We start from the raw sequence: 56463 nt of genomic DNA, 5'->3' as shown, positions 1-56463 counted from the left end.
CAGGTTGCGTGCGAACACGCGGATCGCTTCCGTTTCGGCCGTTTCGCGCAGTTGCGTGAGCAGCTCGTTCTCGATGTGCGGCTGCACCTTCACGCGCCAGCACCAGCGGCACACGTCGGACAGCCACTTGTCGGCCGGCCGGTTCTGGTTTGCGATGCCGAAATGGCGCGCGATCATCGCCTCGCCGGGATGCGGCACCTGCGCGTCGAGCTCTTCGCCGAGGCCAAGCTTGACGGTCAGCACGCCGGCATTGCGGCCACGGAACAACGCGAGAGCGCGGTGCGACGGCACGGTCTTGATCGTTTCCGCGTAGTCGTAATAGTCGCGGAATTTCTCGCCTTCCTCGTTTTCCTTGCCCTCGACGACGGCCGACGACACGACACCCTGGTTGTGCAGGTAGTCGCGCAGCTTGCCGAGCAGCTCGGCCGTCTCGCCGAACTGTTCGGACAGGATGTCGCGCGCGCCGTCGAGCGCGGCCTTCACGTCGGCGACGCCTTTCTCGGCGTCGACGTACGCGGCTGCCTCGGCCTGCGGGTCGAGCAGCGGGTTCGCGAGGAGCGCCTGGGCGAGCGGCTCGAGGCCGGCCTCGCGGGCGATCTGCGCACGCGTGCGGCGCTTCGGCTTGTACGGCAGATAAAGGTCTTCGAGCACCTGCTTGCTGTCGGCCGCGTCGATCGCGGCGCGCAGTTCGTCGGTCAGCTTGCCCTGTTCGTCGATGCTCGACAGGATCGTCGCGCGGCGATCCTCGAGTTCGCGCAGATACAGGAGGCGTTCCTCGAGCTGGCGCAACTGCGTGTCGTCCAGGTTGCCGGTCACTTCCTTGCGGTACCGGGCAATGAACGGAACGGTCGAGCCTTCGTCGAGGAGTTGCACTGCCGCCGCGACCTGGCGCGGCTGGACGGACAGTTCGGTGGCGATGCGCTGTACGATCTTGAGTGCTACGGTTTCCGTCATGTCGTGGATGATCTGCCTGCTGAAATCGCGGCGCGGGCCGGCAGGCCCGAAGCGGCGGGCTGCGTGGCGGGCCCGACGGGCCAGATGCCGCGGGTGAGTGAAGCGGGGCATTTTGCCATAAATGGCGGAGCGCCCAGCCGGGGGTGATAGAATTTGACACATGTCCCGCAGCTTTCCTACGACGTTGCCAACTTCCCGAATTTCTCTCGTCGCGCTCGGCGCAGCGCTCGCCGCGGCTTTGTCTGCGGGGCCTTCCGGCGCGTTCGCGCAGGCTTCGGGCGCCACTGCGCCGGCCGCCGCCGCGGCTGCGCCCATGACAGCCACAACCGCACCGGATTTCGACGTCCGCCAAAAAGTGCTCAATCAGCGCTCCGCGGAAAACGATTATCGTTATGCGGTGGCCGAGCACGATTGCTACAGCAAGTTCTTCGTCAATCACTGTCTCGGCAAGGCGCGTGAGCAGATGCGCGACGAGCGGGCGAGCATCCGTCAGGAGCAGCTCGCGCTCAACGACGAGCAGCGGGCGGTGCGCGCGCAGCAGCGCGACCAGCAGCAGGCGCTGAAGCAGGCTCGGGATGCGGCGGAAGCGCCGCAGCGCGCGGCGAACGACGCGGCAAACGCGGCTGCGTTCCGCGACAAGCAGGAGCAGAATGCGCTGAAGCAGGCGCAGCGCGGCGCGGAAGCGCCGCAGCGCGCGGCGAGCAAGCAGGCATACGACCAGAAGCAGAGCGACTTCCAGCGCAAGCTCGACCAGGCGCACCAGCAGGCCGGGCAGAAGGCGCAAGAGCGGGCGGACAACGCCGCGCGCTACGAGCAGAAGCAGAAGGAAGCCGTGCAGCACAAGGCCGATGTCGAGCAGCGCCAGAAGGAAGCGGCCGAGAAGGCGCAGCAGAAGCAGCAGCAGGGGCAGTAACGTGTTGGATTGATCCGGAATCAGTCTCGCGCGCTGGCACGCCAGCCGGCGCGCTGCTTCGATGAGGAGGCAAGTATGCAAAACCGTCCCACGGAACAGCAGCAGGAATTGCACAACCGTTTGGCTGCATTGCAGGAGCAGCACCAGCAGCTCGCTCGGGAGATCGAGCTGAAGGAAGGACACTCCGACATCGACGACATCACGCTGCACCGGCTGAAGAAGGAAAAGCTGGCGGCCAAGGACAAAATCATTTTGCTGCAATCGCAGCTGGAACCGGATAAGCGCGCCTGAGCGCGGCCTGGCAAGCGCCGGCGCCGCCCGGGCGCTGGACACAGGAACGCTTGCCTTGAATTCACCGCTTGAAGCCACCCCCGATGCCCGGCGCGACGTGTCGTCTGCCGGGCGTGCTCGTGCGCCCGAAGGCACCTTTGAGCTGAGCCGCAAACGTGTCGACGAACTCGACACGATCTTCGGCGAAGGCGGGTTGCTGGCGCGTGCGCTCGACGGCTATCGGCCGCGTACGTCGCAGATCGAGATGGCGCGTGCCGTCGCGTCCGCGATGGAAGCGTCCGCGCGCCGGATGCCCGAACCCGAGATCTTCGAAACCCGCAAGCGGCCGGCGCGTCGCCTTGGCGACGGCGACAAAACGGCCGAACCGGGCGCGGACGCCGCTGCGGCGGCCGAGCCCGACAGCGACGCCGGCGACAATACGCTGATCGTCGAGGCCGGCACGGGTACCGGCAAGACCTATGCGTACCTCGTGCCCGCGATGCTGTGGGGCGGCAAGGTGATCGTGTCGACCGGCACGAAACACCTGCAGGACCAGCTGTTCCAGCGCGACATCCCGACCGTGCGCAACGCGCTCGCGGTGCCGGTGTCGGTCGCGATGCTGAAGGGCCGCGCAAACTACCTGTGCCACTACTACCTGCAACGCACGGCCGACAACGGCCGGTTGCCGTCGCGGCAGGATACGGCGTATCTGCAGGAAATCGTCCGTTTCGCGAAGATCACGAAGAGCGGCGACAAGGCCGAGCTCGCAAGCGTGCCGGAAACGGCGCCCGTGTGGTCGATGGTCACGTCGACGCGCGACAACTGCCTCGGCCAGGAATGCCCGCATTACAAGGATTGCTTCGTGATGCAGGCGCGGCGCGAGGCGCAGCAGGCCGACGTCGTCGTCGTCAACCACCACCTGTTCTTCGCGGACATCATGCTGCGCGATACGGGAATGGCCGAGCTGCTGCCGAACGCGAACACGGTCATCTTCGACGAAGCGCACCAGTTGCCGGAAACGGCGACGCTGTTCTTCGGCGAGACGCTGTCGACGACGCAGATTCTCGAGCTCGCACGCGACACGGTGGCGGAAGGCTTGAGCCATGCGCGCGACGCGGTCGAGTGGGTGAAGCTCGGTGGCGATCTCGAGCGCGCGGCGCGCGACTTGCGGCTTGCGTTCGCGAACGACCAGATCGTCCGCATGTCGCTCGCCCAGCTCGGCGACGATCACCCGATGTTCGGCGCGCTCGACGCGCTCGAGGCGGCGCTCGATGCGCTGGCGTCGGCGCTTGCAAGCCAGGCCGAACGGGCGGAATCGCTTGGCGCGTGCCTGCGGCGCGCACGCGAACTGCAGGATCTGCTGGCCGGCTGGGTTGCGCCCGGCGCGACCGAGGCGGCCGCGAAGGCCGACGCGGCGGCGGCCGGCGACAAGGCGTCATCCGACGGCGATCCGAACGAGAAGGTGCGCTGGGTCGAAGTGTTCGCGCATACCGTCCAGCTGCACGAAACGCCGCTGTCGGTCGCGCCGATCTTTGCCAAGCAGCGCGCGGGCGTGCCGCGTGCCTGGGTGTTCACGTCGGCCACGCTGTCGGTGCGCGGCGATTTCACGCACTACGCGGCGCAGATGGGCCTCAGCTCGCGTCGCTCGATGACGCTCGCCAGCCCGTTCGACTACCAGTCACAAGGGCTGCTGTACGTGCCGCGCAACCTGCCGCAACCGTCTTCGCCGGCATTTACCGATGCCGTCTTCGACGCCGCGCTGCCGGCGATCGAGGCGTCCGGTGGCGGCGTGTTCATGCTGTGCACGACGCTGCGCGCGGTCGACCGGATCGCGTCGAAGCTGCGCGACGTGATCGAATCGCGCGGCTGGAACACGCCGCTGCTCGTGCAGGGCGATGCGAGCCGTACCGAACTGCTCGACCGTTTCCGTGCGTACGGCAACGCGATCCTGGTCGGCAGCCAGAGTTTCTGGGAAGGCGTCGACGTGCGCGGCGATGCGCTGTCGCTCGTCGTGATCGACAAGCTGCCGTTCGCACCGCCGGACGATCCGGTGCTGGCTGCGCGGCTCGACGCGCTGACGAAGAAAGGGCTGAGCCCGTTCGCCGTACACCAGTTGCCGCAGGCCGTGATCACGCTGAAGCAGGGCGCGGGCCGGTTGATTCGCGCGGAGACGGATCGCGGCGTGCTGATGATCTGCGATACGCGGCTCGTCGACAAGCCGTACGGCCGCCGGATCTGGCAGAGTTTGCCGCCGTTCAAGCGGACCCGCGAGATCGCGGTCGTCCAGGACTTTTTCGACGAGCACCGTTCGGCAAAGCGCACGTGACGGCGCGCGCGGCGATCGCCGCGCCATCTCATCGGCGCCGCCTGAATGCGGCGCCCATAAAAAACCCGGCTCAGTGGCCGGGTTTTTTGTTCGTGCAGCGGGGGCTGCACGGAGCGTTCGTCAGAACTGCCACCACGACTTCTTCGTGCCGGGGCGCGAGTGGCCCGTGACATACGGGCTGTCGGGGAACGTGCCTGCGAGCACGCGCTTCGTGTCCTCGGCGAGTTGCGGCTGGTTCAGCTTGCCGTACGACAGGATCATGATGTGCAGCGCGTCCTCGATCGCCGGGGCGCCCTTGTAGTCCTTGATCGCGAGCTGCGCACGGTTGATCGCCGCGACGTAGGCGCCGCGCCGGTAGTAGTAGTCGGCCGCGTGCACTTCGTGCGAGGCGAGCGCGTTGACGATGTAGCGCATCCGCGCGGCGGCGTCGGGCGCGTACTTGCTCTTCGGGAAGCGGTCGACGACGACCTTGAACGCATCGTACGATTCGCGCAGTGCCTGCGGATCGCGCTCGCTCATGTCCTGGCCGGAGAAGCGGCCGAACAGGCCGAGATCGTCGTTGAAGTGGATCATCCCCTTCAGGTAGTACGCGTACGGGATATCCGGATGATCGGGGTGGAGCTGGATGAAGCGATCGACGGCCTGGTCGGCGGCGGCCGCTTCGTTGTCCTTCCAGTTGCAGTACGCGACGTTGATCTGCGCCTGTTGCGCGAAGTGACCGAACGGATCGCGGCCTTGCAGCGATTCGAAATATTTCGCGCACTTGCCCCAGTCGCCGCCGGACAGCGCGTCCTGGGCCTCTGAGTATAATTTGTTGTTCGACCAGGTAGCCGTCTCGTCCTGCTTCTGCGGCAAGCCGTGGCAGCCGGCGATGAGGGCCGCGGCCGCTACCGCCGCAGCCCGGGCGGCGACGGTGATGGCCGTGCGTTTGGTCGAATTCATCATGCTCGCATGTCCTAGCTTCAAGTCTCGGTGACCCAGTCTAAATGACCCGTTCAAGTTCGCAGAATGCCCAGCCGGGCACACCAAATCGCGAAGATTATAGCCCAAGCGATCGGCCCGCCGACGCTGCCTCGGGGGATTCCCTCGATGACGATCTGACCGGCGACGCAATGCAGCCGCCCGTCGTGCCGTCCGCGGCGGTCGATGAGGCGCCGCGCGTCGTCGAAGTGCCGCTGTCGCTCGCGGGCGAACGCCTCGACAAGGCGCTCGCCCAACTGTTCCCCGAATTCTCGCGCAGCCGCCTGCAGAGCTGGATCGAGGCGCAGCGCGTGCTCGTCGACGGCGCGCCGGCCAAGATCCGCCAGCCGGTGCCGCTCGGCGCGAAGATCGAACTCGTGCCCGACCTGCTCCCCGAGCAGCTCGCCTTTACGCCGGAGCCCGTGCCGCTCGACGTGATCTACGAGGACGACGCGCTCGTCGTGATCAACAAGCCGGCCGGCCTCGTCGTGCATCCGGCCGCCGGCAACTGGAGCGGCACGATCCTCAACGGGCTGCTGCATCGCTATGGCGACGCGGCGGCCGGCCTGCCGCGCGCAGGGATCGTCCACCGGCTCGACAAGGAAACGTCGGGCCTGATGGTGGTGGCGCGCACGCTGGCCGCACAGACGGACCTCGTGCGCCAGTTGCAGGCCCGCACGGTGAAGCGCCGCTATTTCGCGCTCGTGTGGGGCACGATGCCCGAGGAAGGCACGATCGACGCGCCGATCGGCCGCGATCCGCGCGAACGCACGCGCATGGCCGTCGTCACGGGCGCATCGGGCAAGCCCGCGCGCACGCATTTCCGCACGGTTGACACATGCCTGTGGCAACGTCAGCCGGTTTCGGCGATCCAGTGCGATCTCGAGACCGGTCGCACGCACCAGATCCGCGTGCACTGCGCGCACGCCGGGCACCCGCTGCTCGGCGATCCCGTGTACGGGCGTGCGCGTGGCAAGCGCTCGGTCACGCCGCTGCCGGACGGGTTCGCGCGGCAGGCGCTGCATGCGTGGCGGCTCGGTCTCGTGCATCCGGTCACGGGCAAGGCGATGCAATGGCGCTGCCCGCTGCCGGACGACATGAACGCACTCGTCGCGGCGCTCGGCTTCGGGCAGGGCGACGAGGAATTCGACGACGATGACGGTGTCTACGACGATGACGATTTCGGCGGCGAGTATCAGGATGACGAGCCGGACCTGGACGATGAGGAGGAGTGAGTGCCGATGACGAACCTGGCGCCGTTGACGTGGCAGGACTGCGTACAGCCCGACTGGCAGGTGTCGCCGCGCGTGCGTGCGCTGATCACGACGCGCGACGGCGGGCTGAGCGAAGGCCCGTACGGGCGCTGGCAGGGCGGAGACGCGCTGCCGGGCGGGATGAATCTCGGCCTGCATACCGGTGACGACCCGGCCCATGTCGCCGGGAATCGCGCGCGCCTGCTCGCGCTGGCAGGCCAGTCGAGCGCTGCCTGGCTCGAGCAGGTTCACGGCGCGCAGATCGTGCGCGCGGACGAGGTGATCGCAGCGGCGCCCGCCGCTGCGGCGCCGGTGCAGGCCGATGCGAGCGTCACCGACCGGGCGGGTGCCGTCTGCGTCGTGATGGTCGCGGATTGCCTGCCCGTGCTGCTGTGTGACGCACAGGGCCGCGCGGTTGGCGCCGCGCATGCGGGCTGGCGCGGGCTGGCGGCCGGCATCGTCGAGCAGACCGCGGCGCGTGTCGCGGCACTGGCGGGCGGTGCGACGGACGCGCTTCATGCGTACCTCGGGCCGGCGATCGGCCCGCGGGCGTTCGAGGTCGGCGCCGACGTGCGTGACGCGTTTCTCGACACGGCCCCGCAGTCGGAGCATGATGAAACCCGGCTTGCGTTCGTCGCGATCGATGGCGCGCCCGGCAAGTTTCTGGCCGATCTCTATGCGCTCGCGCGCCTGCGTCTCGCGCGTGCGGGCGTGGCCCACGTGAGCGGAGGGACGGCCTGCACGGTTACCGAACAGGCGCGTTTCTATTCGTACCGGCGCGACCGCGTGACGGGTCGCATGGCGGCGGCGATCTGGCTGGCCGATTGACGGGATGCGCATGCGCGTGTGGATTGCTGCGCCGCAAAATCGGGTTATCTCGGTATTTAGGCGGTCATGCCGCGCGGCATGCGCGATTGAATGAAAAATCGCAAAGTCAAGTCGGCCAAAATGTTTTATGTTTCGCCGGAACCCTTGTCCCGTCTGTTGCGCGAGGATTATCTCCGTGCGGAAATGGTCAGTGGTTTGACATGGCGCTTCACATGGGGAAAACGATAATGATAAAAATACCGCACTGCGGCAGAATCTGGAGACGCCTCTCCAGAGCATGACGGCCCGGCTCGCCGCCGGCATGCCGCGCGCGAGCAGGATTTCACGATAGACGCTCACGAATCACCGGTAAGGCAGGTAATGACAGCATCGAAAAAATCGTCGACGTCCGCTCAGGCGGGCACTTCCACGGGCAGCATTGGTTTCGATCCGGCCGCCCAGCCGATGCAGCAGATGTTCGAGTCGTGGTTGAACGCGTGGCGCGGTTTTGCAGATCCGGCACGCGCCGCGACTGCGTCCGCCACCGTGAATCCGTTCGCAACATTCCAGTTTCCGACATCGTTTCCGTTCCAGATGCCGTCGATGCCCGATCTCGGCGCGATGGCCTCGCCGCTCGCCGGGCTCAAGCTGCCGGCCGCCGCGATTCCGCCCGAGCGGCTGCAGGCGCTGCAGGCCGACTACGCGCGCGATTGCATGGCGCTGATGCAGCAGGCGGCCGCCGCGAAGCTCGAGTCGCCCGAACTGAAGGACCGCCGTTTCAGCGGCGATGCGTGGAAAGCGTCGCCGGCGCATGCGTTCGCGGCGGCGTGGTATCTGCTCAACGCGCGTTATCTGCAGGAGCTGGCCGACGCGCTTCAGGCCGATCCGAAGACGCGCGAGCGCATTCGCTTCACGGTCCAGCAATGGACGGCCGCGGCCGCGCCGAGCAACTTCCTCGCACTCAATCCCGACGCGCAGAAATCGATCCTCGAGACGCAGGGCGAGAGCCTGCGGCAAGGGATGATGAACCTGCTCGGCGACATGCAGCGCGGCAAGATTTCGCAGACCGACGAATCGCAGTTCGTGGTCGGCAGGAACCTCGGGTGTACGGAAGGCGCGGTGGTCTACGAGAACGACCTGATTCAGCTGATCCAGTACACGCCGAAGACCGACAAGGTGTTCGAGCGGCCGCTGCTGATCGTGCCGCCGTGCATCAACAAGTTCTACATCCTCGACCTGCAGCCCGAGAATTCGCTCGTCGCGCATGCGCTGTCGAACGGGCACCAGGTGTTCCTCGTGTCGTGGCGCAACGCGGACGCGTCGGTCGCGCACAAGACGTGGGACGATTACATGAACGAAGGGCTGCTCGCGGCGATCGACGCGGTGCAGCAGGTCAGCGGGCGCGAGCAGATCAACACGCTCGGCTTCTGCGTCGGCGGCACGATGCTCGCGACCGCGCTCGCGGTGCTCGCCGCGCGCGGCGAACATCCGGCTGCATCGATGACGCTGCTCACCGCGATGCTCGACTTCACCGACACCGGCATTCTCGACGTGTTCGTCGACGAGGCGCACGTGCAGATGCGCGAGCAGACCATCGGCGGCAAGAACGGCACGCAGCCGGGGCTGATGCGCGGCGTCGAGTTCGCGAACACGTTCTCGTTCCTGCGGCCGAACGACCTCGTGTGGAACTACGTCGTCGACAACTACCTGAAGGGCCGCACGCCGGCGGCGTTCGACCTGCTGTACTGGAACAGCGACTCGACGAGCCTGCCGGGCCCGATGTACGCGTGGTACCTGCGCCATACCTATCTCGAGAACAAGCTGCGCGAGCCGGGTGCGCTGACCGTGTGCGGCGAATCGGTCGACCTGACGCTGATCGACGTGCCGACCTTCATCTACGGCTCGCGCGAGGATCACATCGTGCCGTGGCAGACGGCCTATGCGTCGACGTCGATCCTGTCGGGCCCGCTGAAGTTCGTGCTGGGCGCGTCGGGGCACATCGCAGGCGTGATCAATCCGCCGGCAAAGAAAAAGCGCAGCTATTGGGTCAACGACGGCGACCTGCCCGAGTCGGCGGACGCGTGGTTCGCCGGTGCGGCCGAGCAACCGGGCAGCTGGTGGACGACCTGGGTCGAATGGCTCGACCAGTACGGTGGCCGCAAGGTGGCGCCGCCCGCCCAGCCCGGTACTGCGCAGTTCCCGGTGATCGAGCCGGCGCCGGGCCGCTACGTGTTGCAGCGCGATTGACGAAAACCGGACAGCGGCGCACGCTGTCCGATGCACCGCAGTTTTTTTAACAGGGCCGGTAGCGATGCGCCGTGTCGTGCGGGCCTGGAGGAAAGGGAAATGACGGACGTAGTGATCGTATCGGCCGCGCGGACCGCGGTCGGCAAATTCGGCGGTTCGCTTGCGAAGATTGCGGCGCCGGAGCTGGGCGCGACGGTGATCCGCGCGGTGCTGGAGCGTGCGGGCGTGAAGCCCGAGCAGGTCAGCGAAGTGATCATGGGTCAGGTGCTGACGGCGGGCTCGGGCCAGAACCCGGCGCGCCAGTCGCTGATCAAGGCCGGGCTGCCGACGGCCGTGCCGGGGATGACGATCAACAAGGTGTGCGGCTCGGGCCTGAAGGCCGTGATGCTGGCGGCGAACGCGATCGTCGCGGGCGACGCGGAGATCGTGATCGCGGGCGGTCAGGAGAACATGAGCGCGTCGCCGCACGTGCTGCCGGGCTCGCGCGACGGCTTCCGGATGGGCGATGCGAAGCTGGTCGACACGATGATCGTCGACGGCCTGTGGGACGTCTACAACCAGTACCACATGGGCATCACGGCGGAGAACGTCGCGAAGGAATACGGGATCACGCGCGAAGAGCAGGACGCATTCGCGGCGCTGTCGCAGAACAAGGCGGAAGCCGCGCAGAAGGCCGGTCGCTTCGACGACGAGATCGTGCCGGTGGCGATCCCCCAACGCAAGGGCGAGCCGCTGCAGTTCGCCACCGATGAATTCGTGCGTCACGGCGTGACGGCGGACTCGCTGGCCGGGCTGAAGCCGGCGTTCTCGAAGGACGGCTCGGTGACGGCGGCAAACGCGTCGGGGCTGAACGACGGCGCGGCGGCGGTGCTGGTGATGTCGGCGCAGAAGGCGGCGGCGCTGGGTCTGACGCCGCTGGCGCGGATCAAGGCGTATGCGAACGCGGGCGTGGATCCGAGCGTGATGGGGATGGGCCCGGTGCCGGCGTCGCGCCGTGCGCTGGAGCGCGCGGGCTGGACGCCGGGCGACCTGGACCTGATGGAGATCAACGAGGCATTTGCGGCGCAGGCGCTGGCGGTGCACAAGCAGATGGGCTGGGACACGTCGAAGGTGAACGTGAACGGCGGGGCGATCGCGATCGGGCACCCGATCGGCGCGTCGGGCTGCCGGATCCTGGTGACGCTGCTGCACGAGATGGCCAAGCGCGACGCGAAGCGCGGGCTGGCGTCGCTGTGCATCGGCGGCGGGATGGGTGTCGCGCTCGCGGTCGAGCGTCCGTAACCGGCCATTCGCGACCAGCGAACCGAATCCGGGTGCCGGCCGATTGCGGCTTCGGCCGGCGTCCCGTGAAGTCAGAGGGGGCCTCCGGCAGCTCTCGAAACCAAAAAATGGAGTGAGATTTATGTCTCAGCGAATTGCGTACGTAACGGGCGGGATGGGCGGCATCGGCACCAGCATCTGCCAGCGCCTGTCGAAAGACGGCTTCAAGGTGGTCGCAGGTTGCGGCCCGAACTCGCCGCGCCGTGTGAAATGGCTCGAGGACCAGAAGGCGCTCGGGTACGATTTCATCGCGTCGGAAGGCAACGTTGGCGACTGGGACTCGACCAAGGAAGCGTTCGACAAGGTCAAGGCCGAAGTCGGCGAGATCGACGTGCTGGTCAACAACGCGGGCATCACGCGCGACGTCGTGTTCCGCAAGATGACGCACGAAGACTGGACCGCCGTGATCGACACCAACCTGACGAGCCTGTTCAACGTGACGAAGCAGGTGATCGACGGGATGGTCGAGCGCGGCTGGGGCCGGATCGTCAACATTTCGTCGGTGAACGGCCAGAAGGGGCAATTCGGCCAGACCAATTATTCGACCGCGAAGGCCGGCATCCACGGCTTCACGATGTCGCTCGCACAGGAAGTCGCGACGAAGGGCGTGACGGTCAATACCGTGTCGCCGGGCTACATCGGCACCGACATGGTGAAGGCGATTCGCCCGGACGTGCTCGAGAAGATCGTCGCGACGATCCCGGTGCGGCGTCTCGGCGGGCCGGAGGAAATCGGTTCGATCGTCGCGTGGCTCGCGTCGAACGATTCCGGTTTCGCGACGGGCGCCGACTTCTCGCTGAACGGCGGCCTGCACATGGGCTGAGCGTCCGCGCTGCGCGGGCCGGGTGGCCGCGCAGCCGGGCGTGTTCCGAAGGCCCCCGCCTCCCGGATTCGGGCGGCGGGGATTCGTCACTTGCGCTACGCTGCACTCAAAGGCGTTACATGACTACTACAAAGAAGACGGCCGAACGGCTCATCAAGAAGTACCCGAACCGCCGGCTCTACGATACCGAGACAAGCACGTACATTACGCTGACCGACGTGAAGCAACTCGTGCTGGAGCAGGAGGACTTCAAGGTCGTCGATGCGAAATCCAACGAAGACCTGACGCGCAGCATCCTCCTGCAGATCATCCTCGAAGAGGAAAGCGGCGGCGTGCCGATGTTCTCGTCGTCGATGCTGTCGCAGATCATCCGTTTCTACGGGCATGCGATGCAGGGCATGATGGGCACGTACCTGGAAAAGAACATCCAGGCGTTCATCGACATCCAGAACAAGCTCGCGGATCAGTCGAAGAACCTGTACGAAGGCAATGCGATGAATCCGGAAGTCTGGTCGCAGTTCATGAACATGCAGGCGCCGATGATGCAAGGGATGATGACCAGCTACATCGAGCAGTCGAAGAACATGTTCGTGCAGATGCAGGAGCAGATGCAGAACCAGGCGAAGTCGATGTTCAGCACGTTCCCGTTCAAGCAGCCGGGCGCGACGGAGCCGGAAAAGAAGTAACGGTTTCGCGGCAGGCCGACCGCGGCGGGCAACCCGTCGGGCGTCGGTGCCGCGAAGCCACGCGGTGCGGGTCGGCCGATCGTGCATACGGGCGCGACGATGTGCGGCCGCCGCCTGCCGAACCCTCTCGCCGACGGTCGTTCATGGCCGTCGGTACCGAATGCGCGCGCCGGGTCGGGCGTGCATGACCGTTGTCCAGTCGATCGAGATCCAGTCACCTACGCAGGAAACCCGGAACATGCCACGCCGGATGGTGTGCATTCCTGCCGGCGCGCGTACCATGAGCGGCGCTGCACGGCGAAGCATGGACGCTGCCTTCTGCGAAATGCGTATCGGCGACCGGGCACGACAGGCCGTGATGGGCGATGCGGCATCGATGCAGTGCGACCAAAAAAAACCGATTGAGAGAGAGCATGCGAGGGATTCGAATGGCATGGGCCCGCAGGCAGGCCGGTCTTGCTGCGATATTCACGATGGGCATTGGCGTGGCGGTACCGGCCTTTGCGATGGACTGCGCGAAAGCCGTGCAACCGATCGAGAAGCGCATCTGCGCGAATGCCGCGTTGCGCGCGGCCGACGCGCGCATGAATTCGGCTTATGCGGGTGCGTTGAAGGCCGCGCCGGATACCGTTATCCGCGACATGCTGGTGCGTAGCCAGCGCCGCTGGATCGACGCGCGCAACAACCGTCTCGACGCCGATTACGAAGGCCACCCGCTGGCCGTCGACGAAGTGCGCAAGGCCATCGATCGGCGCACCGCGGTGCTGGCCGATCAATCGAGCAAAGGCTTGATCGCGCGTGCGCAGGCCGAGCGCCAGTGGCTCGCGAAATACACGGGCGGCCCGCTCACCGGTTTCGATGCAAACTGCGATTTCCTTCCCGACGATGCGAGTGGCGCGCACGTTTCGTATGCGTGCTTCGGCGCGGTCCATGTGCAGCATCGAGCGCGGGTTTGCAGCCAGAGCGAGGACTGGGCGACCGGCGCGGTCTATCAGTACCGGTCGGTGAGCGCGGCGGACGGCGGGAAGGTGCGCCCCGTGGCGTTCTGCGAAGCGCAGGCGCATGGGAGTGCGTGCGACAACGGTGGAGCGCATTCGGCGTGGATGCGGGCGGGGACGTCCGGTGGCGATAATCACGCGTCAGCGCCGGTAGCCGGGTTGCCGCAACTCGATGCGGAAATGTGGCCGATCGGCGATGGAGACGATGCGATGTGGTTCGAACGGTGCCTGAAGGCGTCGGTGTTTCCGGACATGCGGTGACGTGCCGTATCGAGTGTTTGAGCAAGGCCCGCGTCGGCGGGCTTTTTCGTTTCCTTAGTCCGCGTCAGGCGCAGCGGATGTCGATCGATTGATCGTTTTGATGCCAGGCCGAGCGAGCGGGCGGGATGCTTCGCGATGCCGGGCGGCAGGCAACCGCACAGCGGCGAAGAGGGGTGGACGGTATAGTCGGAATCCCGCAACGTCCGAATGTCACTCATGGGAAACAACACGCTCCGCGTCGTCGTGGTCGGCGGCGGCATCGTCGGCGCATCCACCGCATGGCATCTTGCGCGATCGGGCGCGCAGGTCACGCTGCTGGAACAGCAGGTGACGGCCGCAGTCGGCGCGACTCACTGGTCGTTCGGCTGGGTGGGTACCGGCAGCGCGCTTCCTTCTGAAAACCCGTCCAGCTTCTCCCGCACGCTCGCAGCGCTCCCGGAGTTCGCCCGGCTGGCGCGCGACCTGGGCCCGTTGCCGGTGACGACGCGCGGGGCGCTCGTCTGGCTGGACACGGATGCGCAGACCTCAGCATTGATCGACGAGCAGCGCGCGGCCGGCGTGCACATGGAAGCGTTGGGTCGTCGAGAGGTGGCCCGGATGGAGCCGCGTCTTGCGCGGCTTCCCGAGTTGATTGCGTGGGCACCGGACGATTTCGTGGTCGAGCCGATCGACTTGACGCATCAGTTGCTGGCCGGTGCGCAAGCCGCCGGCGCGCAGGTTCGGTGCGGTTGCGCAGTCGACGCGGTCGAAACGCGCAATGGACGCGCTGTCGGTGTGCATACCGCGCATGGGCATGTGCCGGCGGATGTCGTCGTCCTGGCGAATGCCGCTTCCGCGGTTACCATCGCCGCGGGCCTGGGCGTGGCCTTGCCCGTTCGCGAGAAGCCGGCCGTGTTGATGCGTTTTGCTGCCGAGCCGGGTCTCATCAGCCACCTGCTCTACGGGCAGGATCTTGAAGTGCGTGTCGGCCCGTCGGGCAGCCTGGTGTCGGCCGCGGATGCTCCGGAAGAGGGCGACAGCGGGCTTGCAGCGCTCGCTGAGCGTACGGCCTCGGACATTTCAGCGTTGTTTGCCGATCCACCGACCCTGACGCCGCTCTCCGCGAAATCGGCGCTTCGGCCGATGACGAACGACGGGGTGCCGATCAACGGATTTCTGCCGGGCGTGACGGGCGTCTATGCCGTCGTGGCGCATCCTGGCGTGATCCTGGCCCCCCAGCTTGGGCGACTGGCCGCCAGCTCGATCACGGGCGCGTAATTCGACGAGGGAGAGCGGGGGCGATCGAACCGACGACGGGCGATGCCGCCCCCGAAAACGGGGACGTCCTGTCAGCGCAGCGGCAACGCGCGGCGATCGTGGCTATACTCGCAATCCTTACATTTTCGAAAGGATGCCTGCATGCGCCCTCGAGTCAGCGTATTTCTCGCCCTCAGTCTCGACGGATTCATCGCCGGCGAAAACGGCGATCTGTCATGGCTGGAGGCGTTTTCGTCGGACTCGCCGGATGAAACCGGCTATACGTCGTTGATGAACGACATCGACGTGATCGTGATGGGGCGCAACACGTACGACACGGTGATTGCGTTTGACCCGTGACCCTATGCCGGCAAGCGGATGGTGGTCATGACCCGTCGGGAGCTGGCTTCGCGCCACGGCGAAGAACCCTTCGACGGGGCGCTCACGACACTGCTCGGCCGGTTGGCAGAGCAAGGCCATCGTCATGTGTATTTGGACGGCGGCACGACGGCGCGGGAAGGCATCGTGGCCGGCGTTGTCGACAGCATCACGCTCAGCTGGGTGCCGATCGTGCTCGGGAAGGGGATTCCGCTGTTCGGCAACGACCTGCCGCAGACACGGCTGCAGCTCGACGATACGAAGCGGTTGCCGAGCGGGTTGATGCAGGCCCGGTATGTGCCGGCCAGACGGGATTGACGCGGTTGTGGCGATGCACGCAGCGCCCCGTGCAGGCGCTGCATGGTCACCGGTTCAGACGCGCGTCACGCGTCTCGTCGTGCGTCAGTGCACCGGATCGAAATCCTGCCCGTCGTCCGACGGAGGCAGGTCGAGCACGAGCTTGACGGCGCTGTAGTTGGCCTTGAGCGAAAACACGCGGCCGATCACGAAAAACGTCTGTCGCGAATTCTCGAGCTCGACGAAGTCGCCCGGTTGCGGCACATGCGCGCCCTGGTCATACGAAAAGCTGGTGCTGGTCTGTTCGCCGATGGCTTCCGCTGCGTGTTCGGTGAATTCGATCGTGATGTGGGTGGTCATGCGAGCCCCGTTGGGTCGATTGAAAAGGATGGACGCGTGGATTTTCTCATAGCGGGCAGCGGCGCCGGGGCGATTCTTGCTGGCTGACGGGCGTTGGGGACAGAGCCGCAACGCGGCTGCGCCAGAAATGAAGGGGCATATCAGATCCGGCTCAACGGCAGGCCCGGAACGCGCCGGGCATTCGAGCGGGCGACGCGTATCGTCGTCAACCGCTCGTTTTTGGATCGCCGGACACTAAATCGCTGTAAACTCACGCTTTTGCTGCCACGCCCCCACATTCCAGATGTCCCAATCCCCCAAAGTAGGGTTCGTATCCCTCGGGTGCCCGAAAGCGCTCGTCGACTCCGAACAGATCATCACGCAACTGCGCGCCGAAGGTTATGAAATCTCCGGTACTTACGACGGAGCCGACCTCGTCGTCGTGAACACCTGCGGCTTCATCGACGAAGCCGTGCAGGAAAGCCTCGACGCGATCGGCGAAGCGCTGACCGAGAACGGCAAGGTGATCGTCACCGGCTGTCTCGGCGCGAAGTCGAGCGCCAGCGGCTCGAACCTGATCGAGGAAGTCCACCCGAAGGTGCTCGCCGTCACCGGCCCGCACGCGGTGGGCGAAGTGATGCAGGCCGTGCATTCGCACCTGCCGAAGCCGCACGACCCGTTTACCGATCTCGTGCCTGCCGCCGGTATCAAGCTCACGCCGCGTCACTACGCATACCTGAAGATTTCCGAAGGCTGCAACCACCGCTGCACGTTCTGCATCATCCCGTCGATGCGCGGCGACCTCGTGTCGCGCCCGGTTGCCGAAGTGATGCTGGAAGCCGAGAACCTGTTCAAGTCGGGCGTGAAGGAACTGCTCGTGATCTCGCAGGATACGAGCGCGTACGGCGTCGACGTGAAGTACCGCACGGGCTTCTGGAACGGCAAGCCGATCAAGACGCGCATGACCGACCTGGTCGCCGCGCTCGGCGAACTCGCCGCGCAGTATGGCGCATGGGTGCGCCTGCACTACGTGTATCCGTATCCGAGCGTCGACGAAGTGATTCCGCTGATGGCCGAAGGTCCTTTCAAGGGCCACGTGCTGCCGTACCTCGACGTGCCGTTCCAGCACGCGCATCCGGAAGTGCTGAAGCGCATGAAGCGTCCGGCGAACGCCGAGAAGGTGCTCGAGCGCGTGCAGAAGTGGCGCGAGATCTGCCCGGACCTGACGATCCGCAGCACGTTCATCGCGGGCTTCCCCGGCGAGACGGAAGAGCAGTTCGAAACGCTGCTCGACTTCATCCGCGAGGCGGAACTCGATCGCGTCGGTTGCTTTGCGTATTCGCCGGTCGAAGGCGCGACTGCAAACGAACTCGACGGCGCGCTGCCGGATGAAGTCCGCGAAGCGCGCCGCGCGCGCTTCATGGAAGTTGCCGAGGAAGTGTCGGCGAACCGCATCCAGCGCAAGGTCGGCAAGACCCTCAAGGTGCTGATCGACGAAGTCAGCGAGGAAGGCGGGATCGGCCGCACGGCGGCCGATGCGCCGGAGATCGACGGCGTCGTCTATGTCGAGCCGGCGGCGAAGGCATCGAAGCGCTACAAGGTCGGCGATTTCGTGTCCGTGAAGATCACGGGCGCCGACGGCCACGATCTGTGGGGCGAGGTGTAAGCGATGACCGCCGCATTTCCGGAGATCCTCGCGCTCGGCGAGGCGATGATCGAATTCAACCAGTCGCAGCCGGGCCGGCCTGAATTCCTGCAGGGCTTCGGCGGCGACACGTCGAACTTCTGCATCGCCGCGGCGCGCCAGGGTGCGTCGACGGGCTTCGTGTCGGCGATCGGCGACGATCCGTTCGGCCGCCTGCTGGCCGACATGTGGCGCGCGGAGCGCGTCGACACGACGTACGTGCGGATCGACCGTGCGGCGCCGACCGGCGTGTATTTCGTCACGCACGGCGCCGACGGTCACCAGTTCGACTACCTGCGCGCAGGCTCGGCGGCGAGCCGCTATGCGGTGGGCGACCTGCCGCTCGACGCGCTGGCCGCCGCGAAGGCCGTGCACCTGTCGGGCATCAGCCTCGCGATCAGCACGGCTGCGTGCGACGCCGCGTTCGCGGCGACCGACCATGCGCGCCGCCACGGCGCGAAGGTCAGCTTCGACACGAACCTGCGCCTGAAGCTGTGGCCGCTGCCGCGCGCTCGCGCGGTGATGCGCGAGGCACTGCGTCAGACGGACATCTGCCTGCCCAGCTGGGACGACGTGACGGCGCTCACGGGCGCGAACGATCGCGACGCGATCGTCGATGCGATGCTCGAACACGGGCCGCAGGTCGTCGCGCTGAAGCTCGGCAAGGAAGGTGCGTACGTGGCGACGCCGAACGAGCGGCGCGTCGTGCCGGGCTTCACGGTCGAAGCCGTCGATGCGACGGGTGCGGGCGACTGCTTCGGCGGTGCCTTCGTCGCGCGAATCGTCGCGGGCGACGATCCGTTCGCGGCGGCGCGTTATGCGAACGCCGCGGCGGCGCTGTCGACGACGGGCTACGGTGCGGTCGCGCCGATTCCGCACCGCGATGCGGTGGAGCGCCTGATGCAAGGCTGACGCGGCTTGCGCACGCCGGCCACGGCACCGCACGAACGATTCATGCAAGGCGCTGTACGAGTTGCAGCGCATCGGCGGCCGATATGCGCTCGTGACGATGTGTATCGGCGGCGGGCAGCGCATCGCCGCGATTTTCGAGCGAATCTGAAGCAAGGAGCAACACAAGGTGGGTCGATATTCGCAATGGCAACGGGCGCTCGTCGTCGCGGGCGCGCTGGCGGCGGGCATGGCGATGCCGGGCGTGGTCGCGGCGCAGGCCGTCGCGCCGGGCGTGCAGCAGGATGAACCGGCACTGGCGCGGCCGCTGAAGCCGAATCCCGAGTTCGCCCGCCTGCCGCGCTACGAAGGCACGCTCGGCGACCGGCCGATCGTCGTGCATCTCGGCCCGAAGACAGACGAGGAAGGCGTGCACGGCGAATACCAGTTTGCCGATACGGGCGAGGTCGTGCTGCTCGCGGGCGATCGCGATGGCGACACGCTCGAAATCGAGGAGTCGAACGACGGCACGAACATCACGGGCGTGTGGATCGGCCGCTTCGACGCGACGGGCGACCTGAAGGCCGACCGGATGAATTCGGACGAGTCGGATCCGCAGCCCGTCGTGCTGCGGCTTGCGCCGGGCAAGCGCGCGGCGCTGCAGGTGCGCGACGGCCGCGTGCAGGAAATCGAGACGGTGGGCGGCGTCGTCAATCTGCGCACCGACGACTGAACCCGCGCTGGCTCGGTGCGCGCGGCGCGCATTGTACCGGGCCAGCCGCGCCGATTTTGGCTAATCTAGCGACATATTCCGCAACCGAACGGCCTCGTGCCCGGCTTCCTGTCATGACTGCATCCACTCCCAAGCGCGCGCTGCAAACCCGTATCGTTCAACCCGACGACGTGATCCCGGAAGGCTTCCGTTCGTTCGTGCCGCCGGTCGCGCGCGCGTCGACGGTCGTGTTCCCCGATCTCGCGACGATGCGTGCGCTCGTCTGGCACAACGACAACCAGTGGCGCTACGGGCTGCACGCGACGCCGACGTCGCTCGCGCTCGCGCAGCGGCTCGCCGAGATCGAGGGCGGCACCCATGCGCTGCTGCAGCCGTCGGGCCTCGCGGCCATCATGAACGTGTACTTCGGGATCGTGAAAGCCGGCGACGACGTGCTGATTCCGCACAACGTGTACGGGCCGAACGCCGATTTCGGCAACTGGCTCGCGAAGGATTTCGGTATCACCGCGCGCTTCTACGATCCGCTGATCGGCGCCGGCATCGCCGACCTGATCCAGCCGAACACGCGGCTGATCTGGATCGAGGCGCCCGGCTCGGTGACGATGGAAGTGCCCGACGTGCAGGCGATCGCGGCGGCCGCGAAGGCACGCGGCGTCGTGACCGCGATCGACAACACGTTCTCGGCCGGGCTCGCGTTCAAGCCGTTCGAACACGGCGTCGACATCTCGGTGCAGGCGCTGACCAAGTACCAGTCGGGCGGCAGCGACGTGCTGATGGGTGCGACGATCACCGCGAACGCGGAACTGCACGCAAAGCTGAAGCTCGCGCGGATGCGCTGCGGCGTCGGCGTGTCGGTCGACGATTGCTCGCTCGTGCTGCGCAGCCTGCCGAGCATGCAGGTGCGCTTCGACGCACACAGCAAGAGCGCGCTTGCGCTCGCGCAATGGCTGAAGGCGCGGCCGGAGATCGCGGCGGTATTGCATCCGCAGATCGCCGATTGCCCGGGGCACGCATCGTTCGTGCGCGACTTCACCGGCGCGGGCGGGTTGTTCTCGGTGGTGTTCGACGAACACTACAGCGCGGAGCAGGTCGACCGCTTCGTCGAGTCGCTCGAACTGTTTGCGATCGGCTGGAGCTGGGGCGGCGCGTGCAGCCTTGCGATGCCTTACGACGTCGCGTCGATGCGTCCGGACTGGCCGCATCGCGGCACGCTGGTGCGTTTCTATGTCGGCCTGGAAGACGAAGCCGACCTGCGTGCGGACATCGAGCGCGCGATGCAGGCTGCGCTGGGCTGATCGCTAGCCGATTACGTTCAGCAGAAAAACAAAACGCCGGCGCGATGCAATATCGCGCCGGCGTTTTTCATTGCGGATTCCGCAGGATCAGAACAGCCGCAGCAGCCCGTCGAGGCCCACGTGATCGAACGCGACCGTCGCCGCGTCGCGCACGACGGGCTTCGCGTGATACGCGACAGACAGCCCGGCTTCGGCCATCATCTTCAGGTCGTTCGACCCGTCGCCCATCGCGATCGCACGGCTCGGCTCGAGGCCGAGCGACGCGCATGTCTCGCGCAGCAGGCGTGCCTTCACGTCGGCGTTGACGATCTCGCCGAGCACCTTGCCGGTCAGCTTGCCGTCGACGATCTCGAGCGTGTTCGCATGCGCGTAGTCGAGGCCGAGGCGCGCCTTCAGCCGCTCGGTGAAGAACGTGAAGCCGCCCGACACGAGCAGCGTCTTCATGCCGGCAGCCTTCACGCCGGCAAGCATCGTCTCGGCGCCCGGCGTCAGTTGCAGCCGCTCCTCGTACACGCGTTCGAGCGCGTGCGCGTCGAGCCCGGCCAGCAGCGCGACGCGGCGCGTGAGGCTTTCGTTGAAGTCGCGGATCTCGCCGCGCATCGACGCTTCGGTGATCTCGGCGACCTGCGTTTTCAGTCCGCAGAAATCGGCGATCTCGTCGATGCACTCGATCGTGATCAGCGTCGAATCCATGTCCATCACGGCGAGCCCGAAATCGCCGAGCGTGCGGCCGGCCTCGACGAACGCGAAGTCGAGTGCGTGCGTGCCGCAATACGCGTCGATGTCGAGGCGCTGCGCCGGGCTCGCGTCGTCGATCCGCAGCGCGTGATCGTCGATCCGCACGATGCGGGTGCCGCGCGACAGCGCGAGCAGCGGTTTGTGATGGGCGTCCGACAGCGGCGCAAGACTCTGGATGACGAGGTTGTGGGTCATGACGGGATGGTTGGGAAGCGAATGAAATGCGTACGCGGCCACCGGGTGGCCGCCTGCCGATGCGGGCCCCGTCCGGCGTCGGGCCCTTGCGTGGCGAACGCGCCATTGTAGCCGGTTGGCCGCGCGCGGCGGTCAGGGGCGGATCGAAACCGCGCGCGGTGCGGCGGTCATTGCCTGTCCGCGCGATCCCAGTACGGCGGATCGCCGAAATGCTCGGCCAGGAACGCGATGAAGGCGAGCGTTTTCAGCGGGACGTGCGCGCGGCTCGGGTAGACGGCCCAGATCGCGATGTCTTCCGCGAACGGATAGTCGTCGAGCACCGTGACGAGCGCGCCGCTCGCGAGCAGCGGGCCGACGTCCCAGGTCGACTTGATCGCGATCCCGAAGCCGTCGACGAGCGCTTCGCGGATCGCCTCGCCGTTGCTCGCGACGAGCCGGCCGCCGACCCGCACCGTGAGCGGGCCTTGCGGCGTGGCGAACGACCAGTCGCGCTGGTCGCCGAGGATCACGCACTCGTGCTGAGCCAGGTCGGCCGGATGGCGCGGCGTGCCGTGCTCGGCGAGATAGGCGGGCGAGCAGCACAGCACGCGGCGGTTTGCGGCGAGCTTGCGGGCGACGAGCGTCGAATCCTTCAGCGTGCCGAGGCGGATTGCGACGTCGTAGCCGTCGTCGACGAGGTCGACGATCTCGTCCGACAGCCGCAGGTCGAACGACACGGACGGATAACGGCGCAGGAACGCGGGAATCACCGGCGCGACATGCTGGCGGCCGAATGACGACGACATCGACACCTTCAGCCGCCCATACGGCTCGGTGCGGCCGTGGCCGACCGACGCGCGCGCGGCGTCGGCGGCCGACAGCAGCGTGTCGGCGTGCGCCATGAAGACTTCGCCGTCCTGCGTGAGGCTGATGCGGCGCGTGGTGCGGTGCAGCAGCCGTGCGCCGAGCTGGCGCTCGAGCTGCGCGATGCGCGCGCTCGCGACCGCGGCCGACACGCCGAACTCGCGCCCGGCCGCGGTGACGTTCGCGAGCAGCGCCGCGCGCACGAACAGCGCGACGTCGAGCAGGTCGAGCGGTTTGTCGGGAGCCGGAATCGGATCGGAGGCCATTATTCTGAAAATCCTGAAAATGTTTCAGGAAATATAGCGGTTTTCTCAAATGATCGGGTTGCCTACGATGACGTTCATGGGGCCGCGCCGTGGCCCGGAGGATTTCCTGAAGGAGTTTCGTGATGAAAGCCGTTGGACTGACCCGTTATCTGCCGATCGACGACCCGCAGGCCTTGCTCGACGTGGAGCTGCCGCAGCCCGTGCCGGGCCCGCGCGACCTGCTCGTGAAGGTCGAGGCGATTTCCGTGAACCCGGTGGACACCAAGGTGCGCGCGCCGAAGCCGCAGGTCGAAGACACCCCGCGCGTACTCGGCTGGGATGCGGCCGGCACGGTGGTCGCGGTGGGTGCCGACGTCACGCGGTTCCGGCCGGGCGACGAAGTGTTCTACGCGGGCAGCATCACGCGGCCGGGCGCGAACAGTGAATTCCATACGGTCGACGAGCGGATCGCCGCGCTGAAGCCGCGCACGCTCGATTTCGCCGCGGCGGCCGCGCTGCCGCTCACCGCGCTGACCGCATGGGAAGCGCTGTTCGACCGGCTGCGCGTGTCGCCGCAGGGCGCGGACGCCGGCAAGTCGGTACTGATCATCGGCGGCGCGGGCGGCGTGGGCTCGATCGCGATCCAGCTCGCGAAGACGCTCGGCAAGCTGCATGTGATCGCGACCGCGTCCCGGCCGGCGTCGGCCGACTGGGTGCGCGCACTGGGCGCGGATGCGGTGGTCGACCATTTCGGTGACTTGCCCGCACAGTTGCGCGAGGCCGGGCATCCGAACGTCGACTACGTGCTGATTTTCAACGACACGGATCGTCATTTCCCTGCCGCTGCGGAAGTCATCCGGCCGCAGGGCGGCATTTGCACGATCGTCGAGAACGACAAGCCGGTGCCGGTCGAACTGCTGAAGGCGAAGAGCGCCGCGTTTCACTGGGAATTCATGTTCACGCGTGCAATGTTCGAGACGCCGGACATGATCGAGCAGCACCGGATCCTCGGCGAAGTGGCGCGGCTCGTCGACGGCGGCACGCTGCGCACGACGCTCGGCGAGCAGCTCGGCCCGATCAATGCGGCGAACGTGCGGCGCGCGCACCAGCTGCTCGAGGCCGGGCGCGCGATCGGCAAGCTCGTGCTGAGCGGCTTTTGAGCGGGCATCGCACGTAAGGTTGCGGCGCCGCGAACGCAAGCGGGGTAACACCCGATGCGTTTGCGGCGCATTGCCCGCCGCTTGGCGGTAGACTGGCAGCGCATCATGCATCGAAAACCGCGCGGCACGCGCGTGCCGCCGCATACCAAGGAGGTCAGCATGAGCCAACGCAGCTTGTCAGTCGCCGCATCGTGGTCGGTCGTGCTCGCGGCGGCGTGCGTCAGCGCGAGCGTATTCGCGGCGCCGCCGGTCAAGGGCAGCCTGAAGGGCGGCGGTACCGGACAGCTCGAATACACCGTCAAGGTCGACTCGAAGACCTTCGGCAATACGCAGGAGACCCGCAAGATCCGCTCGGGCGAGACGGACGACTTCAACTGGAAGTCGGTGCCGCCGAGCGGGGCGGTCGCGATGCCGGACGGGTGCCCGAACGCGGACAGCCTGCCGCGCGACGAGAACGGTGCGATGGTGCGCCAGACCCAGGTGCGGCTCGCGCCGTCGATCGACGCGAAGGGGATCGCCAACGTGCAGATGAGCTTCCAGGCGGCCGCGCCGAAGGGCACGCGCAACGTGACGGTCGGCGGCAAGTCGCTGCAGTGTCCGGACGTCGTGTCGGTGAGCCAGGTGAAGTGGGTGTCGATCCCGACCAACGGCGGATCGAAGTCCGTCGCGATGAGTGATGGCACGAAGGTGACGGTGTCGATCAAGCGCTGAGCGGTGCGCGCGGGCCGGTTCCGGTGCGCGCACAACGGATTCGACTCGCGGCGGCCCGCCTGCCCCGCGCACGTGACCGTTTCGTGTCGCCGTCACGGTGCTTTCCCGCGACCTGCTTCACGGTAGCATGCTGCCTCAGCGGCATGGCAGCCGTTCGACGTACGATAGCATCGCGTGGCGACCTGCGTGACGTCATGCGACTGTCACGCTATGCTCGCCCGCATCATCACCTTCCTGTCACGACATCCCGATGAAATACCGAATGCGCGCGTTGCTGTGTGCCATTGCGTTCGTCGCCGCGCACGCGCACGCGGCCGACGATTGTGGTTTTGTGAAAAAGGTCGAGTTGCCGTCGCGGCAGCAGGTGGCCGTCGTGTCGAGCGGCGCGCTCGAGCCGTGCTCGACCGGCAGTTACGCGGTGCGCGTGTATTCGACCGCGCATGCCGCTCCGGGCTTCGATACCGACGATTACGTGACGGGCGCGCTGCATGCGCGTGACGGTACGGTCACCGATGCGTTCACGGCCGACCTCGGTGCACGTGCGCCGCAGGCGCTCGTCGTGACGACGCGCTCGGCCGGCAGCGGCGGCTATGTCGGTGCGCAGGCCTATGTGACGACGCCGCGCGCGGTGCGGCTCGTTGCGTCGGTCGACGGGCTCGCGCCGGACGCGGACATCGCGGCCGCGTTGCGGCAGGCGCTCGGCAAGCGCCGCGGCGTGCGCTGACCGGCGAACCGCGCGAACGCATCGCGCGGTGATGCCGCGTGTCAGTGCGCGCGTTCTTCGAGCCGCGCGGCGAGAAAGCGGTGATCGGCCGAGAACAGCCGGCGATAGGTCATCAGCACCGCACCGACGGTGCCGAGCGCGGAGGCCGCGGCAATCAGGAACATGATCACGATCTGGTAGCGCACGGCCTGCAGCGGCGACTGGCCGGCCAGCACCTGGCCTGTCATCATCCCCGGCAGGCTCACGACGCCGACGACGGCCATCTGGTTCAGCGTCGGCAGCATGCCCGCCCGCACGGCCTGGCGCGCAGCGTCCTGAGCCGCTTCCCAGCGCGTCGCGCCGAGCGCGAGTGCGGTTTCGACACGGTCGCGGCGCGCGGTGAGCTCTTCCATCATCCGTTCGACGCCGAGCGACACGCCCGTGAGCGTATTGCCGAGAATCATCCCGAGGATCGGAATCGCGTATTGCGGTGCGTACCACGGATGGATGCGGATCACGACGAACAGGCCGACCGCCGCGACGAACCAGCTGCTGAACCAGATCGACGCGATGCTGTCGATGCGTTGACCGCGATACGTGCGCTTGCCGCGCCCCGCGCCGGCGAACCCGGCGATCAGCGTCATCAGTGCGGTGAGCGGCAGTACGACATACCAGTGCGGATGGCCGAACACCCAGCCGAGCACGTAGCCGATCGCGAGCAGCTGCACGACGGTGCGCACGGCCGCGAGCCCAAGCTTGCGGCCGAGGCCGAGCGACAGCACCATCGAGATCGCGCCGTTGACCGCGACCAGCGCGGCGGCGATGCCGACGTCGACGAGGCTCAGGTCCTGCAGGACGGGACTCATTGCGTTGCCTCCGTCGGGTTGGCCACGTGCATCACGCCGGCCTGCATCACGAGCCGTATCGTGCCGATCCGGGCGGCCTGGGCCGGATCGTGCGAGATCCACATGTACGCGCGGGCGTCGGGCGCCGCGTCGAACCATGCGCCGACGAGCGCCTCGATCGCGCGCGCCGATTCGGGGTCGAGCGCGGACGTCGGCTCGTCGAGCAGCAGCACGTCGGGATCGAGTTGCAGCACGCGCAGCAGCGCGGCGATCTGCGCTTCGCCGCCCGACAGGTCGCTCGCGCGCTTGTCGAGAAAGTCGGGGCCGCGGCCGGCCTGCGCGGCGAGCGCTTCGGCGCGCGCACGATCGAACCCAACGTCGCGATAGATCGCGAGCGAATACGGATAGCGCAGCTGCGATTCGACGGTGCCGTCCATCTGCGCGGGGCGCTGGCGTACATAGGCGACGCTGCGCCGGTAGCGCGGGATCGCGCTGCGCCGGATCCCGTGGCCGCGCCACAGGATGTGGCCGCCGTCGAGCGGATCGAGCAGCGCGAGTGCGCGCAGCAGCACGCTCTTGCCCGACCCGGACGGCCCGGTGATAGCAATTCGCGATCCCGCCGCGAGGCTGAAATCGGTCGGGGCGAGCAGGGTCTTGCCGCTGCTGGCGTCGTGCCGCGTGATGCGCTGTGCATCGATGAGGCCGGTGGGGGCTGTCATGTCACAAATGAAAAAAAGCGTTAATGGCGCCGAAACGTCACCAGGGCGTGCGTCATAATACCGATTGAAAAGCCGCGGGTGTCGTGCGCCGTTCGTCCACGCAAGCGGCCCGGCATGGTGCGGCAACATTTCAGAACAACAACGGAACCGCCATGACGCTAACCCGAGCCATCGGCAAATCGGCTGCATGGATCGTCGGTATCGTCGCGGTGCTCATCGCGGCGGCCGGCGTCTTTCTCTTCGCCTTCGACTGGAATCGCGCGAAGCCGTGGGTCAACGAACAGGTCACAGCCGCACTCGGCCGCCCGTTCGCGATCAACGGCGACCTCAAGGTCGGCTGGCGCCGCCCCGACGGCGAAACCGGCTGGCGCGCATGGGTGCCCTGGCCGAGCTTTTCGGCCACGGACCTCGAGATCGGCAACCCCGACTGGGCGAAGATGCCCAAGTTCGTCACGCTCGATGCCGCGCACTTCGATCTCGCGATCCTGCCGCTGCTCGCGCATGAAATCGTGATCCCGTCGATCGACGTCGTGAATCCGGCCGTCGACCTCGAGCGGCTCGCGGACGGCCGCAACACGTGGACCTTCCAGTTCAAGCAATCGTCGCAGCCGTCGCCGTGGAAGGTGCGGCTCGACAGCTTCGGCTTCGCGAAGGGCACCGTCACGTATCGCGACGCGATCACCAAGGCCGACCTGACCGTCGCGATCGATACGCTCGGGCAGCCGATTCCGCTCGGCGACGTGATGAAGGAACAGGAGCAGACGTCGCGCGCGGCATCGGCGCAGCGTGTCGGCAAGCACGGCGCCGCGCAGCTGAGCGCGAAGGCCAACGCGGAGGCTGCGTCGAGCGCTTCGGCCGCGCAGGCTGCGAGTGGCGCGTCGGCGGCGGGTGCGTCCGCCGCGTCCGCCGTGGCTTCGTCCGCGTCCGCGTCGTCCACCTCTTCGAAATCGGCCGCTGGCGCCGCGTCTGGCGCCAGCGGCGCGAGCAGCGTCGCGGCGCCCGCGAAGCCGTCCGGCCCGACCTATGCGTTCGGGCTGACGGTCGACGGCCGCTACAAGAACGTGCCGATCAGCGGTACCGGCAAGCTCGGCGGCGTGCTCGCAATCCAGGACGCGTCGCGGCCGTTCCCGCTGCAGGCCGACGTGAAGGCCGGCGACACACGGCTCGCGATCGTCGGCACGCTGACCGATCCGATGCATCTCGCGGCCATCGACCTGCGGCTGTGGCTGCAGGGCACGTCGATGTCGCATCTCTACCAGCTCAGCGGCATCACGCTGCCCGATACGCCGCCTTACGCGACCGAAGGGCGGCTGATCGGCAACTTCAAACGGAAGGCCAGCACGTTCCGCTACGAGAATTTCAACGGCCGCGTCGGCGGCAGCGATCTCGGCGGCACGCTTGCGTACGAGCAGCGTGAGCCGCGGCCGAAGCTGTCGGGCGAGCTCGTGTCGAACCTGCTGCAGTTCTCCGATCTCGCCCCGGTGATCGGCGCGGATACGGCCGCGAGCAAGGCCAAGCGCGGCGACACGACCAAACAGCCGTCGAGCCGCGTGCTGCCGGTCGAGACGTTCCGGACCGACCGCTGGCGCGCACTCGACGCGGACGTCAAGTTCACGGGCCGCAAGCTGGTCAAGAGTTCGGACCTGCCGATCACCAACCTGTACACGCACATCGTGATGACAGACGGCGTGCTGTCGCTCGAGCCGCTGCAGTTCGGCGTCGCGGGCGGCACGCTCGCGACGACCGCGCATCTCGACGGCAGCAGCACGCCGCTGAAAGGCCGCTTCACGGTGGCCGCGCGACACCTGAAGCTCAAGCAGCTGTTCCCCGCGCAGAAGGTCATGCAGTCGGCGCTCGGCGAGATCAACGGCGATGCGTCGCTGTCGGCGACCGGCAACTCGCCGGCCGCGCTGGCCGCGACGTCGAACGGTGAAGTGAAGGCGCTCGTGACGGACGGCCGCATCAGCCGTCTGCTGATGGAGGCGGCGGGGCTGAACGTCGCGAACGTCGTCTACGAGAAGCTGTTCGGCAACAACGATGTGAAGATCAACTGCGCGGCGGTCGACTTCGTCGCGACCAACGGGATCCTCGACCCGAAGGTGTTCGCGTTCGATACCGACGACGCGCTGATCAACGTCGACGGCCCGATCAGCCTGCGCGACGAAACGCTGAACCTGAAGATCCATCCGCACACGAAGGGCTTCCGGATCTTCTCGCTGCGCTCGCCGCTGTATGCAAAGGGTACGTTCAAGAACCCGGACGTCGGCGTCGATGCGGGCGCGCTCGCGCTGCGGGCCGGCGCGATGGTCGGGCTCGGGCTGATCAACCCGTTCGCCGCGCTGATCCCGCTGATCGCGCCGAGCAACAACAAGGACGTGCCGTGCTCGGAGCTGTTCGGGCAGATGAACGCGAAAGCGGCGCAGCGGGCGGCGGCGAAGGCCGGCAAGTAAGGGGGCAGTGCGGCGACTGGCGGGGCGCTCAGGCGTGGCCGGTCGCCCCGCACAGCGGGTGAATTGGCGGGGCCGGAACGGGTGCGGTCGGCAGTTTCTCCGACACCTGCTAAAATACACGGTTTTCCGTCGATTTCTCTCTTAACGGGACCTGCCGTGCTTTCTACTGCCAACATCACGATGCAATTCGGGCCGAAGCCCTTGTTCGAGAATATCTCGGTCAAATTCGGCGAGGGCAACCGCTATGGTCTGATCGGCGCGAATGGCTGCGGCAAGTCGACGTTCATGAAGATCCTCGGCGGCGACCTCGAGTCGAGCGGCGGCAACGTCGCGCTGGAGCCGAACGTGCGTCTCGGCAAGCTGCGCCAGGATCAGTTCGCGTACGAAGACGTGCGCGTGCTCGACGTCGTGATGATGGGCCACACCGAGATGTGGGCTGCCATGACCGAGCGTGACGCGATCTACGCGAACCCGGAAGCCACCGACGACGACTACATGCACGCCGCCGAGCTCGAAGGCAAGTTCGCCGAATACGGCGGCTACGACGCCGAGGCGCGCGCGGGCGCGCTGCTGCTCGGCATCGGCATCGAGGAGAAGTTCCACACCGGCACGATGGCCGACGTCGCGCCGGGCTGGAAGCTGCGCGTGCTGCTCGCACAGGCGCTGTTCTCGAAGCCGGACGTGCTGCTGCTCGACGAACCGACCAACAACCTCGACATCAACTCGATCCGTTGGCTCGAGCACACGCTCAACGAGTACAACTCGACGATGATCATCATCTCGCACGATCGTCACTTCCTGAACGCGGTGTGTACGCACATGGCCGACATGGACTTCGGCACGCTGAAAGTCTGGCCGGGCAACTACGACGACTACATGCTCGCATCGGCACAGGCGCGCGAACGTCAGGCCGCGGCGAACACGCGTGCGAAGGAGCGCGTGGCCGAACTGCAGGACTTCGTGCGCCGCTTCTCGGCGAACAAGTCGAAGGCCCGCCAGGCGACCAGCCGCGCGAAGCAGATCGACAAGATCAAGATCGAGGAATTCAAGCCGTCGTCGCGCCAGAACCCGTTCATCCGTTTCGAGTTCGAGAAGAAGCTGCACAACGTCGCGGTGGTGGCGGAAGACATCACGAAGAAGTACGAGCGCACGATCTTCCAGAACTTCAACCTGTCGGTGCAGCCGGGTGAGCGCATCGCGATCATCGGCGAGAACGGCGCGGGCAAGACGACGCTGCTGCGTTCGCTGCTCGGCGCGCTCGCGCTCGAGCACGGCACGGTGAAGTGGTCCGAGAACGCGAATGTCGGCTACATGCCGCAGGACACGTACGAGGAGTTCCCGAACGACATCACGCTGATGGACTGGATCGACCAGTACCGCAAGGACGGCGACGACGAAACGATGGTGCGCGGCACGCTGGGCCGCCTGCTGTTCTCGTCGGACGACATCAGGAAGTCGGTGAAGGTGCTGTCGGGCGGCGAGAAGGGTCGCATGATCTGGGGCAAGCTGATGCTCGGCCGCCACAACGTGCTGCTGATGGACGAGCCGACCAACCACATGGACATGGAATCAATCGAGTCGTTGCAGATCGCGCTCGAGCAGTTCGAAGGCACGCTGATTTTCGTGTCGCACGACCGTGAATTCGTCAGCGGGCTGGCGAACCGGATCATCGAAGTGCGTACGGATGGCACGCTGTTCGACTTTGGTGGCAATTACGAGGAATTCCTGACGAGTCAGGGGCAGGAGTAAAAACTACTGCTTTGTCCCAAGACCACCGTTCATGTGTCCCGGATTGTCCCACGGAATTGTCCCGTTGGGACAGTTGAAGGCTGGCGTGAAGATCTGTTCAAGGTTCTGAGTTGAGCGCGTAAAGTAGGGCAGCCGGAACGTCAAAGGCCCGCACCGGCAGTTAGTCAGTGCGGGCCTTCTTCTTTCTTAGTCTCGGGGCTCTAGCTTGGCGGCAATTCCTTATTCTCGGAACGCGGCCTTGTCAAGTAGGTCCGCTGCGGTGAGGGCTTCAGGAGCGGCAAAGATCACGGCATTTACAGCACAATTGTGCTGGAGAGGTCGTGCAGGATTTGCAATTCTTCATTCCAAACATCGCAGGCTTGTAAGATGGCTTTCAGGTCCCTGTATGAATCCGAGCTGTGAAGTACGGTGGCTGCCGTAGCAGCATAAGAGGCGCTGGGTTGACATTCAAGAAGGATACGTCGGACCTGGCCTAACAATTTATTTCGACGGCGAACGCTCGTGGCTTGCTGATACTCTTCCGCACGGTGCAGGGCGGAGTCAATGGATTCGGCAAGTTGGTTTCCAATTTCGAAGCGCTTGTTCACAAGTCGTTCTACGTCATTCAAATCAATAACGTCGATAGTGGTTTGACCTTTGGCATTTTTTTTAACTACTCTAAACCACTTTAGTGTCAGGTGATCGGCGGGATTGTCGTGGAAAGGGTTGACAATTGGTTCGCTTCTGACGTCGTGATCAGATTTTCTTCCGTTGCATCGTTTGCAGGACGGCAGTAGATTGTTCCAATCGACTACAAGGTCGGCATCCAAAGATTTTGCGATGAAATGCTCTACCTCCATGTATGTGGCTTCCGTCTGTAGTTCGCACTCACAGTACGCACATTTTCGGTGGCTTAGTGTAAGGAGGGCGTCTTTAAGTTCATCGAAGTTCCAAACGCTTTCCTCAGTTGCCTTATATCGAGCTGTTAGGGCAGCGGCCTCAGTCGGCTGTAGACACATAGGATGAAAGTGTCGATGTAGTTTAATCACTTTTTATTGTTTCCTTCTTCGATTTCTTCCACACTCGCAAGCTGCAAACTCAATATTTTTCTGAGATGGCTGGCCGGATGAAGGGCGCTTGTTAATTCGTCGTATATCCGCTTTGCCGCATGCGAGTCATCGTCATCTATGGCTTTTCCGAATGAGTCTAACATTCGGCGGAGAGTGGCGGTACGAAGGTCTTCCATTCCCATCACGTCTTCCAGCACCTCTTCGACGGTCCAGCCACGGAACCCGTATTTAGATGAAGGAATGGATTTCTGAACCACGGTACCCGAACCGTCACGCGTTAAAGCGATTACCTCGCTTGGTTCTGCCGCTTGGATTATATGTGGACTATGTGTAGTGCATACAAACTGTGCACATGGAAACATCGCTTTAAGGGCTTCTACTATCTTTGATTGCCATTCTGGATGCAGATGAAGTTCGAGTTCATCAATTAATACGATTCCATCAAATTCTTTTGCGGTGGTCTGTTCGCTCTGGAAGCGGAACTCAATTTCTCGAAGAATTCCAAGTAGAATTGAGAGGCTGGATTTGAATCCGGATGAAAGATATTCGTAATAAACATTGCCGTCTGGCGTGTCGAGTATTATGTCGTGGGTGGAAGCGTTTATGTGGCTGAATTTAAATTCTTTGTTTAATATGGAGAAGACGGATTTCGCGAGAGATAGATTTTCTCTTTGTGATTCTTTTAGGGAGTTGGGGTGTGGTTCGAATACTATGCGATTAACGAACCATCCTTTTGTTTCATTTGTTGAAATTCCATTTTGGACGGTATTCCAATATTCCGCTGTGTGGCGCGTTGGATCTCGGGTTATTGCGTTCAGGTTTTGATAGGTGAAGGTCCGGTGGGTTTTTAGAACAATTAAATTGTTTGAGTGTTCTCGCGCGCCTCCGTTTATTCCTTGATTGTCTTCAGGAATGTGCGCGGAGAAGTGGGATGAAAATTGACTAGTTGTACCGTCGAGATTTATGGAGGCATTAATTATACTTTTGCTGCAATTGTATCTGGTTTGTAGGCGAGCGTTCGGGGCGTACGAAAATAATTGACCGATGCTATCCAGAACGGTACTTTTCCCAATGCCATTCGGTCCGCAGATTAAATTCATGTGTGAATTTAGGCTGAGTTCAAGATTTCCTATTGCGCCTACGTTCTTGATGCTAATGTGTTCGATGTGCATTTAATCTCCACGAATCTATGATGGGTTTCGCCCCTCTGTCTGGAACGATACACACGTGTGGCAGAAAAAGTTGGTGGAAAATTTCTAAGAGGGCATTTGATAAAGCCCCGCTGCGAAATTCTCCCCCCGGTATCCCCTCTGTTCCCACGCGCAGCCGCTCTGGCGCGCATCAGGTAACCCGCGCGATACCCTGATGTGGGGGCGCGCATCTCATTAGGCTGGGGCCTCTTCGTCGTCGCTGTCAATATCGGGTATCGTCTCTTCAGGGATGCGCCCCTTCTCCTTGAGCACGGACAAGACTGTCTCCCGATCATCGTATAGGTCATGCAGCAGCCGAGCCGCGTATTCTCTGGCAGTGTTCACTTCATTTTGGGAGACCACGCGCCAAGGCTCATGTAGGACATAGTTCCCCAGGGTTCGAATTTCTTCATGCGCGCGCTTCTTCCGCGCAGCGGTAATCACGCCGTCAGCCGCAGCTAGGTCTATTTGCTGGTCCAGCGGGGTGCCTTTCTTGATCTTGTAGCCACTGGCGCGAAGGGCTTTATCTAGGACCGAGCGAAACATAGCGGCTGCGGCGCGGTAGCACCCAGCGTTCGCGCAGGATTCACCCTCACGAAACTCCCGCGCAATCCCCTCAGGGACATCTTTGGGTAGGGGCTGCTGCATTTCGTCGGCTTCGGGATAAAAATCCAACAACTCCATAGCGGGTTCGTTCTGATGAGACAGGAAGGTGGCCAATGCGCCTGAGCCGCAGTTGGAGCATCTAACCAGCCGGTACACCTGAGAGCTGTAGTCATCGACAGGGCGGTAAATTTGCCCGTACTCGCCCATGCGGTTATCACCCGTCAAATACGATGACAGCGCCCCACCACACGCGGGGCAATTTGCGATTAGCTGCCCATTCTCTTTTATCGTTGCCATGTCCTAACCGGGGTCTGTTGGTCTCGCTGTCATTGTGCAAGAGGGGCCACCAAGAACGCCATATGTCACTTTTGGGTACCCCCAGGTTGACTGTCAGATGGTCAATTACGGTCCGTCAGAATAGGGTGGTTTTCTTTATTTATTGACATATCCCAGTCAGGGTCATGGACTCCAGCCTGACACATTGGCCACGGGGAAGAGTCATGAGCAAGGGCAAGTACATCGGTTATATCCGCGTCAGTACGGTAGACCAGAGCACGGAGCGCCAGCTTGAGGGCGTGGACCTGGACAAGGTATTCACGGACAAGGCGAGCGGGAAGGATACCGAGCGCCCCCAGCTCCAAGCTGTACTGGACTGCTTGCGCGATGGCGATACTCTGATGGTGCACAGCATGGACCGCCTAGCGCGCAACACTGAGGATTTGCTGAGGATGGTTCGTGAGCTCACCGAGCGGGGCGTTACGGTCCAGTTCGTGAAGGACGCTATGACCTTCTCAGCGGACAAGCGGAACCCTCAGCAGGAACTCATGATGACCATGCTGGCCGCGTTTGCTCAGTTCGAGCGGTCATTGATCCGCGAGCGTCAGCGCGAGGGTATCGCCGTTGCCAAGGCTAACAGGGTGTACAAGGGCCGTAAGCCATCGCTCAGCCCTGAGCAGGTCTCTGCGCTGCGCCAGCGGGCAGCGAGCGGGGAAACTAAGGCTGCCATCGCGCGGGACCTGGGGATTAGCCGTGAGACGCTTTATCAATACCTCAGACAGGAGGCGGCCGATACAGTCGGCCAGGCCACAACCTAACCGTAATGCCGCTTTCGGTGGCAGTTGGGACAGAGAGCGATGGCATTTGAAACAGTGTCATCCCCGCCTTCCGCCAGCGGCACAACGTGATGGACTTCAAGATAGGGACGCCCAGTCGCTTTCCTCTCGAACGGGGCCGGATTCCCGCACCCTTGGCAAATACCACGCGCGAGGTGCAACGCCTCGGCAATCACATCAGGATTCCGCTCGAATACCCGCGTCATAACGTAGCGTACCTTAGCCCTTTTGCTGGCTTTCTTTAGGCGCTCTCTTCGTGCCGCCTCGGTGTCCCGCAGAGACTTTTCCGTATCGGACAGCAAATGTTGCTGTCTCTCCAGTACCTCATCCAGCGGGTACACTGGGGCCTGTGGCTTGCAGCGCTTGCAGAGGTGCGTGTAGCCGGCCACTCCACTCACATGGTCTCGCGCCCATTCTGCAATTTGCTTGGGGTCGCGAGAACAGACCTTCGAATATAGTCCGCCCGTGAATGGAGCGGGCCCGTCACTAGATGAGGCTCGATTGATGTCCGTGCAAGTGGCCCGGTGGAGCATCAATCTTTTCTTTTCGGGTGGAGTTCGGACGTTCAGGACGAAGCCGCTAGGATTGCTTGCAAGCCAACCAAGATAGTTTGCTTCATCTTCGCGGAAGTGGATTACGGAGCCTGCATCGTGAGCCGGTTCAGATGCTGTATTCATGTAATTCGGATTCGATGGAATAGGAACGAAGCATACCTGTCTCGTGCCACACAAGGGCATGGACTTTCGAATTGGTGCACATGAAAGATGACAGCCGTTGGTTGGTCTCCAGTTGCCCGCTCATGGTCGTGGACAGGCTGGCTGGCCCTTTTCGGCTAATTTTGACGAGCCATTTTGTCCCGCGTAGGGCGATTGCAGCCATTCATGCTCTTCAAGTGATTGATTTTGACCCTGAACGAGGTTTCTGTGACCGTGAATTCGTGAGCGGGCTGGCGAACCGGATCATCGAAGTGCGTACGGACGGCACGTTGTTCGACTTTGGTGGCAATTACGAGGAATTCCTGACGAGTCAGGGGCAGGAGTAATTGTCCTGACGCTTCCGCTCATGCGTCACGGCCAGGCAGTAGGACGAAGCCGGGCCGCATAGAACGAAGCTGCCAGAAACGCATTGGGCCCGCATCGACAACATGGTCGATGCGGGCTTTTTCATTGCCGCACCGGTGAGACCCGGCGGCGTTGTGAATTCCCGTTTCCTTCCGTCAATCGACTTCGGGTAAATTACGCTCCGAATACCACCCTTAATTCCGACCCGGAGCCGCCCCCTCGATGCAGGACCATCCTTTCCCGCTCGACCTGTCCGGCCTTGCGCCAAGCCTGTACGCGCAAGGCACCGAGGAAGGCATCCTGTCGCGCCTGATGGAGCGGATCGCGCCGACCAACCGCTTCTGCGTCGATATCGGCGCAAGCGACGGCCTGCGCAACAGCAACACGGCGCGGTTGCTGCGCGAGCAGGATTGGTCCGGCGTGCTGGTGGAAGGCAGTGCGTACCGCTTCGGCAAGCTGGCCGCCCACTACGCGGGCGCGGATCGCGTTTGCTTGCACCACGACCGCGTTCAGCCCGACACGATCGACACGTTGCTCGCCGACGCGAACACGCCAACTGACTTCGACCTGTTGTCGATCGACATCGACGGCAACGACTACTGGGTCTGGCGCGGCCTGCAAGCATTCCAGCCGCGCATCGTCGTAATCGAATACAACCCGTACTACACGCCGCCCGAGCGTTGGGTCATGTGCTTCAACCCGGACCACGAATGGGACGGCTCGACCTATTACGGCGCGAGTCTCGAATCGCTCGTGTATCTCGGCAGGCAGAAGGGCTATGAACTCGTCTGCTGCGACGACATGGGCAACAACGCGTTCTTCGTGCGGCAGGACCTGTATCCGCTGCTCGGCATCGCAAACAACGCGCCTTCGGTGCTGTTTCGCCCGGCGATGTACAAGGTGCGCTACGTCGGTCACAACACGTTCCTGAGCGGCCATCCGTATCGATACGGGCCGGCCGAGCATATCTGAATGGACTCGCTCGCCGCGACCTTCGACGAGATCCGCGACGCCTATGCGCTGGGCCGAAGCGGGCCGCCGCGCCAGGTCGGCGAACGCGTATGGCATCTGCCGACCGATGACGGTGGCGTAGCGATCAAGCTCTACGCGTCCGAACATCATGCGCGTGCGGCCAAGGAAGCGGCCATGCTCGCGCACTTCGAGACGCACGGCGATACACGTTTCCACGTGCAGGCGTTGAAACGCACGGTGGCCGGCACGCTGATGTGGACGGGGTCAAACGCCCACGCGATGCTGACCCGCTGGGAAACCGGGCAGTTCAGGACCTACGACACGTTTTCGCCGGCCGAATGGGATGCGCTCGGCGCGAGTCTGGGCGCGTTGCACACGAGCCTCGAACAGCTTCATCTGCCGGAGCTCGACACGATCCGCGCACGGCTGACCGCGATCGACGCAGATGCGGTGCGCCGCAGCTTGCTCGACGCGCTGGATCGCTCACGTTCGGGCGACGCCTCAGAGAACCTGCGCCGCTACGTCGATCTCGCGCTGCGCCTGCTCGACCGCTACTATCCGGGCAGCATCGACGCGTTTCCCGCCGACGATCCGCAGCACCCGATCCACAACGACTACAACCAGTTCAACTATCTGTTCACCGGCACGCTGCCGCCGCTCATTCTTGACTGGGAAGCGTCGATCGGCGCGCCGCGAGAATACGAACTGGTGCGTTGCCTGAACCATCTGCCGCTGGAGGCGCCGCACCTGGCGGAAGCGTTCGTGCTCGCATATCGGCGGGCCCGGCCGGTCGATCCCGCGCGCATTGCATGGGCGGTCGACGCCGCATGTCTGCAGCACGCACTCAAGCTCTGGATCGTGCAAGGCTGGCTCGACGATCCGTCGCGCTTTGCATCGCATCTGAGCGGCGCGGTGACGATGGCGTCCGCGATGGTGGATGCGCGCGACCGTCTCGTCGATTTCTTTTCCCGATGCATGGAAGCAGGACGCTGAAGTGAATGCGAATCTGAACCGGATGTCGAATCCGACGCCGCCGACCGAGCGGCAGCATGTGTTTCCGCCGCCGCTGGATCGCGACTACCGCGTCGAGGACGGGCGCGTGCTGACGCGCTCGCTGGAAGCGCATATCGTCGATCACTGCAACCTGACCTGCGCGGAATGTTGCTCGCTGTCGCCGCTGCTGCCCGAGTGGTACGCGAACCCCGCATCGCTCGAGGCCGATCTGCGCCGCGCCGCGAAGGTGCTGCGCCCGCGCATGTTCAAGCTGGTCGGCGGCGAGCCGCTGCTGCATCCGGCGCTCGTCGAACTCGTCGAGCGCGTGCGCGCCACGGGTATCGCGCCCGTGATCTCCGTCACGACGAACGGCCTGAAACTGGGTGAGATGACGGATGCGTTCTGGCAGGCGGTGGATGCGCTGACGATCTCGCGCTATCCGAAGCCGTCGCTGTCGCCCGAGCTGGTCGCGCACATCGAGCATCAGGCCGCGCGCTTCGACGTGCGCCTGAACTGGAAGGTGCAGGATGTGTTCACGACGATGAACCGCGCGCAACCCGGCACCGATCGCGACGAAGCACGGCGCCTCTATCAGGATTGCTGGATCCGCGAGCGCTGCCATATGATTCGCGACGGCATGTTCTACACGTGCACGCGTCCGGCGCATTTCCATACGCTCTACAAGGGCGAGAAGGATTTCCAATCCGATGGCCTGCCGCTGCGCGACGACGCGGACATGCTCGACGCGATGCTCGCCTATCTGCACCGCGACGCGCCGCTCGAAGCGTGCCTGCATTGCCAGGGCGGCAGCGCGCCGGTGGCGCCGCATCGCGTCCTCAAACGCATTGAAGTGGACTCCTTGAAGGCACGTTATCCATGATCGTCGGCACGCGCGACCTCTTCGGCTTCGACCGGCTTCACTATCATCCGCGCAGCGGTACGACGGCGTCCGGCATCCGGGCCGTCCTGCGTGCAGCCGGGCAACCGGCCGGCGAGCCGGACGCGGCGGCCATTGCTGGCTATCTGAGCGGCGAGCGTCTGATCGGCCGCACCGTGCTGCGCGACGTGCGCGCGGTGCCGCCCGGCCATGCGCTGATCCGTTCGCCGCAAGGGCTGACCGTGCAGCCGGCCCCCGAGCAGCCGCAGCACGCGGATCTGGAAACCGTGCTGCGCGCGTCGCTGCAGCGCGCGCTCGACAGCGGCAAGCGCGTTGCGCTGGCGCTGAGCGGCGGGCTCGATTCGGCGCTGCTGCTTGCGTTGCTGCGCGAACTCGGCGCGCAGCGGCACGTGACGTCCTACATCCTCGTGACCGACATGCCGGACTATTGCGAGCGCGACGCCGCACTCGAGCTGGCCGGGCAGATGCAGGCGAACGTGAAGATCGTGCGCGCGAACGAGGCCGATTTCGTCGCGGCGCTGCCGAGAACGACGCATGCGGTCGAGGAGCCGATGTTCAACCTGCATCCGGTCGCAAAGCTGCTGCTCGCCGACGCGATGGCCGCGGACGGCGTCGAGGTGGCCATCACCGGCGACGGCGCGGACCAGGTGCTGCGCCGCGACCAGTCGGCCAACTATCTGCCGCTGTGCCATGCGTTGTTCGATGCGGCGTCGGTCGAGCTGCATCCGCCGTTCGTCGACGATGCCGTCGTCGCGCATCTGACGAGCATCGCGCCCGATCCGGACAAGCAATGCCTGCGCGACCTCGGTGCGCGCCTGAACCTGCCGGACCGGCTCGTGCACGGCCCCAAGCGCGGACGGCTCGCCCCGGCAATGGACCTCGCGGCGCTGCTCGATCGCGACCGCACGCACGCGCTGGCCGACACGCTCGGTCTGGCCGCCCCCACGCTGCAGACGGACAACGAACGCGTGCTGTGGACGACGCTGTCGCTGATCCTCGATCATTTCGACGCCCTCGATGCCGCGCATCGCCCAACCTGAGCCGCTCATGAAACGCATCCTGTTCTGCGTGGTGCCCGAGAAAGGGCACGTCAATCCGTGTATCGGCCCGGCCCAGCATCTGCGCGATGCCGGCTGCGACGTCGCGTTCTATGCGCCGGCCGACATCAGCGCACAGCTCGATGGCGCTGGCGGTTTCACATTTGTAGGGCCGCGCGAGACGCCCGAGCGCCACGACCTGTCGCGCGGCGCGAGCTTCGCTGCGAACATTCGCGACGCGGACTGGCTGCGGCACTGGATTCGCACGCTGCTGATCGATCTCGCGCCCGCGCAGGTGGACGGCATCCGCGCGGTGCTACGCGACTGGCAGCCCGACGTGGTCGTGATCGATCCGCTGCTCTATGCGGCAGCGATCGCGGCGGAACTGGAAGGGCTGCCGTGGGTTTCGATGTCGAATTCGCTGAATCCGGTGCTGCCGGACGATCTCGATTCGGAACTGCTGCGTACGGTGAGATGGCTCGCGCCGGAACGCACGCGCCTGTTCGCGCGCTACGGGCTCGATGCGCGTTTTCGCGGTTGCGACATTCTCTCTCCGCACCTGACGCTCGCGTTCACGACCGATGCGTTGGTCGGCGCACCGCCGCACGGTGTCGAGCTGGTCGGTCCGGCACTGCCGTCCGGCCCGCGCGGCGACGAGACGCCGTTTCCGTGGGAGCGCCTCGATGCCGATCGTCCGCTCGTCTACATGTCGCTCGGCAGCCAGCTTTACTACCATCCCGACGTGTTTGCGAAGGTCATCGAGGCGGTGCGCGCGACGTCGGCGCAACTGGTGTTGTCGGTGGGCGAACTGGTCGATTCGGATCTGCTGCCGGCCGACGACGAACGCGTGGTCGCGGTGCGCTACGTGCCGCAACTGGCGCTGTTGCAGCGCACGCACGCGTTCGTCAGCCACGGCGGCGCGAATTCGGTGATGGAGTCGCTTGCATGCGGTGTGCCGATGCTGCTGTCGCCGTTCTGCAATGACCAGTTCCATTCGGCGCACTTCGTGGAGCGGGCCGGCGCGGGGTGCGTGCTGGATCTGCAGCAGGCCGGCGTGGCGGACATCGCCGATGCGCTCGAACGCCTGTTGCGGCCCGGGGCGTTGCGCGAGCAGGCGGCGCGGATCCGCGCGAGCTATGCGCGCGACGGTTCGGCCGAGGCAGCGCGCCTGATCAGCGCACTCGCTTCAGGAAACCGCCTGGCGACAGCGTCATGAGTACGCGGTCCTCGATGTCGTAGTCGACCTCGAACCGGTCGTCGCGGGCGAGGAATTCATGCGCGGCGGTGGCCGGGTTGTTGCCTTTCCCGTACGGCTTGCCGTCGAACATCGACGCGGGCAGGTATTCCATGATGGTATCCATCACGATCGCGTAGCTGCCGGGCGTCACGAGTGGCGCATAGCATTCGAGTTCGCGCAGCACGTGCGCGTGGGTATGCGTGAGATCGAGGATCGCCATCACGCGTGCATTGTCACCGATCTGTGCGCGCACCGACGCAAGCGTGTCGGCCGCGCACGATTCGCCTTCGATCAGCGTCATGCGGTGGGCGAGCCGGTGCGATTGCAGGCGCTGCCTGACCTCGTCGCGCAGGCGCGGCTCGATCGCGACGACGCGGCCGTTGTCGCCCACCAGTTCCAGCATCGACGCGGAGAATACGACGCCGCCGCCCGCCGCGATGCCGGTCTGCACGATGCAGTCGGGACGCACACGCCAGATCAGTTCCTGGAGCGCGAGCATGTCGCCGGGCAGGTGGAAGAAGCGCTCGCCGAGCCAGCGCGTCTGGAACAGATGGTCGAATTCGGCAGCGCGCGTCAGCCATTCGATGTTGATGTCCCGCATGCGGGCCGAAGGACGCTCTGACATGGTCAATGCAACGAGTAGGAGTGACGTGAAAACGCTGGAACCGTGGCTTCACCGGTACTGGAATCTCGGGCCGGCGCGCCTGCAGGCGCTGGCGTCGGGCCATACTAACAAAACGTATCTCGTCGAGTGCGATTCGGCGCGCGCGGTGCTGCGCGTGTCGTGGTCCGGCAAGCCGGTCGAGCAGGTGCATCGCGAGGCGGCGATACTTGGCCATCTGCGCACGACGCCGATGCTGCCCGCGCTGCCATGCCTGCGGCCGACCGTGGATGCACAGTCCGGTGTGCGGCTTCCCGATGGAAGCTGGCTGCATCTGTTCGAGCATATCGACGGCATTCCGGGCCTGCCCGACGAGGGGGACGCGGGCGCGATCGATGCGATGCGTGCGCTCGCGCAGCTGCATGCCGCGCTGGCGGCGATACCCGCGACCGAATCGGCGCCGCTGGCGTGGCTGTCGGCGCGCCACGCACGCGTGGCGGCACGTGCCGCGCCGTCGTTGCCGGGAGACCTGAACGGCCACTACGAGACGATGATCCGGCTGATCGGTGCACATCTCGACACGGCAGCGCGCTGGCTGACGGGGGCGGTGCACTGGCTGCATGGCGATTATCACGCGGGCAACCTGCTGTACGTGGGACACGCGGTGAGCGGCGTGCTCGATTTCGACGATGTCGGGCAGGGCGCGCAATGGCTCGAGGTGGCCTTTGCGCTGTTCGCGCTGTCGCGCGATGCGGGCAGGGACGATCGCTTCGTATTCGACGCGCAGCGCTGGGACGCCGGCCTGCAAGCCTATGCAGCGACGCGGCCCGATCCCGCGCCGGACTGGATGCATGACCGCCGCGATGCGCTGATGGCGCTGTTCTGTGCAGACCAGACGCTGATCCACCTCGAAGCCGCGCAGCGCGGTCTGTGGACGCCGGGGCCCGGCATCGGCTTTCTCGGCGGCTGGCGGCAGTTGCTGGATGGCGCGGCTCCCGGACGCTAGCCGCGCTGCCGATTCAGCGCTGCCGATTCAGGAACAGGCGCACCGCTTCGACCGTGTTGGGCCGCGCGTCGCCGTGCCGCGATCCGTCGTGCATGCAGAACAGCACGTCGCGCTGTCGTGCCGTGCTGGCATCGATATGCGAGCACATCGCGTCGAACAGCGCTTGCGGCGACGGCGCCGGCCGCTGCCAGTCGTCCAGTATCGCGGTCCAGCCCGTGTGTTCGCGCTGCAGCCGCGCCAGTACGCCGGCGCGATTGTCGTGCGGGATCAGTCCATAAGGCAGGCGCAGCGGGATCGTGTCCGGCACAGGAACGCCGGCCCGGCGATAGGCGTCGCGGATCAGCGCGTCGGTCGTCTCGATCTCGTCGATCAGCGCGTCGTCTGCCAGCGCACCGGGCTTCGCGTGCGAACGGGTGTGATTGCCGAGCCGATGGCCTTCGCTCGCCATCCTTGCGGCGACGTCGAGCGCTCCGCCTGTCAGGTGCTTGCCGAGCAGGAAGAAGGTCGCCTTGCACGACGCGTTGCGCAGGACATCGAGCAAGGCAGGCGTTGACGGGCCGGGGCCGTCGTCGAAACTGAGGTGAATGGACATCGCGAGCGGGTGTGCCGTTCAAGGTGTACCGGAAGAACGATAGCGCAAGTCGCGGCGAGCGGCGGCCGGCGCGTTCATCGGTCGACTACTGGATCGGCTCGATGGCCAGCGGACAGGTGCCGACCCGGCGCAACCGTGTGCCGGTCCACTCATAGAAGAGCCGGGCCGCTTTCTTGCTGTCGTAGTCGCAGTCGTCGTTGAAGCAACCCGCGATGATCAGCAGCCTGCTGTCGGCTCGGAAATCGACGCGTTCCTCGTTGTTGCCCATCACGCCCGCGACGGCCTGCACGCCGGGCATCGTGTAGGTCGCGCCCGTGTACTTGTCGACGATCGCGAAATTCCGGCAATCGGTTCCGCAACCCCAGATCGCGACGCGGTAGTGGCCGGCGAAATTCGCCGGTTGCGTGAACTCGTCGCGAATCACGGTGCGGTAGAGTCGGGCTTCCTTGCTGGTCAATCGCGGCGCGTGGGCCGTGGTACGCGGCGCGGGCGCCGTGCGCACCGGATAGCGTTCGAACGACGGTGCCGGGCAGTTGGGGGCCGCCGCCGCGGTGACGGGCACCGGCTGGGCAGCCGCTGCCGCAGCCGAGCTGGCAAGCATGGCCATGGCGCTGGCCGTCAGCAGAAGTCGGTATGCGCGCATCACGCGATCGTCCTTGCAGGGTAGAGGAACAGGTCGCCCCGCGCATGGCGGCCGTGCATTCGTTTGCCGAGGTCGCGGTGGGTCGGGACCCGATGGCCCCGCCGCGCGATTCTATGATGCTTTGCCCGCGCCGGCACGCGTTGTTACCGGCGTCCGATGCGGCCGCGCGAAGGGCATGGCGGCCTGATGACCGCAAGCCGGACCGGTCGTCAGCGCGACGACCGATCCGCGCTCAAGCGTCGCACGCTTCCCACGCGTCATCCGTCATGGCTCGCTCCGCGAGCGCGACGTAATCGCCGGCCGCCGTCCGTTCGACCCGGGCGTCGACGCGATACGCGCGCCGCAGGTGCGGCGGTGTCAGGACTTCGGCGGGTGTGCCGTCGGCGACGAGGCCGTCGGTGCCGAGCAGCACGAGCCGGTCGCAGAATCGCGACGCGAGATTCAGGTCGTGCATCGCGACCAGTACGACCGCACCGTGTCGGCGTGCCGCATCCCCGACCGCCTCCAGCGCGAGCAACTGCCAGCGCAGGTCGAGCGCGCTCGTCGGTTCGTCGAGCAGCAGCAGCGGCGTGTCGCGCACGAGTACCTGCGCGAGTCCGACCATCTGCCGCTGCCCGCCGGACAGCCGGTCGAGCGGCGACATCGCAAGCGCTTGCAACCGCAATCGCTCGAACACGTTCTGCAGGCGCAGGTCGCGCGCCGCGTCGGACAAACCAGGGCAGGTCGCGCGCAATGCGCTGCGGACGGCTTCGTACACGAGCAGCGACGACGGCTGCGGCAGCGTCTGCGGCAGGTAGCCGACCCGTCGCGTGTGTTCCCGGCGCGCGCCGCGCAGCAGGTCGAATCCGCCGAACGTCGCGTTGCCGCGTGCAGCCGCGAGCCGGGCGAGTGCGCGCAGCAGCGTCGATTTGCCGACGCCGTTCGGTCCGAGTAGTCCGATCATCGTGCCCGGCGCCACGGGCGCGAGCGACAATCGGTCGAGCACGACCTTCGCGCCATAACGCACGACGAGGTCGTCGACGCACAGCGTGCGCTTATCCATCGAGCCTCCTGCGCCGGCTGACGAGGATCATGAACAGCGGCACGCCGACCAGCGCGGTGATGATGCCGATCGGCAGCGTCACGCCGGGGATCAGCGCCTTGCTGAGCACGGACGCGCCGGCCAACATGATCGCACCGGCAAGGGCGGCGCCGGGCAGGTAGTAGCGATGCTCGTCGCCGACGAGCAGTCGTGCGACGTGCGGCCCGACGAGACCGACGAACCCGATCGTGCCGACGAACGATAGCGCGGTGGCCGACAGCAGGCTGATGCGGATCAGCGCGACGAGTCGCAGCCGCTCGACCGCGATGCCCATGCTGCGTGCCTGTTCGTCGCCGGCGCGCAGCGCCGTCAGCGACGCGACGTCGAAGCTCGCCCACAACGCGCACCCGGCGAGCATGCACGACAGCAGCGCGATCTTGCCCCACGTCGCGCGCGCGAGGCTGCCCATGCTCCAGAAGACGATCTGCTGAAGTGCGTTCGCGTCCGCGAGAAACTGCAGCAGCCACAGCAGCGCCTCGAAACTGAACATCAGGCCGATGCCGAACAGCACCACGGTTTCGGTCGTCGCGCCGTGGCGCCACGCGAGCCAGACGATCAGCAGCGTCGCGAGGCTCGCGCAGCAGAACGCGCCGAGCGACAGCGCGATGTTCTCGTTCCAGAGCACGACGTGCCAGCCGGAGATCACGACGAGCGACGCACCGACGCTCGCGGCGGCCGACATGCCGAGCGTGAACGGGCTCGCGAGCGGATTGTTCAGCACGGTCTGCATCTCCGCGCCGGCGAGGCCGAGCGACGCACCGACGAGCACGGCCATCAGCGCATAAGGCAGGCGCACGTCCCAGAGGATCACGCGCTGCTCGAGCGGCAGCGCGTCCGGCCGGAACAGCCCCGCGACCAGATCCGCGATCGGGAACGGCGACGGGCCGGTGCCGATGTCGACGACGAGCAGGGTGCCGAGCACGCAGGCGAGGAACATCAGCGCGCCGACCCGCCGCGCGGCGACTGCGCGGTAACGCAGCTTCAGCGAAGCGGACGAGCGGGACGAAGGCGACGATGCGGGCGACGCGGCGCTCATGCGGCCGCTCCCGCGACGGCTTCGGCCGCGATGCGCGCCGCCAGCATCGCGCTGGGCACCACGACGCCGCCGTGATCCTCTCCGTCGATCAGGCGGAACGTCGCGTCGAGGCCCGGGCGGGCGCCGACGCGACTGACGAAGTCGCGCGCGGAGCTGACCTGCTTGCGCGCCTGCTGCCGGCGCATGCGTTCGGCGTCCGGATTCGGCGTGCCTTCTTCGAGACTGCCCGCGGTCACGAGCAGCCGCAGCGCGGGTGCGAGCGGCGCCGATTGCTCGGCGAAACGATCCGCATAGGGCAGCAGCGCGCGATCGCCCCACCAGATCGACGGGCTGGCCGCGACATACCGCGCGAACAGGTGCGGGCGCGTCAGCATCGCGTACAGCGTCAGCAGGCCGCCGTACGAATGACCGAACAGCGTCTGGCGTGCCGGGTCGACGGCCACCTGTTGCGCGAGCCAGGGCTGCACGTCGTGCTCGATGAAATCGAGCAGGCGGTCGGCGACGACACCGCGGCCGTCCGGCAGCGGCGCGAGCGTGTAGTCGTCCGCGCGGGCCGTCATGTCGTAGGCGGCGTCAGTCGGATAACCGATGCCGATCACGACGGGTTCCGGATCGGCCGGGGCGTCAGGGCGTGCGCGCCGGTTGCGCACGAGTTGCGCGGCGAGCGGGAAGAGCGCGTTGCCGTCGAGGACGGTCAGTACCGGATGGGATCCCGTAACGGCCCGCTCGGCGGGCAGCGCGACGAACAGGCGGCGGGGCTTGCCGCCGACCGTGACGTCGAACTGGCGGCTGTTCGGCACCTGCACGGCGGGCGCGGCGTCGAGCGCGGGCCAGTCCGGTGCGCGCGCGGCGAGCGCGGGGGGGAGGTGGGCGCCGAGCGGGCCCGCGAGGCCGGCGACGAGCAGCGAGCGACGCATCGTGGAAGCGGGGCGCGGCATGTCAGGACCCTTCCTGCACCCAGTATTCGCCCTGCAGCGGAACCGGCTGGAAGCGTTGCACCATCGTGTCGAGCGTGCGGCGCGGATCGATGTCGGCGAACAACGCCGGATGCAGCCATTTGGCCATGGCCTGCACCGCGACGACGTTGAACGGCGAGTTGTAGAAGTGATGCCAGATCGCATAGGCCCGGCGCTCGCGCACCGCGCGCAGCGGCGCAATCTGCGGGCGCTGCAGCGACCGGTCGAACGAACGGGTAGCGGTGTCGCGCGACACGCCGGCGCCGAGCGCGATGCGCAGCGGCGCACTTTGCAGTGTCTGCGTCGAGCCGATCCCCGTGCCGATGTAGAAATCGGGCTGGCGGCTGAGCAGGTATTCCGGATTCAGCGTGCCGTGCTCGCCGGGCACGCGGTCTTTCGCGATGTTGTTGCCGCCGGCGGCATCGAGCAGGCGCCCCATCATGCCCGTCATCGTGTCGCAGCAGTCGCTCGACAGGCCGACGCGGCTTTCGAGGAACACGCTCGGCGCGACCGCGTGCGCGTTCGCGAGCCGCGTACGGACGAGATCGAACTGCGCCTGCCAGTACGCGTTGAAATCCGCCGCGCGCTGCGGTGCGCCGAAGACCTGGCCGAGCAGCGCGATGCTGCGCGTCGTATTGACGAGCGGATCGTGCCGGAAATCGACGAAGACGATCGCAACGCCGGCGGCTTCGAGCCGCGCCAGCGTCTCGCGGTCGCGCTCGCCGGGGCCGTGGCCGCCGCCGAGGCCGAAGATCGCGACCTGCGGGCGCAGCGCGAGCGCGCGTTCGTCGCTGAAGCTGCCGGCCTGCGAGCGGCCGATGCGCGGTACGTCCTTCAGGCGCGGAAACCGCTCGAGCCATTGCCCGTAGCTGGCCGGATCGAGCTGTTCGAAATCGCCCATCATGCCGACGAGGCGATGGGTGGGATCGGCGTCGACGACCGCCAGCGCGGGCAGCAGGCGCCCTTCGCCGAGCAGCACGCGTTCGACGCGCGCAGGAATCCGGACCTGCCGACCGGCGAGGTCGGTCACGGTGGTGTCCGCGCATGCCGCCTGCGCGACGAACCCGCTGCACAGCCATGCGACCAGCATGGCCCACATTCCACTTGTCTTTCTCACGCGACTCCCGATACGATGTAAATGAGAACAATTCGCATTTAATTGTAACCGAGCAGTCGGACATCGCGGGATGTCGGCTGTTTGTTCCAACGACGAAATAGTTTGTGCGGGCCCATGGCGCCCGACACACGCAACGGGGTATCAAGACATGACAGCGCAGACGGCAGCTGCTTTCCAATCCGACGGCCACCGCCACGACGCGCACGTCGCGCGAATCCGCGAGGTGCGACCGGGCCTGCGCATCCACGCGGACGACGCGACCGACGAATTCGATGCGGTGATGTCGGGGCAGTGCACGCCGGGCCTGCATCTCGTGCTGCTGCTCGAAGGTGCGCTCGACGTGTCGTACGGCGACCGGCGCGTGGTGCTGACGACGGATGCGCACCGCGCGAGCCGGGCCCCGGTGCCGCGGCCCGCGGTGCGGATGCAGTCGTTCCTGCTCAACGCGGTGCAGCCGGATACGTTCCGCCGACGGCTCAGCAAGGGCGGCTATGCACGGCGCCTCAGTCTCGCGATGTCGGGCGAGTGGCTCGGGCATCTGCAGGCTGCGAGCCGCGGCATGCTGCCGGAGCGGCTGGACGCGATGCTGTCCGCACACCTGGCGATCCGCTTCTGGCAGCCGACGCCGCGTGCGACGGCACTGGCCGAGCAGATCGTGCGGCCGCCGACCTACCAGCCGATGCTGCAGGCAATCTATCTCGAAAGTCGCGTGCTGGAATTGCTGGCCGAGGCGTTCGCGCCGCTCGAGGCGGAGGCGGTGGACGCCGCACCGGCGCAGGATGCGGCGCTCGGATCGCGCGACTACCGCCGGATGGCGGAATTGCGCGCGTTTCTGGCGAGCGATGCGGCGCAGGACTTGTCGCTCGACGATATCGCGCGTCATGCCGGCATGAGCACGAATGCGATGCAGCGCCAGTTCCGGGCCGCCTACGGCACGACGGTATTCGACTTCATCCGCGAACATCACCTGCAGCGCGCGCGGCTTGCGCTCGAGCGTGACGCGGTGAGCGTCAAGCAGGCTGCGGCGCTGGCCGGCTATACGAGCGCCGCGAATTTCGCGACCGCCTACAAGCGCCGCTTCGGCGTCACGCCGACGCTCGCGCGCCGCAGCGACCATCGCTGACGAGGCCGCCGCCGCGGCTCAAACGAGTTTGTAGCTTACGCAAAGATTTCGGCACATTACATGTTTCATAATGCAAATGAGAATCAATCACATCATGAAACATCGAAAGCGCCACCATGTCGAGTCAAGCTGCACACTTTGCATTGAAGCCGGTCGTCGTTGCCGGCCTGTACCTGATGGGCGTGTCGAGCGCGTGGGCGCAGACGCCTGATCAATCGGCCGAGCCGACTGCCGCGTCCGCTGTCGCGGCATCGCCGGCTGCCGGCGATCCGCCGGATCCGACCACGTTGAAGGCGGTCGTCGTGACGGCCAGCCGTCGCGAGCAGGCGATCCGCGAAGCGCCCGCGAGCATCTCCGTGATCACCCGCGACGACATCGAGGCGAAGCCTTACACGTCGGTTGCCGAGATCGTCAACAACGTCGAGGGCGTGAGCGTCGTCGGCGCCTCGCCGAACGACCAGGACATTTCGATCCGCGGGATGCCCGGCGAATACACGCTGCTGCTGGTCGACGGCCGTCGCCAGAACACACGTGAAACGATGAACCGCGGCAGCTCGGGCGTGCAGTCGAACCTGATGCCGCCGCTGTCCGCGATCGAGCGGATCGAGGTCGTGCGCGGGCCGATGTCGTCGCTGTACGGTGCCGATGCGATGGGCGGCGTGATCAACGTGATCACGCGCAAGGTCCCGAAGCGCTGGGGCGGCACGATCACGGCCGGCAGCGTGTGGCAGCTCGAATCGAACCAGGGCGATACGCAGAGCGTCGACTTCTGGCTCGGCGGCCCGCTGAAATCCGACGTGCTCGGGCTGCAGGCGTCCGGCCGGCTCCTGCATCGCGGCGAGGACGACATCTTCTACGCAAAAAGCGGCACGGGCGGCGCGAACGGGCAGCGGATCGGCAGCTTCGACGTGAAGCTGGCGGCGAAGCCCACGCGCAACCAGGACGTGAGCGTGAACATCGGGCGCGAGCAGCTCACCTACCTGAGCACGCCAGGCAAGAGCGCGGCGCCGCTCACGCCACGCACCGCCGCGACGGCGCTGACCGAGACGCGTCACGTGCGCGACTACTGGGGCATCACGCACGACGGTCGCTGGGGTTTCGGCAACACGACGCTGTCGCTCTATGGTGAGCGCGGCGTGCAGGACCAGTGGACGCCCACCGGCCGCGAGGCGATCCGGCCCGCGCTGACCGACACGATCCTCGAAGGCAAGGCCGAGGTGCCGTGGTGGGGCGAGCGCAACATCCTGACGGTCGGCGGCCAGCATATCTGGTCGACGCTGTCGGGCGTGGCGCGCCAGGATGCGGTGCCGCAGGGCCATGCGGCGAACTCGGACCGGATCCGGCGCAATGCGTGGGCGCTGTTCGGCGAGAACGACTACTTCTTCAACGACCGGTTCACGCTGACGACCGGCGTGCGGCTCTATCACGACGATCGCTACGGCAGCCACGTGAGCCCGCGAATCTACGGCGTCTACCAGCTCAGCCAGGCGTGGACGGTGCGTGGTGGCGTGTCGACGGGCTTCCGGCCGCCGTCGTTGCGCCAGAGCACGGGCGGCTACTGCATGACGTCGGGCGGCGCGGCGGGGGCGATGCCCGGCACGCTGTGCGGCAATCCGGATCTCAAGCCCGAGACGAGCCTGACCGAGGAGCTCGGCGTGCGCTACGACCTCGGCGACACGTATGCGGGGCTGACGCTCTTCAACAACCTGTTCAAGAACAAGGTAGCAAGCTACGACACGGGCAAGGCCGATCCGCGCTCGCCGGGCCGCAACATTTACGTGTACGACAACATCGACCGGGTCAAGCTGTACGGCCTCGAGCTTGGCGCGGGCACACGCGTGATGCGCACGCTGAAGGTGTCGGGCACCTACACGCTGACGCAGTCGCGTCGCGAAGGCAGCGGCGAGAAGGCGTTCAACGGCAGCTCGCTCGACGGCTATCCGCTCGACAAGACGCCCAAGCACAAATTCAACGTGCAGGTCGACTGGACGCCGACCGCCAAGCTCGACCTGTACGCGACGGCGAACTACATCGGCAGCGAGTCCTGGGCGGCGTTCCGCAACGGCGCGCAGGGTGTCCGCGAACGGCCGTCGACGACGACCTTCGATCTCGGCGGCCGCTACCGGATCGACAAGCGTTTCTCCGTCAACTTCGCGGTGCTGAACCTGACCAACAAGATGGTTCCGATCGACGATCGCACGCGCACGACCGGCCTGAACGGCAACTGGCTGGTCGATCAGGGGCGCCGCGTCGCGGTGAGCCTCACCGCCGAAATGTGACGACACGGCCGGTGCGACGCCGCGCCGGCCCTTCAATCTGGAGATGAATGCGATGAATGCAATATCCCGTCCTGCCGATCTATTAGCACCCCAAAACATTTGGGATCTGTATCGCGCCGATGCGCCGCTGTTCCTCGCCACGCCGGTCCATACGCTGCTCGCGGCCGATCCGGCGGAAGCGATTCCGCATGCGGATACGCCGCTGGCCGCGCGCGTGACGGAGGCGCTGCGCCGTGCGCAGGCGCAAGGGCATGCGGGCGCAGCGGTGGTCGGCGCCGTGCCGTTCGACGCCGATGCGCCGGCCGCGCTGCGGGTGGCGCACACGATGCTGCGTGCGGCACCGCGCGGCGTGCCGCGGGCGCCGGAACCGTCCGGACTGCGCTATGCGACGCGCGAGGTGCCGGCGGCCGATGCCTATGCCGATGCGGTGGCACACGCGGTCGCGCGCATTCGCGCGGGCGAGCTCGACAAGGTCGTGCTGGCGCGCACGCTGGAAGTCGACGGCGAGCAGCCGGTCGAGGTCGCGCCGCTCGTCGCGCGTCTCGCGGCCCGCAACCCGCACGGCTATACGTTTTCGGTCGATCTCGGCGAGGGGCACACGCTGCTCGGCGCGAGCCCGGAGCTGCTCGTGAACCGCTTCGGCGGCATCGTGCGCGCGAATCCGCTGGCCGGCTCCGCGCCGCGCAGCCGCGACCCCGTCGAGGACCGCCGTCGCGCGGAGGCGCTGCTGGATTCGGCCAAGGATCTCGACGAGCACCGGGTCGTCGTCGAGGCGGTGCGCGACAGCCTCGCGCCGTACTGCCGGCATCTCGACGTGCCGGCGCGCCCGTCGCTGATGCACACCGAAACGATGTGGCATCTGTCCACCGAAGTGCGTGGCGAAACGGAAGCCGACGCGTTGACGCTCGCGCTTGCGCTGCATCCGACGCCGGCGGTCTGCGGTGCGCCGCGTGATGCGGCCCGCGCGTGCATTCGCGCGGCCGAGCCGTTCGACCGCGGGTTCTACGCGGGGATGCTCGGCTGGGTCGATGCGCGCGGCGATGGCGAATGGATCGTGACGATCCGTTGCGCACAGGCGTTCGATCGCACGCTGCGGCTCTATGCCGGAGCGGGTGTCGTCGCCGAGTCGACGCCCGACGGCGAGCGGGCCGAAACGGCGGCCAAGTTCAGGACGATGCTGGATGCGCTGGGGATTCGCCACGACGCCGCATCGGGCGGCACCCGGGAGGCGGCATGACGATCGCGCATGGCACGCCGTGGCCGGCCGCGCTGGCCGACACGTACCGGAAAAAGGGCTATTGGCGCGGCGAGTCGTTCGCCCGGTGGTTCGATGCGCGCGTCGCGCAATTCGGCGACCGGACGGCGCTCGTGCAGGGCGACCTGCGCTGGTCGTACCGGACCCTTGCGCGAGAGGCGCAACGCATTGCGCGCGCACTGAGCGCGGCGGGCATCGCGCCAGGCGATCGCGTGGTGTTGCAATTGCCGAACTGCGCGGCCTTCTTCGCGACGACGTTCGCGCTGTTCCGCATCGGTGCGTTGCCGGTCTTTGCATTGCCCGCGCACCGGCGTCGCGAGATCGGTTTCTTCTGCCAGCACACGGGCGCGGTCGCGTACATCGCGGCGCAATCTCACGATGGTTTCGACTACCGGTCGCTCGCGCGCGACGTGCAGGCCGACGCGCCGACGCTGAAGCACGTGTTGTTCACGACACCGGGCAACGCCGGACTCGATCTGCCCGATGCGCCGGACGCCGCATTGCCGCCCGGGCCGCTCGCGCACGAGGTGGCGTTCCTGCAGTTGTCGGGCGGCAGCACGGGCACGCCGAAGCTGATCCCGCGCACGCACGACGATTATCTGTACAGCGTGCGGGAGAGCGCGCGCATCTGCGGGCTGAGCGAACGCACCGTCTATCTCGCCGCGCTGCCGGCCGCGCACAACTACGCGCTCAGTTCGCCGGGCTCATTCGGCGTCTTCGACGCGGGCGGCACGGTCGTGCTGTGCGACAGCGCCAGCCCCGACGTTGCATTCGACGTAATCGAACGTGAACGCGTGACTGTGGTTGCGCTCGTGCCGCCGCTCGTGCTCGTGTGGCTGACGGCCGCTGCGCGGCGCGGCGGCGCGCCGGCGAGTCTCGAACTCGTGCAGGTCGGCGGGGCGCGGTTCGATCCGGCACTGGCCGCGCGCGCGGCGGACGGCTTCGGCGCGCAGCTCCAGCAGGTGTTCGGGATGGCGGAAGGGCTCGTCAACTACACGCGGCTGGGCGATCCGCGCGACGTCGTGATCGCCACCCAGGGGCGGCCGATCTCGCCGGACGACGAGATTCTCGTGGTCGACGACGACGATCGTCCGGTCGTACCGGGCGAGGTCGGTCACCTGCTGACGCGTGGCCCGTACACGATCCGTGGCTACTACGACGCGCCGGCGCACAACGCGCGTGCGTTCACCGCGGACGGCTTCTATCGCACCGGCGATCGCGTGCGGATCACCGACGGCGGCTATCTCGTCGTCGAGGGGCGCGCGAAGGACCAGATCAATCGGGGCGGCGAAAAGATTCCCGCGGAGGAGATCGAGCACCTGCTGCTGGCGCATCCGGGGGTTGCCGACGCGGCACTCGTGCCGATGCCGGATCCGTATCTCGGCGAGCGCAGTTGCGCGTACGTGATTCGCGGTGCGACGGCACCGAGCGCGGCGGATCTCGTGCGGTTCGTGCGCGAGCAGGGCGTCGCGACCTACAAGGTGCCGGACCGGATCGAGTTCGTCGATGCGTTCCCGAAGACCCCGGTGGGCAAGATCGACAAGCGGGCGCTGCGGCAACGCATCGCCGATTGCCTGGCCGACCTGCCTGCCTGACGTCCGGTACCGAGGCAATTCCCGATCCATTCATTGTTACGACGCTTCACGACGCATTCCAACATGGCCATTCCGAAAATCGCTTCCTATCCGATGCCGGCAGACCTGCCGGCCAACCGCGTGACCTGGCAATTCGAGCCGCGCCGCGCGGCGCTGCTCGTGCACGACATGCAGGACTATTTCCTCGACTTCTACGATCGCGGTGCGGCGCCGGTGCCGTCGTTGCTGGCCGGCGTGCGGCGCCTGATCGATTTCGCGCATGCGGCGGGGATGCCCGCTTATTACACCGCGCAGCCGGCGACCCAGGCGCCGGCGGATCGCGCGCTCCTGACCGACATGTGGGGCCCGGGACTGACCGCGCAGCCGGCGCGCGCGGCGATCAGCGAGATCGTCGCACCGGTGCCCGGCGACACGGTGCTCGACAAATGGCGCTACAGCGCATTCCGGCGCTCGGATCTCGATACCCGGCTGCGCGCACAGGGGCGCGACCAGCTTGTGATCTGCGGGATCTACGCGCACATCGGCTGCCTGATGACTGCGTGCGACGCCTTCATGCGCGACATCAAGCCGTTTTTCGTCGGCGATGCGCTCGCGGATTTCTCGGAGCGCGAGCACCGGATGGCGCTCGAGTATGTCGCGGGACGCTGCGGCAGCGTCGTGTCGGTCGACACGCTCGTCAGTGCTACCCACGACGATCTCGCGACGCCGACCCTCGACGACGTCGCGCGGCGGGTCGCCGAAAGCCTGCGCATTCCGGCCGCGACGCTGAGCGCGGACGCCAACCTCGTCGATTGCGGCGTCGATTCGATTCGCATGATGACGTTCGTCGAGCAGTGGCGGGCCGACGGGCACGACGTCACGTTCGTGCAACTCGCCGAACAGCCGACGCTGGAAGCGTGGACGCGCCTGCTGCAACGCACCGCGCAGGTGCCTGCATGACCGGGCACGACATGCCCGGCATCCGTCCGGCGCCGTTCGCCAGCACGGCGGAAGTCACGCTGGCACAGGCCGATCGCGTGCTGTTCAAGCTGTGCAAGCACTACGCGATCAAGGTGCCCGTCGTGTTCGACGCGCACCGTGCGACCGTCGACTTCCCGTACGGCACCTGCCGGATGCAGCGGACCGACGATCGGTTGCGGATGCGCTGCGAAGCCGATACGGCCGACAAGCTCGCGCAGATCCAGTACGTGATGGACGAGCACCTGGTGCTGATGTCCCGCAATCGCGAACTCGTGATTGCGTGGCAGCAGGCCGACTGACGACGTGCATTTCCGGTTCAACGCTTATTCGCGATATCTCCATTCATGCAACTCGAAGAACGACCGATGGAACGGCCGATACGCGCGACATCCGCGCAATACGGAATCTGGGTCGCGCAACAGGTCGATCCCGACGATCCGGGCTACCTGACAGCCGAAACCATCGAACTTGACGGCGCGCTCGACGTCGATGCGCTTACCGGAAGCGTCGAGGCGGTGCTCGATCATGCCGACGCGCTGCACATGCGTTTCGCGTGGGCCGACGATACGCTCTGGCAGTATCGCCGCGCGCCGGCCACGCGGCTGCCGCTCGTGGACCTGTCGATGCAGGCGGATCCCGGGCAGGCGGCGCGGGACTGGATGAAGGCCTCGCTGTCGGTGTGCTGCGATGTCACGTCCGATCCGCTGTATCGCACGGCGCTGTTGCGGCTCTCGCCGACGCGGCACTGGTGGTACCTGCAGGTTCATCACATCGTGCTGGACGGCTTCGGCTACGGGCTCCTGCAGCAAGCCGTCGCGGCACGCTACAACGCGCGTGTCGGCAAGGCGCCCGTGCCGACGTTGCCCGACTGGCGTGTGGATCGCGTGGTCGAAGCCGAAGCGAGTTATCGCGCGAACGGCGGCTTCGAAGCCGATCGCGTGTTCTGGCGCGGATACCTGCGCGACCTGCCCGCGCCGCTCGAGCTCGCGCCGAAGCAGGACGTGGCGCCTGATGCGTCGCGGGCCACGCGCGTGATCG

At 66.0% G+C, this 56463-nt stretch carries 55 protein-coding genes (2 of these 55 only partly in view); 37 read left to right on the top strand and 18 right to left on the bottom strand.

Annotated elements, in window-relative coordinates; translation table 11 throughout:
- Window positions 1–954: the 5' end (the start) of a Tex family protein gene (locus BDO18943_RS02805; RefSeq protein WP_175021140.1), read on the bottom strand. 1371 nt of this gene lie to the left of the window's left edge; 954 of the gene's 2325 nt are visible here — the first part of the coding sequence; it begins with the start codon at window positions 952–954; the stop codon falls past the left edge of the window.
- 160 nt (window positions 955–1114) lie between these two features.
- Here BDO18943_RS02805 and BDO18943_RS02800 point away from each other — a divergent pair, with 160 nt between their 5' ends.
- From BDO18943_RS02800 to BDO18943_RS02790, 3 genes are all read left to right on the top strand, one after another.
- Window positions 1115–1867 carry a hypothetical protein gene (locus tag BDO18943_RS02800; RefSeq protein ID WP_175021139.1) on the top strand — a complete coding sequence of 251 codons (753 nt, stop codon included), beginning with the start codon at window positions 1115–1117 and terminating at the stop codon, window positions 1865–1867.
- Between the two features lie 75 nt (window positions 1868–1942).
- A complete protein-coding gene (locus tag BDO18943_RS02795) occupies window positions 1943–2158 on the top strand; it encodes a YdcH family protein (protein WP_006755091.1) in 216 nt (71 codons plus the stop codon).
- Between the two features lie 55 nt (window positions 2159–2213).
- Window positions 2214–4463, top strand: a complete 2250-nt coding sequence (locus BDO18943_RS02790; protein ID WP_175021138.1) for an ATP-dependent DNA helicase — start codon at window positions 2214–2216, stop codon at window positions 4461–4463.
- Window positions 4464–4583: 120 nt separating this feature from the next.
- Here the strand turns inward: BDO18943_RS02790 and BDO18943_RS02785 are convergent, their stop codons facing one another.
- A complete protein-coding gene (locus BDO18943_RS02785; RefSeq protein ID WP_043188314.1) occupies window positions 4584–5408 on the bottom strand; it encodes an outer membrane protein assembly factor BamD in 825 nt (274 codons plus the stop codon).
- A 41-nt stretch (window positions 5409–5449) separates the two neighbouring features.
- On the opposite strand from BDO18943_RS02785, the gene BDO18943_RS02780 reads away from it, so the two are divergent.
- From BDO18943_RS02780 to BDO18943_RS42495, 10 genes are all read left to right on the top strand, one after another.
- Window positions 5450–6658 carry an RluA family pseudouridine synthase gene (locus BDO18943_RS02780; protein WP_175021137.1) on the top strand — a complete coding sequence of 403 codons (1209 nt, stop codon included), beginning with the start codon at window positions 5450–5452 and terminating at the stop codon, window positions 6656–6658.
- A gap of 6 nt (window positions 6659–6664) precedes the next feature.
- Complete coding sequence (gene pgeF / locus BDO18943_RS02775) at window positions 6665–7504, top strand: peptidoglycan editing factor PgeF (RefSeq protein WP_175021136.1); 840 nt, start codon at window positions 6665–6667, stop codon at window positions 7502–7504.
- Window positions 7505–7864: 360 nt separating this feature from the next.
- Window positions 7865–9730: a PHA/PHB synthase family protein gene (locus BDO18943_RS02770; protein ID WP_175021135.1), complete on the top strand. Its 1866-nt coding sequence runs from the start codon at window positions 7865–7867 to the stop codon at window positions 9728–9730.
- 99 nt (window positions 9731–9829) lie between these two features.
- A complete protein-coding gene (locus BDO18943_RS02765; RefSeq protein WP_175021134.1) occupies window positions 9830–11011 on the top strand; it encodes an acetyl-CoA C-acetyltransferase in 1182 nt (393 codons plus the stop codon).
- A 121-nt stretch (window positions 11012–11132) separates the two neighbouring features.
- Window positions 11133–11873, top strand: coding sequence for a 3-ketoacyl-ACP reductase (locus BDO18943_RS02760; protein WP_074802607.1), 741 nt, complete (start codon window positions 11133–11135; stop codon window positions 11871–11873).
- A 119-nt stretch (window positions 11874–11992) separates the two neighbouring features.
- Window positions 11993–12559, top strand: a complete 567-nt coding sequence (gene phaR / locus BDO18943_RS02755; RefSeq protein ID WP_012363978.1) for a polyhydroxyalkanoate synthesis repressor PhaR — start codon at window positions 11993–11995, stop codon at window positions 12557–12559.
- Window positions 12560–13032: 473 nt separating this feature from the next.
- Complete coding sequence (locus BDO18943_RS02750; protein WP_235995768.1) at window positions 13033–13818, top strand: lysozyme inhibitor LprI family protein; 786 nt, start codon at window positions 13033–13035, stop codon at window positions 13816–13818.
- A gap of 216 nt (window positions 13819–14034) precedes the next feature.
- Complete coding sequence (locus BDO18943_RS02745; RefSeq protein ID WP_175021132.1) at window positions 14035–15075, top strand: NAD(P)/FAD-dependent oxidoreductase; 1041 nt, start codon at window positions 14035–14037, stop codon at window positions 15073–15075.
- Window positions 15076–15216: 141 nt separating this feature from the next.
- Window positions 15217–15414 (top strand): dihydrofolate reductase family protein, encoded by a 198-nt coding sequence (locus tag BDO18943_RS42500; RefSeq protein ID WP_235995766.1) that lies wholly within the window; start codon window positions 15217–15219, stop codon window positions 15412–15414.
- Window positions 15415–15432: 18 nt separating this feature from the next.
- Window positions 15433–15750 (top strand): dihydrofolate reductase family protein, encoded by a 318-nt coding sequence (locus BDO18943_RS42495; RefSeq protein ID WP_235995764.1) that lies wholly within the window; start codon window positions 15433–15435, stop codon window positions 15748–15750.
- A gap of 84 nt (window positions 15751–15834) precedes the next feature.
- On the opposite strand, the gene BDO18943_RS02735 is transcribed toward BDO18943_RS42495, so the two are convergent.
- Window positions 15835–16089, bottom strand: a complete 255-nt coding sequence (locus BDO18943_RS02735) for a hypothetical protein (RefSeq protein ID WP_043188332.1) — start codon at window positions 16087–16089, stop codon at window positions 15835–15837.
- Between the two features lie 283 nt (window positions 16090–16372).
- Between BDO18943_RS02735 and rimO the strand changes: the two genes are divergently transcribed.
- The 4 genes from rimO to BDO18943_RS02710 all read left to right on the top strand — a co-directional run bounded on the left by rimO (window position 16373) and on the right by BDO18943_RS02710 (window position 20668).
- Window positions 16373–17734: a 30S ribosomal protein S12 methylthiotransferase RimO gene (gene rimO / locus BDO18943_RS02730; RefSeq protein WP_175021131.1), complete on the top strand. Its 1362-nt coding sequence runs from the start codon at window positions 16373–16375 to the stop codon at window positions 17732–17734.
- A 3-nt stretch (window positions 17735–17737) separates the two neighbouring features.
- Complete coding sequence (locus BDO18943_RS02725; protein WP_175021130.1) at window positions 17738–18664, top strand: sugar kinase; 927 nt, start codon at window positions 17738–17740, stop codon at window positions 18662–18664.
- Window positions 18665–18830: 166 nt separating this feature from the next.
- Window positions 18831–19373, top strand: a complete 543-nt coding sequence (locus tag BDO18943_RS02715; protein ID WP_175021129.1) for a hypothetical protein — start codon at window positions 18831–18833, stop codon at window positions 19371–19373.
- A gap of 113 nt (window positions 19374–19486) precedes the next feature.
- A complete protein-coding gene (locus tag BDO18943_RS02710) occupies window positions 19487–20668 on the top strand; it encodes a cystathionine beta-lyase (protein ID WP_175021128.1) in 1182 nt (393 codons plus the stop codon).
- Between the two features lie 87 nt (window positions 20669–20755).
- Here BDO18943_RS02710 and serB read toward each other — a convergent pair whose 3' ends face one another.
- Window positions 20756–21601, bottom strand: a complete 846-nt coding sequence (serB, locus tag BDO18943_RS02705) for a phosphoserine phosphatase SerB (RefSeq protein WP_175021127.1) — start codon at window positions 21599–21601, stop codon at window positions 20756–20758.
- A 167-nt stretch (window positions 21602–21768) separates the two neighbouring features.
- Complete coding sequence (locus tag BDO18943_RS02700) at window positions 21769–22710, bottom strand: LysR family transcriptional regulator (RefSeq protein ID WP_175021126.1); 942 nt, start codon at window positions 22708–22710, stop codon at window positions 21769–21771.
- 122 nt (window positions 22711–22832) lie between these two features.
- Between BDO18943_RS02700 and BDO18943_RS02695 the strand changes: the two genes are divergently transcribed.
- The 3 genes from BDO18943_RS02695 to BDO18943_RS02685 all read left to right on the top strand — a co-directional run bounded on the left by BDO18943_RS02695 (window position 22833) and on the right by BDO18943_RS02685 (window position 25284).
- Complete coding sequence (locus BDO18943_RS02695) at window positions 22833–23849, top strand: zinc-binding alcohol dehydrogenase family protein (RefSeq protein ID WP_175021125.1); 1017 nt, start codon at window positions 22833–22835, stop codon at window positions 23847–23849.
- Window positions 23850–24008: 159 nt separating this feature from the next.
- Window positions 24009–24560, top strand: coding sequence for a DUF6013 family protein (locus BDO18943_RS02690; protein ID WP_175021124.1), 552 nt, complete (start codon window positions 24009–24011; stop codon window positions 24558–24560).
- 250 nt (window positions 24561–24810) lie between these two features.
- Window positions 24811–25284, top strand: a complete 474-nt coding sequence (locus BDO18943_RS02685) for a PliI family lysozyme inhibitor of I-type lysozyme (RefSeq protein ID WP_122945527.1) — start codon at window positions 24811–24813, stop codon at window positions 25282–25284.
- A gap of 41 nt (window positions 25285–25325) precedes the next feature.
- Here the strand turns inward: BDO18943_RS02685 and BDO18943_RS02680 are convergent, their stop codons facing one another.
- Both BDO18943_RS02680 and BDO18943_RS02675 read right to left on the bottom strand, forming a co-directional pair.
- Entirely contained in the window at window positions 25326–26129 is an 804-nt protein-coding gene (locus BDO18943_RS02680) for an ABC transporter permease (protein ID WP_175021123.1), read from the bottom strand.
- Window positions 26126–26827 carry an ABC transporter ATP-binding protein gene (locus tag BDO18943_RS02675; protein WP_175021122.1) on the bottom strand — a complete coding sequence of 234 codons (702 nt, stop codon included), beginning with the start codon at window positions 26825–26827 and terminating at the stop codon, window positions 26126–26128. The genes BDO18943_RS02680 and BDO18943_RS02675 overlap by 4 nt, the downstream gene beginning before the upstream one ends.
- Before the next feature lie 152 nt (window positions 26828–26979).
- Here BDO18943_RS02675 and BDO18943_RS02670 point away from each other — a divergent pair, with 152 nt between their 5' ends.
- A complete protein-coding gene (locus BDO18943_RS02670) occupies window positions 26980–29277 on the top strand; it encodes an AsmA family protein (protein WP_175021121.1) in 2298 nt (765 codons plus the stop codon).
- A gap of 156 nt (window positions 29278–29433) precedes the next feature.
- Window positions 29434–31026, top strand: a complete 1593-nt coding sequence (locus BDO18943_RS02665) for an ABC-F family ATPase (RefSeq protein ID WP_175021120.1) — start codon at window positions 29434–29436, stop codon at window positions 31024–31026.
- A 293-nt stretch (window positions 31027–31319) separates the two neighbouring features.
- Here the strand turns inward: BDO18943_RS02665 and BDO18943_RS02660 are convergent, their stop codons facing one another.
- The 3 genes from BDO18943_RS02660 to BDO18943_RS02650 form a co-directional block, all read right to left on the bottom strand.
- On the bottom strand, window positions 31320–32024 hold the full coding sequence (locus BDO18943_RS02660; RefSeq protein ID WP_175021156.1) for an HNH endonuclease: 705 nt from the start codon (window positions 32022–32024) through the stop codon (window positions 31320–31322).
- A 26-nt stretch (window positions 32025–32050) separates the two neighbouring features.
- Window positions 32051–33247 carry an AAA family ATPase gene (locus BDO18943_RS02655; RefSeq protein WP_175021119.1) on the bottom strand — a complete coding sequence of 399 codons (1197 nt, stop codon included), beginning with the start codon at window positions 33245–33247 and terminating at the stop codon, window positions 32051–32053.
- Between the two features lie 213 nt (window positions 33248–33460).
- Entirely contained in the window at window positions 33461–34168 is a 708-nt protein-coding gene (locus BDO18943_RS02650) for a DUF4145 domain-containing protein (protein ID WP_175021118.1), read from the bottom strand.
- 203 nt (window positions 34169–34371) lie between these two features.
- Between BDO18943_RS02650 and BDO18943_RS02645 the strand changes: the two genes are divergently transcribed.
- Window positions 34372–34965 (top strand): recombinase family protein, encoded by a 594-nt coding sequence (locus BDO18943_RS02645; protein ID WP_175021117.1) that lies wholly within the window; start codon window positions 34372–34374, stop codon window positions 34963–34965.
- Here BDO18943_RS02645 and BDO18943_RS42490 read toward each other — a convergent pair.
- On the bottom strand, window positions 34962–35189 hold the full coding sequence (locus BDO18943_RS42490; RefSeq protein ID WP_235995772.1) for an HNH endonuclease: 228 nt from the start codon (window positions 35187–35189) through the stop codon (window positions 34962–34964). The two genes, BDO18943_RS02645 and BDO18943_RS42490, sit on opposite strands and share 4 nt — an antisense overlap.
- Window positions 35190–35740: 551 nt before the next feature.
- Here BDO18943_RS42490 and BDO18943_RS02635 point away from each other — a divergent pair.
- From BDO18943_RS02635 to BDO18943_RS02610, 6 genes are all read left to right on the top strand, one after another.
- Window positions 35741–36025 (top strand): hypothetical protein, encoded by a 285-nt coding sequence (locus BDO18943_RS02635; RefSeq protein ID WP_175020962.1) that lies wholly within the window; start codon window positions 35741–35743, stop codon window positions 36023–36025.
- Between the two features lie 241 nt (window positions 36026–36266).
- Window positions 36267–37016, top strand: coding sequence for an FkbM family methyltransferase (locus tag BDO18943_RS02630; RefSeq protein ID WP_175021115.1), 750 nt, complete (start codon window positions 36267–36269; stop codon window positions 37014–37016).
- On the top strand, window positions 37017–38009 hold the full coding sequence (locus tag BDO18943_RS02625; protein WP_175021114.1) for a phosphotransferase enzyme family protein: 993 nt from the start codon (window positions 37017–37019) through the stop codon (window positions 38007–38009). It begins immediately after the preceding gene.
- 1 nt (window position 38010) lies between these two features.
- The gene (locus BDO18943_RS02620) at window positions 38011–38889 is read left to right on the top strand and encodes a 4Fe-4S cluster-binding domain-containing protein (RefSeq protein WP_175021113.1); all 879 of its coding nucleotides are present in this window, start codon (window positions 38011–38013) and stop codon (window positions 38887–38889) included.
- On the top strand, window positions 38886–39947 hold the full coding sequence (locus BDO18943_RS02615) for an asparagine synthase-related protein (RefSeq protein ID WP_175021112.1): 1062 nt from the start codon (window positions 38886–38888) through the stop codon (window positions 39945–39947). The genes BDO18943_RS02620 and BDO18943_RS02615 overlap by 4 nt, the downstream gene beginning before the upstream one ends.
- Window positions 39948–39954: 7 nt before the next feature.
- Window positions 39955–41160, top strand: coding sequence for a glycosyltransferase (locus tag BDO18943_RS02610; protein ID WP_175021111.1), 1206 nt, complete (start codon window positions 39955–39957; stop codon window positions 41158–41160).
- On the opposite strand, the gene BDO18943_RS02605 is transcribed toward BDO18943_RS02610, so the two are convergent.
- The gene (locus tag BDO18943_RS02605) at window positions 41117–41806 is read right to left on the bottom strand and encodes a cephalosporin hydroxylase family protein (protein ID WP_175021110.1); all 690 of its coding nucleotides are present in this window, start codon (window positions 41804–41806) and stop codon (window positions 41117–41119) included. The genes BDO18943_RS02610 and BDO18943_RS02605 overlap by 44 nt on opposite strands.
- 25 nt (window positions 41807–41831) lie before the next feature.
- Between BDO18943_RS02605 and BDO18943_RS02600 the strand changes: the two genes are divergently transcribed.
- Entirely contained in the window at window positions 41832–42788 is a 957-nt protein-coding gene (locus BDO18943_RS02600; RefSeq protein ID WP_175021109.1) for a phosphotransferase, read from the top strand.
- Between the two features lie 13 nt (window positions 42789–42801).
- On the opposite strand, the gene BDO18943_RS02595 is transcribed toward BDO18943_RS02600, so the two are convergent.
- From BDO18943_RS02595 to BDO18943_RS02570, 6 genes are all read right to left on the bottom strand, one after another.
- Complete coding sequence (locus BDO18943_RS02595; RefSeq protein ID WP_175021108.1) at window positions 42802–43380, bottom strand: polysaccharide deacetylase family protein; 579 nt, start codon at window positions 43378–43380, stop codon at window positions 42802–42804.
- A gap of 85 nt (window positions 43381–43465) precedes the next feature.
- A complete protein-coding gene (locus BDO18943_RS02590) occupies window positions 43466–43987 on the bottom strand; it encodes a hypothetical protein (RefSeq protein ID WP_374101793.1) in 522 nt (173 codons plus the stop codon).
- Between the two features lie 268 nt (window positions 43988–44255).
- On the bottom strand, window positions 44256–45065 hold the full coding sequence (locus tag BDO18943_RS02585; RefSeq protein WP_175021106.1) for an ABC transporter ATP-binding protein: 810 nt from the start codon (window positions 45063–45065) through the stop codon (window positions 44256–44258).
- On the bottom strand, window positions 45058–46140 hold the full coding sequence (locus tag BDO18943_RS02580) for a FecCD family ABC transporter permease (RefSeq protein ID WP_175021105.1): 1083 nt from the start codon (window positions 46138–46140) through the stop codon (window positions 45058–45060). Before BDO18943_RS02580 ends, BDO18943_RS02585 begins: the two co-directional genes overlap by 8 nt.
- On the bottom strand, window positions 46137–47078 hold the full coding sequence (locus BDO18943_RS02575; protein ID WP_175021104.1) for an alpha/beta hydrolase: 942 nt from the start codon (window positions 47076–47078) through the stop codon (window positions 46137–46139). Before BDO18943_RS02575 ends, BDO18943_RS02580 begins: the two co-directional genes overlap by 4 nt.
- A gap of 1 nt (window position 47079) precedes the next feature.
- Window positions 47080–48195: an ABC transporter substrate-binding protein gene (locus tag BDO18943_RS02570; RefSeq protein WP_175021103.1), complete on the bottom strand. Its 1116-nt coding sequence runs from the start codon at window positions 48193–48195 to the stop codon at window positions 47080–47082.
- Between the two features lie 166 nt (window positions 48196–48361).
- Between BDO18943_RS02570 and BDO18943_RS02565 the strand changes: the two genes are divergently transcribed.
- The 7 genes from BDO18943_RS02565 to BDO18943_RS02535 all read left to right on the top strand — a co-directional run.
- Complete coding sequence (locus tag BDO18943_RS02565) at window positions 48362–49336, top strand: helix-turn-helix transcriptional regulator (protein ID WP_175021102.1); 975 nt, start codon at window positions 48362–48364, stop codon at window positions 49334–49336.
- A gap of 116 nt (window positions 49337–49452) precedes the next feature.
- Complete coding sequence (locus tag BDO18943_RS02560; RefSeq protein ID WP_175021101.1) at window positions 49453–51615, top strand: TonB-dependent receptor domain-containing protein; 2163 nt, start codon at window positions 49453–49455, stop codon at window positions 51613–51615.
- 52 nt (window positions 51616–51667) lie between these two features.
- Complete coding sequence (locus BDO18943_RS02555) at window positions 51668–52852, top strand: isochorismate synthase (protein WP_175021100.1); 1185 nt, start codon at window positions 51668–51670, stop codon at window positions 52850–52852.
- Window positions 52849–54465: a (2,3-dihydroxybenzoyl)adenylate synthase gene (locus tag BDO18943_RS02550; protein WP_175021099.1), complete on the top strand. Its 1617-nt coding sequence runs from the start codon at window positions 52849–52851 to the stop codon at window positions 54463–54465. The genes BDO18943_RS02555 and BDO18943_RS02550 overlap by 4 nt, the downstream gene beginning before the upstream one ends.
- Before the next feature lie 63 nt (window positions 54466–54528).
- Window positions 54529–55404 (top strand): isochorismatase family protein, encoded by an 876-nt coding sequence (locus BDO18943_RS02545; protein ID WP_175021098.1) that lies wholly within the window; start codon window positions 54529–54531, stop codon window positions 55402–55404.
- Window positions 55401–55724: a DUF2218 domain-containing protein gene (locus BDO18943_RS02540; RefSeq protein ID WP_235995760.1), complete on the top strand. Its 324-nt coding sequence runs from the start codon at window positions 55401–55403 to the stop codon at window positions 55722–55724. The genes BDO18943_RS02545 and BDO18943_RS02540 overlap by 4 nt, the downstream gene beginning before the upstream one ends.
- 66 nt (window positions 55725–55790) lie before the next feature.
- Window positions 55791–56463, top strand: the beginning of a protein-coding gene (locus tag BDO18943_RS02535) for an amino acid adenylation domain-containing protein (RefSeq protein WP_235995758.1). The gene runs 3236 nt beyond the window's last position; 673 of the gene's 3909 nt are visible here — the first part of the coding sequence; it begins with the start codon at window positions 55791–55793; the stop codon falls past the right edge of the window.

It is taken from the genome of Burkholderia aenigmatica (assembly GCF_902499175.1).
In the GTDB taxonomy this organism is placed as follows: Bacteria; Pseudomonadota; Gammaproteobacteria; order Burkholderiales; family Burkholderiaceae; genus Burkholderia; species Burkholderia aenigmatica.
Note: the sequence above shows the minus strand (reverse complement) of the source record. Positions and strands in the feature narration are given on the sequence as shown.

Bases quoted from the DNA above. Each gene is read 5' to 3' on its own strand.
- BDO18943_RS02800 (WP_175021139.1), top strand. From the start codon at position 1,115: ATGTCCCGCAGCTTTCCTACGACGTTGCCAACTTCCCGAATTTCTCTC.
- BDO18943_RS02795 (WP_006755091.1), top strand. From the start codon at position 1,943: ATGCAAAACCGTCCCACGGAACAGCAGCAGGAATTGCACAACCGTTTG.
- BDO18943_RS02785 (WP_043188314.1), bottom strand. From the start codon at position 5,408: ATGATGAATTCGACCAAACGCACGGCCATCACCGTCGCCGCCCGGGCT.
- BDO18943_RS02780 (WP_175021137.1), top strand. From the start codon at position 5,450: ATGACCCGTTCAAGTTCGCAGAATGCCCAGCCGGGCACACCAAATCGC.
- pgeF (WP_175021136.1), top strand. From the start codon at position 6,665: ATGACGAACCTGGCGCCGTTGACGTGGCAGGACTGCGTACAGCCCGAC.
- BDO18943_RS02770 (WP_175021135.1), top strand. From the start codon at position 7,865: ATGACAGCATCGAAAAAATCGTCGACGTCCGCTCAGGCGGGCACTTCC.
- BDO18943_RS02765 (WP_175021134.1), top strand. From the start codon at position 9,830: ATGACGGACGTAGTGATCGTATCGGCCGCGCGGACCGCGGTCGGCAAA.
- BDO18943_RS02760 (WP_074802607.1), top strand. From the start codon at position 11,133: ATGTCTCAGCGAATTGCGTACGTAACGGGCGGGATGGGCGGCATCGGC.
- phaR (WP_012363978.1), top strand. From the start codon at position 11,993: ATGACTACTACAAAGAAGACGGCCGAACGGCTCATCAAGAAGTACCCG.
- BDO18943_RS02750 (WP_235995768.1), top strand. From the start codon at position 13,033: ATGGGCATTGGCGTGGCGGTACCGGCCTTTGCGATGGACTGCGCGAAA.
- BDO18943_RS02745 (WP_175021132.1), top strand. From the start codon at position 14,035: ATGGGAAACAACACGCTCCGCGTCGTCGTGGTCGGCGGCGGCATCGTC.
- BDO18943_RS42500 (WP_235995766.1), top strand. From the start codon at position 15,217: ATGCGCCCTCGAGTCAGCGTATTTCTCGCCCTCAGTCTCGACGGATTC.
- BDO18943_RS42495 (WP_235995764.1), top strand. From the start codon at position 15,433: ATGGTGGTCATGACCCGTCGGGAGCTGGCTTCGCGCCACGGCGAAGAA.
- BDO18943_RS02735 (WP_043188332.1), bottom strand. From the start codon at position 16,089: ATGACCACCCACATCACGATCGAATTCACCGAACACGCAGCGGAAGCC.
- rimO (WP_175021131.1), top strand. From the start codon at position 16,373: ATGTCCCAATCCCCCAAAGTAGGGTTCGTATCCCTCGGGTGCCCGAAA.
- BDO18943_RS02725 (WP_175021130.1), top strand. From the start codon at position 17,738: ATGACCGCCGCATTTCCGGAGATCCTCGCGCTCGGCGAGGCGATGATC.
- BDO18943_RS02710 (WP_175021128.1), top strand. From the start codon at position 19,487: ATGACTGCATCCACTCCCAAGCGCGCGCTGCAAACCCGTATCGTTCAA.
- serB (WP_175021127.1), bottom strand. From the start codon at position 21,601: ATGACCCACAACCTCGTCATCCAGAGTCTTGCGCCGCTGTCGGACGCC.
- BDO18943_RS02700 (WP_175021126.1), bottom strand. From the start codon at position 22,710: ATGGCCTCCGATCCGATTCCGGCTCCCGACAAACCGCTCGACCTGCTC.
- BDO18943_RS02695 (WP_175021125.1), top strand. From the start codon at position 22,833: ATGAAAGCCGTTGGACTGACCCGTTATCTGCCGATCGACGACCCGCAG.
- BDO18943_RS02690 (WP_175021124.1), top strand. From the start codon at position 24,009: ATGAGCCAACGCAGCTTGTCAGTCGCCGCATCGTGGTCGGTCGTGCTC.
- BDO18943_RS02685 (WP_122945527.1), top strand. From the start codon at position 24,811: ATGAAATACCGAATGCGCGCGTTGCTGTGTGCCATTGCGTTCGTCGCC.
- BDO18943_RS02680 (WP_175021123.1), bottom strand. From the start codon at position 26,129: ATGAGTCCCGTCCTGCAGGACCTGAGCCTCGTCGACGTCGGCATCGCC.
- BDO18943_RS02675 (WP_175021122.1), bottom strand. From the start codon at position 26,827: ATGACAGCCCCCACCGGCCTCATCGATGCACAGCGCATCACGCGGCAC.
- BDO18943_RS02670 (WP_175021121.1), top strand. From the start codon at position 26,980: ATGACGCTAACCCGAGCCATCGGCAAATCGGCTGCATGGATCGTCGGT.
- BDO18943_RS02660 (WP_175021156.1), bottom strand. From the start codon at position 32,024: ATGTGTCTACAGCCGACTGAGGCCGCTGCCCTAACAGCTCGATATAAG.
- BDO18943_RS02655 (WP_175021119.1), bottom strand. From the start codon at position 33,247: ATGCACATCGAACACATTAGCATCAAGAACGTAGGCGCAATAGGAAAT.
- BDO18943_RS02650 (WP_175021118.1), bottom strand. From the start codon at position 34,168: ATGGCAACGATAAAAGAGAATGGGCAGCTAATCGCAAATTGCCCCGCG.
- BDO18943_RS02645 (WP_175021117.1), top strand. From the start codon at position 34,372: ATGAGCAAGGGCAAGTACATCGGTTATATCCGCGTCAGTACGGTAGAC.
- BDO18943_RS42490 (WP_235995772.1), bottom strand. From the start codon at position 35,189: ATGACGCGGGTATTCGAGCGGAATCCTGATGTGATTGCCGAGGCGTTG.
- BDO18943_RS02635 (WP_175020962.1), top strand. From the start codon at position 35,741: ATGAAAGATGACAGCCGTTGGTTGGTCTCCAGTTGCCCGCTCATGGTC.
- BDO18943_RS02630 (WP_175021115.1), top strand. From the start codon at position 36,267: ATGCAGGACCATCCTTTCCCGCTCGACCTGTCCGGCCTTGCGCCAAGC.
- BDO18943_RS02625 (WP_175021114.1), top strand. From the start codon at position 37,017: ATGGACTCGCTCGCCGCGACCTTCGACGAGATCCGCGACGCCTATGCG.
- BDO18943_RS02615 (WP_175021112.1), top strand. From the start codon at position 38,886: ATGATCGTCGGCACGCGCGACCTCTTCGGCTTCGACCGGCTTCACTAT.
- BDO18943_RS02610 (WP_175021111.1), top strand. From the start codon at position 39,955: ATGAAACGCATCCTGTTCTGCGTGGTGCCCGAGAAAGGGCACGTCAAT.
- BDO18943_RS02605 (WP_175021110.1), bottom strand. From the start codon at position 41,806: ATGTCAGAGCGTCCTTCGGCCCGCATGCGGGACATCAACATCGAATGG.
- BDO18943_RS02595 (WP_175021108.1), bottom strand. From the start codon at position 43,380: ATGTCCATTCACCTCAGTTTCGACGACGGCCCCGGCCCGTCAACGCCT.
- BDO18943_RS02590 (WP_374101793.1), bottom strand. From the start codon at position 43,987: ATGGCCATGCTTGCCAGCTCGGCTGCGGCAGCGGCTGCCCAGCCGGTG.
- BDO18943_RS02585 (WP_175021106.1), bottom strand. From the start codon at position 45,065: ATGGATAAGCGCACGCTGTGCGTCGACGACCTCGTCGTGCGTTATGGC.
- BDO18943_RS02580 (WP_175021105.1), bottom strand. From the start codon at position 46,140: ATGAGCGCCGCGTCGCCCGCATCGTCGCCTTCGTCCCGCTCGTCCGCT.
- BDO18943_RS02575 (WP_175021104.1), bottom strand. From the start codon at position 47,078: ATGCCGCGCCCCGCTTCCACGATGCGTCGCTCGCTGCTCGTCGCCGGC.
- BDO18943_RS02570 (WP_175021103.1), bottom strand. From the start codon at position 48,195: ATGTGGGCCATGCTGGTCGCATGGCTGTGCAGCGGGTTCGTCGCGCAG.
- BDO18943_RS02565 (WP_175021102.1), top strand. From the start codon at position 48,362: ATGACAGCGCAGACGGCAGCTGCTTTCCAATCCGACGGCCACCGCCAC.
- BDO18943_RS02560 (WP_175021101.1), top strand. From the start codon at position 49,453: ATGTCGAGTCAAGCTGCACACTTTGCATTGAAGCCGGTCGTCGTTGCC.
- BDO18943_RS02555 (WP_175021100.1), top strand. From the start codon at position 51,668: ATGAATGCAATATCCCGTCCTGCCGATCTATTAGCACCCCAAAACATT.
- BDO18943_RS02550 (WP_175021099.1), top strand. From the start codon at position 52,849: ATGACGATCGCGCATGGCACGCCGTGGCCGGCCGCGCTGGCCGACACG.
- BDO18943_RS02545 (WP_175021098.1), top strand. From the start codon at position 54,529: ATGGCCATTCCGAAAATCGCTTCCTATCCGATGCCGGCAGACCTGCCG.
- BDO18943_RS02540 (WP_235995760.1), top strand. From the start codon at position 55,401: ATGACCGGGCACGACATGCCCGGCATCCGTCCGGCGCCGTTCGCCAGC.